General features: G+C 41.4%; 59 protein-coding genes and 1 rRNA gene (1 of these 60 running past the window's edge). 32 read left to right on the forward strand and 28 right to left on the reverse strand.

Annotation, left to right across the window (positions count from 1 at the left end):
* Window positions 1–85 (forward strand): 5S ribosomal RNA (gene rrf, locus FTU92_RS06105); the annotation flags it as partial.
* A 138-nt stretch (window positions 86–223) separates the two neighbouring features.
* Here the strand turns inward: rrf and FTU92_RS06110 are convergent.
* The 5 genes from FTU92_RS06110 to rplM form a co-directional block, all read right to left on the reverse strand.
* Window positions 224–874, reverse strand: coding sequence for a hypothetical protein (locus FTU92_RS06110; RefSeq protein ID WP_178868245.1), 651 nt, complete (start codon window positions 872–874; stop codon window positions 224–226).
* Window positions 875–890: 16 nt separating this feature from the next.
* Complete coding sequence (locus tag FTU92_RS06115) at window positions 891–1,319, reverse strand: ClpXP protease specificity-enhancing factor (protein WP_180043543.1); 429 nt, start codon at window positions 1,317–1,319, stop codon at window positions 891–893.
* 10 nt (window positions 1,320–1,329) lie between these two features.
* Complete coding sequence (locus tag FTU92_RS06120) at window positions 1,330–1,983, reverse strand: glutathione S-transferase N-terminal domain-containing protein (RefSeq protein WP_136144145.1); 654 nt, start codon at window positions 1,981–1,983, stop codon at window positions 1,330–1,332.
* A gap of 250 nt (window positions 1,984–2,233) precedes the next feature.
* Window positions 2,234–2,620, reverse strand: a complete 387-nt coding sequence (gene rpsI / locus FTU92_RS06125) for a 30S ribosomal protein S9 (protein ID WP_004972483.1) — start codon at window positions 2,618–2,620, stop codon at window positions 2,234–2,236.
* 12 nt (window positions 2,621–2,632) lie between these two features.
* Window positions 2,633–3,061 (reverse strand): 50S ribosomal protein L13, encoded by a 429-nt coding sequence (rplM, locus tag FTU92_RS06130; RefSeq protein ID WP_004909012.1) that lies wholly within the window; start codon window positions 3,059–3,061, stop codon window positions 2,633–2,635.
* A gap of 265 nt (window positions 3,062–3,326) precedes the next feature.
* Between rplM and FTU92_RS06135 the strand changes: the two genes are divergently transcribed.
* The 4 genes from FTU92_RS06135 (at window position 3,327) to FTU92_RS06150 (ending at window position 6,448) form a co-directional block, all read left to right on the forward strand.
* A complete protein-coding gene (locus tag FTU92_RS06135) occupies window positions 3,327–3,737 on the forward strand; it encodes a hypothetical protein (protein ID WP_136144144.1) in 411 nt (136 codons plus the stop codon).
* 62 nt (window positions 3,738–3,799) lie between these two features.
* A complete protein-coding gene (pdxA, locus tag FTU92_RS06140) occupies window positions 3,800–4,768 on the forward strand; it encodes a 4-hydroxythreonine-4-phosphate dehydrogenase PdxA (protein WP_180095892.1) in 969 nt (322 codons plus the stop codon).
* Window positions 4,769–4,787: 19 nt separating this feature from the next.
* A complete protein-coding gene (gene rsmA / locus FTU92_RS06145; RefSeq protein WP_004972477.1) occupies window positions 4,788–5,600 on the forward strand; it encodes a 16S rRNA (adenine(1518)-N(6)/adenine(1519)-N(6))-dimethyltransferase RsmA in 813 nt (270 codons plus the stop codon).
* On the forward strand, window positions 5,600–6,448 hold the full coding sequence (locus tag FTU92_RS06150) for a symmetrical bis(5'-nucleosyl)-tetraphosphatase (protein WP_096901578.1): 849 nt from the start codon (window positions 5,600–5,602) through the stop codon (window positions 6,446–6,448). The genes rsmA and FTU92_RS06150 overlap by 1 nt, the downstream gene beginning before the upstream one ends.
* 83 nt (window positions 6,449–6,531) lie before the next feature.
* On the opposite strand, the gene FTU92_RS06155 is transcribed toward FTU92_RS06150, so the two are convergent.
* The 6 genes from FTU92_RS06155 to hflX all read right to left on the reverse strand — a co-directional run bounded on the left by FTU92_RS06155 (window position 6,532) and on the right by hflX (window position 10,701).
* Complete coding sequence (locus tag FTU92_RS06155; protein ID WP_004972473.1) at window positions 6,532–6,984, reverse strand: DUF2147 domain-containing protein; 453 nt, start codon at window positions 6,982–6,984, stop codon at window positions 6,532–6,534.
* Window positions 6,985–7,088: 104 nt separating this feature from the next.
* On the reverse strand, window positions 7,089–7,535 hold the full coding sequence (locus FTU92_RS06160) for a DUF2147 domain-containing protein (RefSeq protein ID WP_004972472.1): 447 nt from the start codon (window positions 7,533–7,535) through the stop codon (window positions 7,089–7,091).
* Between the two features lie 201 nt (window positions 7,536–7,736).
* A complete protein-coding gene (locus tag FTU92_RS06165; RefSeq protein ID WP_180095894.1) occupies window positions 7,737–8,183 on the reverse strand; it encodes a DUF2147 domain-containing protein in 447 nt (148 codons plus the stop codon).
* Between the two features lie 86 nt (window positions 8,184–8,269).
* The gene (locus FTU92_RS06170) at window positions 8,270–8,944 is read right to left on the reverse strand and encodes an LrgB family protein (protein ID WP_004972468.1); all 675 of its coding nucleotides are present in this window, start codon (window positions 8,942–8,944) and stop codon (window positions 8,270–8,272) included.
* A 9-nt stretch (window positions 8,945–8,953) separates the two neighbouring features.
* Window positions 8,954–9,325 carry a hypothetical protein gene (locus FTU92_RS06175; RefSeq protein WP_004972466.1) on the reverse strand — a complete coding sequence of 124 codons (372 nt, stop codon included), beginning with the start codon at window positions 9,323–9,325 and terminating at the stop codon, window positions 8,954–8,956.
* Window positions 9,326–9,360: 35 nt separating this feature from the next.
* On the reverse strand, window positions 9,361–10,701 hold the full coding sequence (gene hflX, locus FTU92_RS06180) for a ribosome rescue GTPase HflX (protein ID WP_180095896.1): 1,341 nt from the start codon (window positions 10,699–10,701) through the stop codon (window positions 9,361–9,363).
* A gap of 292 nt (window positions 10,702–10,993) precedes the next feature.
* Here hflX and FTU92_RS06185 point away from each other — a divergent pair, with 292 nt between their 5' ends.
* Complete coding sequence (locus FTU92_RS06185) at window positions 10,994–11,812, forward strand: 1-acyl-sn-glycerol-3-phosphate acyltransferase (protein ID WP_096901584.1); 819 nt, start codon at window positions 10,994–10,996, stop codon at window positions 11,810–11,812.
* A gap of 97 nt (window positions 11,813–11,909) precedes the next feature.
* Here FTU92_RS06185 and FTU92_RS06190 read toward each other — a convergent pair whose 3' ends face one another.
* Window positions 11,910–13,520 carry a phospholipase D family protein gene (locus tag FTU92_RS06190; protein WP_257218768.1) on the reverse strand — a complete coding sequence of 537 codons (1,611 nt, stop codon included), beginning with the start codon at window positions 13,518–13,520 and terminating at the stop codon, window positions 11,910–11,912.
* Window positions 13,521–13,696: 176 nt separating this feature from the next.
* Between FTU92_RS06190 and FTU92_RS06195 the strand changes: the two genes are divergently transcribed.
* A complete protein-coding gene (locus FTU92_RS06195) occupies window positions 13,697–14,707 on the forward strand; it encodes a metallophosphoesterase (protein ID WP_180095898.1) in 1,011 nt (336 codons plus the stop codon).
* Window positions 14,708–14,773: 66 nt separating this feature from the next.
* Here the strand turns inward: FTU92_RS06195 and FTU92_RS06200 are convergent, their stop codons facing one another.
* Window positions 14,774–16,087 carry an MFS transporter gene (locus FTU92_RS06200; protein ID WP_004972461.1) on the reverse strand — a complete coding sequence of 438 codons (1,314 nt, stop codon included), beginning with the start codon at window positions 16,085–16,087 and terminating at the stop codon, window positions 14,774–14,776.
* A gap of 185 nt (window positions 16,088–16,272) precedes the next feature.
* Complete coding sequence (locus FTU92_RS06205) at window positions 16,273–16,920, reverse strand: hemolysin III family protein (RefSeq protein WP_180095900.1); 648 nt, start codon at window positions 16,918–16,920, stop codon at window positions 16,273–16,275.
* Between the two features lie 107 nt (window positions 16,921–17,027).
* Between FTU92_RS06205 and FTU92_RS06210 the strand changes: the two genes are divergently transcribed.
* Window positions 17,028–18,248 (forward strand): SAM-dependent methyltransferase, encoded by a 1,221-nt coding sequence (locus tag FTU92_RS06210; RefSeq protein ID WP_180095903.1) that lies wholly within the window; start codon window positions 17,028–17,030, stop codon window positions 18,246–18,248.
* Between the two features lie 23 nt (window positions 18,249–18,271).
* On the forward strand, window positions 18,272–18,694 hold the full coding sequence (locus FTU92_RS06215) for a GNAT family N-acetyltransferase (RefSeq protein ID WP_004972455.1): 423 nt from the start codon (window positions 18,272–18,274) through the stop codon (window positions 18,692–18,694).
* Window positions 18,695–18,806: 112 nt separating this feature from the next.
* Here FTU92_RS06215 and FTU92_RS06220 read toward each other — a convergent pair whose 3' ends face one another.
* The 4 genes from FTU92_RS06220 to FTU92_RS06235 all read right to left on the reverse strand — a co-directional run bounded on the left by FTU92_RS06220 (window position 18,807) and on the right by FTU92_RS06235 (window position 23,903).
* Window positions 18,807–19,139, reverse strand: a complete 333-nt coding sequence (locus FTU92_RS06220) for a hypothetical protein (protein WP_004972453.1) — start codon at window positions 19,137–19,139, stop codon at window positions 18,807–18,809.
* 171 nt (window positions 19,140–19,310) lie between these two features.
* Window positions 19,311–21,446 carry a 3-hydroxyacyl-CoA dehydrogenase NAD-binding domain-containing protein gene (locus FTU92_RS06225; RefSeq protein WP_180095905.1) on the reverse strand — a complete coding sequence of 712 codons (2,136 nt, stop codon included), beginning with the start codon at window positions 21,444–21,446 and terminating at the stop codon, window positions 19,311–19,313.
* Between the two features lie 11 nt (window positions 21,447–21,457).
* Window positions 21,458–22,663: an acetyl-CoA C-acetyltransferase gene (locus FTU92_RS06230; RefSeq protein WP_180095907.1), complete on the reverse strand. Its 1,206-nt coding sequence runs from the start codon at window positions 22,661–22,663 to the stop codon at window positions 21,458–21,460.
* A gap of 229 nt (window positions 22,664–22,892) precedes the next feature.
* Window positions 22,893–23,903: an AraC family transcriptional regulator gene (locus FTU92_RS06235; RefSeq protein ID WP_004972448.1), complete on the reverse strand. Its 1,011-nt coding sequence runs from the start codon at window positions 23,901–23,903 to the stop codon at window positions 22,893–22,895.
* 209 nt (window positions 23,904–24,112) lie between these two features.
* On the opposite strand from FTU92_RS06235, the gene FTU92_RS06240 reads away from it, so the two are divergent.
* The 4 genes from FTU92_RS06240 to FTU92_RS06255 all read left to right on the forward strand — a co-directional run bounded on the left by FTU92_RS06240 (window position 24,113) and on the right by FTU92_RS06255 (window position 28,926).
* Window positions 24,113–25,273, forward strand: coding sequence for a CaiB/BaiF CoA-transferase family protein (locus FTU92_RS06240; RefSeq protein WP_004972446.1), 1,161 nt, complete (start codon window positions 24,113–24,115; stop codon window positions 25,271–25,273).
* A 237-nt stretch (window positions 25,274–25,510) separates the two neighbouring features.
* Window positions 25,511–27,154 (forward strand): nitrite/sulfite reductase, encoded by a 1,644-nt coding sequence (locus FTU92_RS06245; RefSeq protein ID WP_004972445.1) that lies wholly within the window; start codon window positions 25,511–25,513, stop codon window positions 27,152–27,154.
* Window positions 27,147–27,632 (forward strand): DUF934 domain-containing protein, encoded by a 486-nt coding sequence (locus tag FTU92_RS06250; protein ID WP_004972443.1) that lies wholly within the window; start codon window positions 27,147–27,149, stop codon window positions 27,630–27,632. Before FTU92_RS06245 ends, FTU92_RS06250 begins: the two co-directional genes overlap by 8 nt.
* 307 nt (window positions 27,633–27,939) lie before the next feature.
* Entirely contained in the window at window positions 27,940–28,926 is a 987-nt protein-coding gene (locus FTU92_RS06255; RefSeq protein ID WP_004972441.1) for a diaminopimelate dehydrogenase, read from the forward strand.
* 131 nt (window positions 28,927–29,057) lie between these two features.
* On the opposite strand, the gene FTU92_RS06260 is transcribed toward FTU92_RS06255, so the two are convergent.
* Together FTU92_RS06260 and FTU92_RS06265 are read right to left on the reverse strand one after the other, a co-directional pair.
* Complete coding sequence (locus FTU92_RS06260) at window positions 29,058–30,233, reverse strand: thiolase family protein (RefSeq protein WP_180095909.1); 1,176 nt, start codon at window positions 30,231–30,233, stop codon at window positions 29,058–29,060.
* A gap of 130 nt (window positions 30,234–30,363) precedes the next feature.
* Window positions 30,364–30,882 carry a GspH/FimT family pseudopilin gene (locus tag FTU92_RS06265; RefSeq protein ID WP_180095911.1) on the reverse strand — a complete coding sequence of 173 codons (519 nt, stop codon included), beginning with the start codon at window positions 30,880–30,882 and terminating at the stop codon, window positions 30,364–30,366.
* Window positions 30,883–31,257: 375 nt separating this feature from the next.
* On the opposite strand from FTU92_RS06265, the gene omp38 reads away from it, so the two are divergent.
* A complete protein-coding gene (omp38, locus tag FTU92_RS06270) occupies window positions 31,258–32,295 on the forward strand; it encodes an outer membrane protein Omp38 (RefSeq protein ID WP_180051963.1) in 1,038 nt (345 codons plus the stop codon).
* Between the two features lie 502 nt (window positions 32,296–32,797).
* On the opposite strand, the gene FTU92_RS06275 is transcribed toward omp38, so the two are convergent.
* From FTU92_RS06275 to FTU92_RS06285, 3 genes are all read right to left on the reverse strand, one after another.
* Entirely contained in the window at window positions 32,798–34,261 is a 1,464-nt protein-coding gene (locus FTU92_RS06275) for an amino acid permease (RefSeq protein WP_096901564.1), read from the reverse strand.
* A complete protein-coding gene (locus tag FTU92_RS06280; protein WP_104853089.1) occupies window positions 34,258–35,295 on the reverse strand; it encodes a methyltransferase in 1,038 nt (345 codons plus the stop codon). The genes FTU92_RS06275 and FTU92_RS06280 overlap by 4 nt, the downstream gene beginning before the upstream one ends.
* Window positions 35,296–35,360: 65 nt before the next feature.
* Window positions 35,361–36,731 carry a uracil-xanthine permease family protein gene (locus tag FTU92_RS06285; RefSeq protein WP_180072165.1) on the reverse strand — a complete coding sequence of 457 codons (1,371 nt, stop codon included), beginning with the start codon at window positions 36,729–36,731 and terminating at the stop codon, window positions 35,361–35,363.
* Window positions 36,732–36,903: 172 nt separating this feature from the next.
* Here FTU92_RS06285 and typA point away from each other — a divergent pair, with 172 nt between their 5' ends.
* Window positions 36,904–38,739 carry a translational GTPase TypA gene (gene typA / locus FTU92_RS06290; RefSeq protein WP_180095913.1) on the forward strand — a complete coding sequence of 612 codons (1,836 nt, stop codon included), beginning with the start codon at window positions 36,904–36,906 and terminating at the stop codon, window positions 38,737–38,739.
* A 196-nt stretch (window positions 38,740–38,935) separates the two neighbouring features.
* Entirely contained in the window at window positions 38,936–39,367 is a 432-nt protein-coding gene (mscL, locus tag FTU92_RS06295; RefSeq protein WP_180095915.1) for a large conductance mechanosensitive channel protein MscL, read from the forward strand.
* A 91-nt stretch (window positions 39,368–39,458) separates the two neighbouring features.
* Here mscL and FTU92_RS06300 read toward each other — a convergent pair whose 3' ends face one another.
* Both FTU92_RS06300 and mutM read right to left on the reverse strand, forming a co-directional pair.
* Window positions 39,459–39,737, reverse strand: a complete 279-nt coding sequence (locus FTU92_RS06300) for a peptidylprolyl isomerase (RefSeq protein ID WP_096901561.1) — start codon at window positions 39,735–39,737, stop codon at window positions 39,459–39,461.
* The gene (mutM, locus tag FTU92_RS06305) at window positions 39,734–40,594 is read right to left on the reverse strand and encodes a bifunctional DNA-formamidopyrimidine glycosylase/DNA-(apurinic or apyrimidinic site) lyase (protein WP_180095917.1); all 861 of its coding nucleotides are present in this window, start codon (window positions 40,592–40,594) and stop codon (window positions 39,734–39,736) included. Before mutM ends, FTU92_RS06300 begins: the two co-directional genes overlap by 4 nt.
* 288 nt (window positions 40,595–40,882) lie before the next feature.
* Here mutM and FTU92_RS06310 point away from each other — a divergent pair, with 288 nt between their 5' ends.
* The gene (locus tag FTU92_RS06310) at window positions 40,883–42,019 is read left to right on the forward strand and encodes an NADH:flavin oxidoreductase/NADH oxidase (RefSeq protein WP_180095919.1); all 1,137 of its coding nucleotides are present in this window, start codon (window positions 40,883–40,885) and stop codon (window positions 42,017–42,019) included.
* 123 nt (window positions 42,020–42,142) lie between these two features.
* Window positions 42,143–43,075 (forward strand): AEC family transporter, encoded by a 933-nt coding sequence (locus tag FTU92_RS06315; RefSeq protein ID WP_096901559.1) that lies wholly within the window; start codon window positions 42,143–42,145, stop codon window positions 43,073–43,075.
* A gap of 102 nt (window positions 43,076–43,177) precedes the next feature.
* Here the strand turns inward: FTU92_RS06315 and FTU92_RS06320 are convergent, their stop codons facing one another.
* Together FTU92_RS06320 and FTU92_RS06325 are read right to left on the reverse strand one after the other, a co-directional pair.
* The gene (locus FTU92_RS06320; protein ID WP_131260788.1) at window positions 43,178–43,984 is read right to left on the reverse strand and encodes a tetratricopeptide repeat protein; all 807 of its coding nucleotides are present in this window, start codon (window positions 43,982–43,984) and stop codon (window positions 43,178–43,180) included.
* A gap of 186 nt (window positions 43,985–44,170) precedes the next feature.
* On the reverse strand, window positions 44,171–44,893 hold the full coding sequence (locus FTU92_RS06325) for a folate-binding protein YgfZ (RefSeq protein WP_004972410.1): 723 nt from the start codon (window positions 44,891–44,893) through the stop codon (window positions 44,171–44,173).
* Between the two features lie 256 nt (window positions 44,894–45,149).
* On the opposite strand from FTU92_RS06325, the gene acnD reads away from it, so the two are divergent.
* The 14 genes from acnD to FTU92_RS06395 all read left to right on the forward strand — a co-directional run bounded on the left by acnD (window position 45,150) and on the right by FTU92_RS06395 (window position 57,263).
* Window positions 45,150–47,756, forward strand: a complete 2,607-nt coding sequence (acnD, locus tag FTU92_RS06330; protein ID WP_180095921.1) for a Fe/S-dependent 2-methylisocitrate dehydratase AcnD — start codon at window positions 45,150–45,152, stop codon at window positions 47,754–47,756.
* An 84-nt stretch (window positions 47,757–47,840) separates the two neighbouring features.
* Window positions 47,841–48,659, forward strand: coding sequence for a hypothetical protein (locus tag FTU92_RS06335; RefSeq protein WP_180095923.1), 819 nt, complete (start codon window positions 47,841–47,843; stop codon window positions 48,657–48,659).
* A complete protein-coding gene (locus tag FTU92_RS06340; protein WP_180095925.1) occupies window positions 48,660–49,397 on the forward strand; it encodes a hypothetical protein in 738 nt (245 codons plus the stop codon).
* 106 nt (window positions 49,398–49,503) lie between these two features.
* On the forward strand, window positions 49,504–49,647 hold the full coding sequence (locus FTU92_RS06345; RefSeq protein ID WP_096901556.1) for a hypothetical protein: 144 nt from the start codon (window positions 49,504–49,506) through the stop codon (window positions 49,645–49,647).
* A gap of 107 nt (window positions 49,648–49,754) precedes the next feature.
* Entirely contained in the window at window positions 49,755–50,327 is a 573-nt protein-coding gene (locus tag FTU92_RS06350) for a DUF4126 domain-containing protein (RefSeq protein WP_180095927.1), read from the forward strand.
* 565 nt (window positions 50,328–50,892) lie between these two features.
* On the forward strand, window positions 50,893–51,144 hold the full coding sequence (locus FTU92_RS06355) for a DUF6868 family protein (protein ID WP_004972400.1): 252 nt from the start codon (window positions 50,893–50,895) through the stop codon (window positions 51,142–51,144).
* Between the two features lie 101 nt (window positions 51,145–51,245).
* Window positions 51,246–51,959 carry an SIMPL domain-containing protein gene (locus tag FTU92_RS06360; RefSeq protein WP_004972399.1) on the forward strand — a complete coding sequence of 238 codons (714 nt, stop codon included), beginning with the start codon at window positions 51,246–51,248 and terminating at the stop codon, window positions 51,957–51,959.
* Window positions 51,960–52,110: 151 nt separating this feature from the next.
* Window positions 52,111–52,776 (forward strand): RluA family pseudouridine synthase, encoded by a 666-nt coding sequence (locus FTU92_RS06365; protein ID WP_004972397.1) that lies wholly within the window; start codon window positions 52,111–52,113, stop codon window positions 52,774–52,776.
* A gap of 279 nt (window positions 52,777–53,055) precedes the next feature.
* Entirely contained in the window at window positions 53,056–53,988 is a 933-nt protein-coding gene (locus FTU92_RS06370) for a DUF5660 family protein (protein WP_180072173.1), read from the forward strand.
* A 185-nt stretch (window positions 53,989–54,173) separates the two neighbouring features.
* Window positions 54,174–54,551: a ribonuclease E inhibitor RraB gene (locus tag FTU92_RS06375; protein WP_004972392.1), complete on the forward strand. Its 378-nt coding sequence runs from the start codon at window positions 54,174–54,176 to the stop codon at window positions 54,549–54,551.
* Window positions 54,552–54,666: 115 nt separating this feature from the next.
* Window positions 54,667–55,032, forward strand: coding sequence for a DUF488 domain-containing protein (locus FTU92_RS06380; RefSeq protein WP_004972391.1), 366 nt, complete (start codon window positions 54,667–54,669; stop codon window positions 55,030–55,032).
* Between the two features lie 93 nt (window positions 55,033–55,125).
* Window positions 55,126–55,467 (forward strand): zinc ribbon domain-containing protein YjdM, encoded by a 342-nt coding sequence (locus tag FTU92_RS06385; RefSeq protein WP_004972388.1) that lies wholly within the window; start codon window positions 55,126–55,128, stop codon window positions 55,465–55,467.
* A gap of 240 nt (window positions 55,468–55,707) precedes the next feature.
* Window positions 55,708–56,049 carry a YegP family protein gene (locus FTU92_RS06390; protein WP_004972386.1) on the forward strand — a complete coding sequence of 114 codons (342 nt, stop codon included), beginning with the start codon at window positions 55,708–55,710 and terminating at the stop codon, window positions 56,047–56,049.
* Between the two features lie 146 nt (window positions 56,050–56,195).
* Window positions 56,196–57,263 (forward strand): DUF1176 domain-containing protein, encoded by a 1,068-nt coding sequence (locus FTU92_RS06395; protein ID WP_180095930.1) that lies wholly within the window; start codon window positions 56,196–56,198, stop codon window positions 57,261–57,263.
* Window positions 57,264–57,384: 121 nt separating this feature from the next.
* Here the strand turns inward: FTU92_RS06395 and FTU92_RS06400 are convergent, their stop codons facing one another.
* Window positions 57,385–57,671 carry the final stretch of a tRNA-dihydrouridine synthase gene (locus FTU92_RS06400; protein ID WP_179989204.1) on the reverse strand. It continues 649 nt past the right edge of the window, so 287 of the gene's 936 nt are visible here — the last part of the coding sequence; the start codon falls outside the window, past its right edge — the gene reads right to left on this strand; its stop codon occupies window positions 57,385–57,387.

Raw genomic sequence — 57,671 nt, forward strand, 5'->3', positions numbered from 1 at the left:
GATCCCTTCCCGAACTCAGAAGTGAAACCTCTTCGCGCTGATGGTAGTGTGGGGTTACCCATGTGAGAGTAAGTCATCGCCAGCTCATTATTCTAAACACCCTCAACTAGCGTTGGGGGTGTTTTTTATGTGGGAAAGAAAATATTAAAAACTATAAAAAGTGAAGGCAAAATAAAACCATCAGATGATGATGGTTTTATTACGGCTTAGATAGAAGATTGATTTAAGCGAATAATTGAGTAACGGAACACCATAGAATTGCTAAAATCGCAATCGCAACGATAGGTTCTAGTACTTTAGACCAAGTGGGTACAATTGCTTCTACAAGCTCAATATTTTGATGATCATCGTGGGTATGTTGTTGTACCATTTGATTAAACTCCTTCATTGATGCCTCTAATGATAGCTCTTCTTGAGGAATTGGTTTAGAACCTTTTAACTCTATTAGATCGTTTGTTGACCAAACCCAATCATCCGCTTGACCAGATAAATGTTCAATTTGACCTAGCAATAATTCACCTAGACCTTTATTGCCAAAATTACCAGTTTGATCCAATTGCTTGAGCTCTGTGAGTTGTAAGGCTAAGACTTCACTAATATTCTGTTCAAGCTCAGTTTTGGAGAGAGGTGACTGATTGTGTGGAGATGTGGTGAGTCGACGTGCAATTTCCTGAATATATAATTCATCTTGATGATCAATTTCTTGATAAAGTTTTTGGTTGTCTTCTCGCCACAGACTGACCAGTTTGCCTAAGCTCAGCGCATTGATTTCTTGAATATATTGGTCGCGATCAACAGCATTATATTGTTTCAAAAGCGAGGGCTTTTGAAGTTTAATCTGCGCTGCAAAATATTGTACTAAATCAAAAGCCATTCACTACTCCATTGTTTTAATCTAATAATCTAAGGCTTGGTTTTTTCTTAGTTTGTTCGGTTTTTTCTTCAGTCTTTGATTCTAAAGCATCTTGATCATTTTGGATATGTGCATACTCACTTGGATCAAAGAATAAGCCTTGTCCATTCTCTCTTGCATAGATACCTAAGACGGCATTCATAGGTACATATAAGTCGCGTGATACGCCCCCAAAACGTGCAGAGAAGGTGATTGCATCATTGCTCATGTGTAAGGCATGCACTGCATGTGGAACGATATTTAGGACAATCTGACCATCCTGAATAAATTGTTCAGGAACAAGCGTATTCGGCTGTGTAGCATCGACCAATAAATGTGGTGTGAGTTGGTTATCACAAATCCATTCATAAATTGCACGGGCTAAATAAGGACGGGTTGGACTTAAATTGATTTCAGATTCAGACATAATATGCTCTTTAAGTATGAATTAAAAATTCTTGATAGCGATTTTTTTCTTGCAAAGTCATTGCTTGAGTGAAGGCAGGGCGTGAAAAAATCCGCTGACAATACAGGAAAATTGGACGACAGTGTTGTTGGGGTAATTCTATGCCCATGGCTTTTAGCCGTATAAATAAGGGTGCCAGCATGCAATCTAAAATACTGAAATTTTCTGACATGAAATAAGGATAATGCTGAAATAATGGTGTCAGTGAAATGAGTGTATCACGTAATTTTTTTTGTGCAGCGCGCTGTGTTGTGTACTCTAAGCTATCAGGATGACGTAGCATCTGATCGGCAAGTTTGAACCAGTCTTGTTCAAAGCGCCAAATATATTGTCTTTGTTCTGCACGTGGCATAGGTGCATCTGCATAGAGTTTATTTTGTCGATAACGATCATCCAGATATTCGGAAATAATCGCAGTATTAAAGAGTTTTAAATCGTTTTCTAGCAGCATTGGAAGTTGATTATACGGATTCAGGCTTGCAAGATCTTCATCTTCATAATCGACCAAAATCAGTTGATATTTGATTTGTTTTTCGGCCAGAACGTAACGAATCCAATGTGAGCGAAAGTCGTCCGCATGACTGTAGAGGGTAATGCCTTGTAAGGGTGCGTTCTCGACTGACATAATCCGAAATAAAACCAAATGAATAGAATAGGATACTAAACTTAGCCACTAAAATCACCCAGCAAAGCTGATAAAAGTGTATGAGATATTTGTTGATTGGTTTTCAATTTTTGGACTGTATTGAATTTTGATTTTTGGTGTATGTGAATCCGAATTGTTTATCTGACTTAAAATGCTCAGCTCGTTGATTTGCATAAAAAAAAGCCTTGGAAAATCCAAGGCTTTTTTTGTGTCCGATTCGGTAAACGAATTAACGTTTAGAGAATTGTGGACGTTTACGAGCTTTACGTAAACCAAGTTTCTTACGTTCAACTTCACGAGCATCACGAGTAACGAAACCAGCTTGACGAAGAGCAGGTTTTAAAGTGTCGTCAGATGCGATCAATGCACGAGTAATACCGTGACGGATTGCACCAGCTTGACCACCAATACCACCACCAGCAACAGTGATGTAAAGGTCATATTTTTCAGTAGCTTCAAGAAGCTCTAATGGTTGACGTACGATCATACGAGCAGTTTCACGACCGAAATATTGCTCAAGAGTACGGTTGTTAATTACGAGTTTACCTGTACCAGCTGATAAGAAAACACGTGCAGTTGCGGTCTTACGGCGACCTGTACCATAGTTAGTAGCCATGTGCTGTATCCCTTAGATGTCCAAAACTTGTGGCTGTTGAGCTGTGTGAGGATGCTCAGCACCAGCGTACACTTTCATTTTCTTGATCATAGCATAACCAAGAGGACCTTTTGGCAACATGCCTTTTACAGCGCGTTGGAAGATTTCTTCTGGTTTGTGAGCAACTAATTTCTCGAAATTAGTTTCACGGATACCACCAGGGAAACCAGTGTGGCGATAGTATTTCTTGTCAAGTGATTTGTTACCAGTCACTTGAACTTGCTCAGCATTGATAACAACGATGTAGTCGCCAGTGTCAACGTGAGGAGTATAAGAAGTTTTGTGCTTACCGCGTAAACGACGAGCGATTTCTGTCGCAAGGCGACCTAGAGTTTTGCCAGAAGCATCAACAACGTACCAGTCGTGTTGAACTTCAGCTGGCTTAGCGCTGAGAGTTTTCATTAAACCACTACCTATTATAGTTGGTTTGGACTATGGAAGCTGTCCAAACAAAAAGGAGTCCGAATTCTACCTGAGAATGGGTAGAACTACAATGGAAAAGTCACATTTTAAGCGCTATATTTTATCAAGTTTGGTTATAAAAGCAAAATCACCTCTAGCGACCATTTCACGACAGTAAAAATCAGGTATTGATCTTCTTTATCTAGTGCTGTTTTAGCTTTTTCTGTATGGTCGCAGCAAATAATAATGATGAGGACGGATCACTATGTCTGATGATTTAGAACGCATCGCTACAACGACAAAAGCATTAACGACAGAAGCATTAAAGCCGCAACCAAATAAACTGCTAAAATTTATAGCAGGTTTTTTCATCACATTGATTGGTCTGTATGAACTGGCATTTTTGTTGGTAGGTGCAGCTTATGGTACTGATGTATTTGATTTTATCTTAATCTATTCTGTATTTATGCACATCACCTTGCTCCCTTTTATGCTATATGGCATCGGTGGCTTCATCATGTTGAGTCTATCTGATCAAAACTATCGAGCAGTCACTCAACAAGCGCCCAAAATACTATTTATAGGTTTGTTGTTATGTATGGTCGTGATTGGCATTTCGGAATGGGCGCATCAGATGGGCATCTTAGATAGCCGATTTAGATTAGATTGGAGATAAAACAATTTTGCTCAGGATGGCGCTATAATTCAGCTACACCTAGCTATAGTGGATGAAGCTGCATGCGCCCTTTATATGTCACCAGTGGTGAACCTGCAGGTATTGGACCTGATATTTGTCTAAGTCTGGCAGCTCGACAAGATGAGCGTCCAATTGTGGTATTGGCAGATCATCAATTATTACAACAACGCACCGAAATTCTAAAGCAACAAGTCGAATTGATTGAATATTCAGGTCAGCAACAGCCTGCAGCGCTTGGGCAGTTATATGTTGAGCATGTGCCTTTGGCTGTAGATGTTGAGTTGGGGCATTTAAATGCACAAAATGCAACTTACGTTTTGGAGCAATTACGTCGCTCAGCTTCTTATGCAATGATAGGTAAGAGTGTGGGCGTGGCGACAGCACCCGTGCAAAAATCTATTATTAATGAAGCTGGTATTTCTTTTAGTGGGCACACTGAATATTATCAGGAGTTTGCAGGTGTTGCGCGTGTGGTGATGATGTTAGCCACCAAAACCTTACGCGTTGCCTTGGCGACCACGCATTTACCTTTACGTGCCGTGGCAGATGCCATTACCAAAACACGTTTAGAACAAGTAATTGATATTTTGCTGCACGATTTAAAAAGCAAGTTTAAAATTGAACATCCTAAAGTATTGGTCTGTGGTTTGAACCCACATGCGGGCGAAGATGGGTATTTAGGCATGGAAGAAATTGAGGTGATTAATCCTGTGCTGCAAAATTACCGTAATCGCGGTGAAAATCTCAGTTTAAGTTTACCTGCAGATACTTTATTTACCCCAGAAAATTTAAAAGATGCCGATGCAGTTTTAGCGATGTATCACGATCAGGGTTTACCTGTGTTAAAATCTCAGGGCTTTGGTGAAGCAATCAATATTACTTTAGGCTTACCGTTTATTCGCACTTCAGTCGATCACGGCACAGCGCTCTCCCTCGCAGGTACGGGACTTGCGAAAAGTTCTAGCTTGCATGTTGCTGTCGATTTAGCGCTGGATTTAGCACGTTCATAATTTCAGCTTGGAAATCTTTATGTATCAAATTAATGCCCTAAACCCAAAAGATGAAGGGCATCAGGCTCGTAAACGCTTTGGTCAAAACTTTTTGCATGATCAACGCGTGATTGCCAAAATTGTCCGCTCAGTGAACCCACGTCCAGGCGATAATATTGTCGAGATTGGACCGGGTTTAGCGGCATTGACCTCACCTTTAATTGGTGAGTGTGATGCTTTGACTGTAGTGGAATTAGACCGTGATTTGGCCGCAGGCTTACCGGGACGTGTGCCACATCCTGAGCGTTTAACTATTGTAGAAAGTGATGCGCTGAAATATGACTTTACCGAGTTATTTCAGGAAGGGCGCCCGCTACGTGTGGTTGGAAACTTGCCGTATAACATTTCGACGCCGCTTTTGTTTCATCTCTTAGAGTTTGGTGACAAAGTTAAAGACATGCACTTTATGCTGCAAAAAGAAGTGGTAGATCGTATCACGGCTGAACCGAATACCAAAGAATATGGGCGTTTATCGGTGATGATGCAGTATTACTGTAAGCCAACGTTCTTGTTTGAAGTACCGCCTGGCGCATTTAATCCACCGCCTAAAGTGACTTCTGCAGTATTCCGTTTAGAGCCTTATGTGACTAAACCGATTATTGCCAAAGATGAAAAAGCATTGGCACGTTTGGTGGCGCATGTATTTACCCAACGTCGTAAAACATTGCGCAATAGCTTAAAAGGCATGTTGGCTGAAGATGCGTTTGAACGTGCAGGGGTAGACCCAATGGCACGTCCTGAAACTTTAAGTTTGAGTGCATTTGTCGCATTGGCAGATCAGATGGTGAATTAATGGCAGCAATTCGATACAACTATGTCATTGGTGATGTGCAGGGCTGCTTTGAAGCCTTAAAACTGTTATTAAAAGAAATACAGTTCGATCCCGATCAAGATTTTATTTGGTTTGCAGGCGATTTAGTCGCGCGGGGTGAAAACTCGGTAGGTGCTTTGCGTTTTATTAAAAAACTGGTAGATCGTGGCGTTGCAGCAACGGTGTTAGGCAATCACGATTTAACCTTGTTGGCAGGCGCACGTGGCTTAAAGAAAATCAAAGCACAAGACAACACTCGTGATGTGATTGATGCAATTGACAGTGATGATTTGATTGATTGGTTGCGTAAACAACCATTGTGTCTTTTTCCTAATGAAAACACCATTTTAACTCATGCAGGTATTCCACATATTTGGAATGCGGAACAAACCGCAGCTTTGGCAAAAGAAGTTGAGGCGGTGATTGGGCATGAGGACTTTGAGGTAGTGGATGCATTCTTAAAGGAAATGTATGGGGCAGAACCTGCAGTTTGGTCGGATGATTTAGAGGGGCATGCGCGTTTACGTTGTATTACCAACTATTTGACCCGTATGCGTTTAGCCAATGCACAGGGTGGTTTGGAATTCAGCTTTAAAGATGCCTTAGATGATCCGATGCCAGAAGGTTTTAAACCGTGGTTTGAATATCCATCTTTAGCTGCGCAAACACATCAAATCGTATTTGGTCATTGGGCAGCATTGCAGGGACAAACGGTAGCCGACAATATTCAAAATGTGGATGGCGGTTGTGTGTGGGGCAATCAGCTTGTGGCTTATCGTTTGGAAGATCAGCAATTGTTTGCAGTGGATAATCCGCTGGCAGAATGGTAATAACATTCATCTTTAAAATTTAAAAATGTGATGATGAAATGAAAATAGCCACCTATTGAGGTGGCTATTTTTTATCTTGAATTTTATTGAATTCGAATCCAAGTTTGACTGCGACCTAGTGTAGATACACCCATATAAGCACGTAAAGTTAAACGTTTACCTGTTGAGTTGAGGCGAATTTTTGCATCGTAAATACGACCTGCCAATGGATCAATTACGCGTCCTTTTTCGTAATTGTTGCTGTTTTTGACTTGTTGTAAGCCTTTTAAAATATCCATCCCTAAAATAGGTTGGTCGGTATAAGGCGCAGGGCATTTATTACAAAGTTCACGTGGGGTATAACCCGGACGCGGGGTTACTTTCACAATTTTACCCGTATAGGTTTGATTGGCTTCTTTACGAATTTCGATGACAGCTTTGGGTGAGCCTGTTTTATCATCAATTTGTTGCCAAGTTCCTGCTAAATCTTGTGCCATCGCCAAAGTGCTTAGACTGCCGAAGATGACGGCTATTCCTAAAGCCAATTTCTGAATCATTTTATTTCCCTTACTCGGTCTTTGCGGCTAGTCTAATCTGTGAATTAACGGACACAAAGTCCCGAGTATCCAGAAAAAATGACCGATGAGACACAATTACTCGCTTATTGTTGGCGAATCCACGTTTGTGTCCGACCAATGGCTGAAATTCCGACGTAACCACGTAAAGTGAGACGTTTATTATTAGATGCTAAACGACCTTTCAGGCTATACATTTTGCCTGTAAGTGGATCTAAAATACGCCCATCGGCATAGTTGTTATTTTCCACATGCTTTAAGCCACTAATAATTTCCAAACCGACCAAAGGTTTGTTGGTATAAGGTGCAGGGCAATTCACACACATAGTTTTTGGGGTATAGCCCGGTCTTGGTGTGACTTTGATAATTTTACCAGTAAAGCTGCCATTTTCAGCTTGGGTAATTTCAATCAGGGCTTTGGGTGAACCTGTTTTGTCATCAATACTTTGCCAGATACCTGTTAGGTCTGCAGCAAATGCTGAACCACTGAAGATTAAGCTTGCAAATACACCCATCAATACATTTTTCTTCATATCAGTTCCTTTGATTGTCGAAAGTTATTACAGAGGTTAATTCAAGATATAAAGCGAGTTGTGGTAAGAGTCAAGAGATTTGAGGAAATTTTTAATCTTAAACTTGCAGGGAAAATGCTGGAAAAGATGTGAAAAATGCCACGAACGTGTGGCATTTTAAGTGAAAAGTGAATTAATTAAGTTGGTGGAATAACTTATAAATTAATCACTTTTAATCCAAGTTTGGCTGCGACCTAAAGCCGATACACCGACATAACCGCGCATGGTCAAACGCTTACCATTATTGCTCAATTTGGCTTTGGTGCTGTAAATATTGCCGCTTAAAGGGTCAATAATTTTCCCGCCTGTGAAATTGGAATTACCTGTATATTTTAAGCCAGTGAGTACATCCATACCTAAAATCGGTTGGTTGGTATAAGGCGCAGGGCAGTTGACACAGGTTTCTCTTGGTGTGTAACCTGGGCGTGGCGTCACTTTAACGATTTTAGCGGTATAGCTACTATTGCTTTCCTGACGAATTTCTAAAATGGCTTTAGATGAACCCGTTTTATCGTCAATGTTTTTCCAAGTTCCTGTAATATCTTGAGCCAGCGCAAAACTACCTAAGGCTGAGCAGATTAAGGCAACGGTGAGTTTTATCTTGACCATGTTCAATGTTCCTTCATTTCGCAAACTGGATATTTCATAATAAAAAGAAAGTGAAATGGTCACAATCTTTAAAAGTGATTGCTCAGTCACATTCTTTGTAAATACAGTATAAATGTTGGCAGCCAAACTGCGGTAAAGACTGCATTGACTGCCATGCCAAAGGCAGCATAACGTCCTGCAACACTGCCACGTTGCCATGCTTGAGCAGTACCAATGGCATGTGCAGCTAAGCCAAGTGCCAAACCTGAAGCACGTTCATCATTGATATGCCTTAAAATAAGTGGTGAAAAAGCAGCACCCACGACACCTGATAAAATTACAATTAATACTGCCAATTGAATCGGTGCTTCTAATAAGGTTGCGATATTAATCGCAATCGGCGTGGTCACTGCACGGGTGGCAAATGCCATAATATCGGCACTGGACATATGTAGCGCATAAGCAAGCCCCATCGGCAGCGCCACAGCACTAAGACTGGCAAAGAACAAAATACCTAAAATCGCTTTGAGGGGTAAATCGTCATAACGCATGGCTGCTAGAGGAATGGCGAGTGCAACTGTCACATAGCCCAATAATTGATTAAACAAAGGGTTGGTTTGTGCGACGTAAGTTTCGTATGGAATCCCGAAAAAATACAACAGTAGCAACACAAAACACATGCCAAAGACAATCACAGGGATTTGCGGGACTTTTTGGTTGCAAGGTTTTGCCAGTAAATATGCAACGAGAGTGATTAAAAAACCATATAGAATTGACAGCATTTTAATCTCCTAAAGCCAGCGTTTTGCCATTTTGGCATACAGCCAAAGCGGGATCAGCGTACTGATAAACAACACAATTAAGAAGATTGGAATTTGTTTGCCCATGTGCGTGAGCATAATTAATGAACCCGCGCTGATGGGTAAAAAAGCAAAGGCACTTTCTTTCATGATTTTGTTGTTGGTATCGACCAGACGAGCAGGAATTTTACTGAGTTTGCGCCATGTAAATAATACCGCCAGCAGGCTGAGCAAACCGACTAAATTGCCTAATTCTGGGTGATTAAATTGGGTCATGATCCATACAGAGGCTTCACGAAACACAATAATCAAAAGGAGTGTGCCGATCCATGCTGGCCAATCGATATGTTTTATCCTGCTCATTTTTGATCTTTCATTAAAATTTTACTTATCACGTTTTAACCGATCTGATCGTCAATTTCAAATGCTTCAAGCGGACGTTTAAATTGTTCTGCCTGTGCACCTAAAATTTCGTCTATCGGTAAATGTGCCTGTTTAATCAGTTGTTCCAGTTTATGTGGTGCCATGCTGACTTGTAGATGTAATTGACCTTCATCATCGTACTGTTCTGCCTGAATGACATTGAGCGCATACAGTTGATTGCGCAGTTTGCCATAAGCAGGTTGTAATTTAAGATCAAACTTTTGAATTTGCCCTATCAAACATTCATGTACGGCTTGTTTTAACAAGTCTAAACCTTGCCCTGAATGTGCCGATACATAGACACGGTCAGGTTGATGCGGTTTTTCATAGATAATTTTGGCTGTTTCGCCTGAGACATCAATTTTATTGTAAACCCGCAAAATAGGTACATCTGCGCCAATTTCTTTTAGCACACCTTCGACTGCTTCAATTTGTTCCAACACATCGGGGCTGCTTGAATCAATCACATGCAGCAATAAACTGGCTTCTAAGGTTTCTTCCAAAGTTGCTTTAAAAGATTCCACCAAAGAGTGAGATAGGTTTCTTACAAAGCCAACGGTGTCTGCCAATACCAGACGTCCGATGCCATCCCATTCTAAACGCCGTAAAGTAGGGTCAAGCGTAGCAAACAGTTGGTCAGCAGCATAGACATCACTTTGCGCCAAAATATTAAATAAGGTCGATTTGCCTGCGTTGGTATAACCGACCAATGAAACGGTAGGAATGGCGGCTTTTTGCCGAGCCACACGACCTTGTGCACGGGTTTGACGGACTTTATCGAGTTTGGTTTTTAGTTGTCCCATGCGAATACGCAATAAGCGTCGGTCAGTTTCAAGCAAGGTTTCCCCAGGACCACGTAAGCCGATACCACCTTTTTGACTGTCTAAGTTGCTGCGACTACGCACCAAACGTGAAGATAAATGTTGTAATTGTGCCAATTCGACCTGTAATTTACCTTCGTAAGTGCGGGCGCGTTGAGCAAAAATATCTAAAATGAGTTCGGTACGGTCAACCACACGGCATTGCATCACTTTTTCTAAATTACGTGCCTGTGCAGGACTGAGTGCATGATCAAAAATGACCAAATTGGCGTCGTGTTCTTTGACCAATGCGGCAATTTCTTCGGCTTTGCCTGAGCCAATAAAGAGTTTGGCATCGGGTTTACTACGTTGAGTGTGGACGTGTTGTAAAACTTCTGCACCCGCAGATTCAGCCAAGAGCTGAAACTCTTCGGCATCTAGGTCTTCTAAAATTTGGACAGCGACACTGACCAGTACAACACGCTCGCCATCTTGATGTGGCACAAAATTTTCCACTCAGCGCAATCTCCATGCTAAAGCTATATTCTAGTAGAAAAAATGTTTGTGCAGGGAAATAGATGATTGGATTTTTCCTGCGCCCTGATTTGATGCTATATCAACGTATGTAAACTCAATTATAAGGATGACCCCAATATAGAATTTATCTATTTAGATTTTGCCAAAAGTCGCATGTTTGCATGCAGGTTTCGGTTTTTATTATCAATGCAAGTTCAGATTGAACAGTATAGAATGAGCAAAATATAGACCTTTATACGTTGTTTTGCGTTTAACAATTAGTGATGACCCTATGAACCCAGCTGTTGAAACTCACACATCTCCAATTCATGGTTTTGCAAAGCTTGCTTTGTATAGCAAAAAAGTTCTGGCAACGGCTGGCGCGATTGGTGAAGGGTTTTATTTGGTCTATCGTCATCAATTGTATAAAGACACCAACAACCCGAACAATACGCGCTATGTGCAATATTTTTGCCGTCAATTGTGCAAAGTTTTTAATATTGAAGTGCAAATTCATGGTGAAATTCCGCATGACCCTGCGCTATGGGTCAGTAATCATATTTCGTGGTTAGATGTAGCGGTATTGGGTTCTAGTGCGCGGGTATTTTTTCTGGCCAAAGCTGAAATTGAAAAATGGCCGTTATTGGGTAAGTTAGCCAAAGGTGGGGGGACGCTATTTATTAAGCGTGGCTCTGGCGATTCAGTCAAAATTCGTGAACAAATCACGCAATTTTTAAAACAAGATATTCCTGTATTATTTTTTCCTGAAGCGACCACGTCAGATGGAAGCAAAATTAAAAAAGTGCATGGTCGTATTTTAGGGGCAGCAATTGAAGCCAAACGACCTGTGCAAATTTGTCTGATTTGTTATGTGAATCAGCAAGGTGAGTTAGATACTGTTGCGCCGTTTATTAATGACATGACCTTTGTTGATCATGTGAAAGATGTTTTGGAAATGCCGAAAGTGACAGCGCATTTAATGGCGTTACCTGCAATTGTGGTAGAAGGGCACGATATTGAATCTTTAACTGCTGTGGTACAGGAACGCATGACAGAAGGTTTGGCTGAGTTGCATCGTCAGGTATTAAAACCACAAGTGCTGACATCATAAAACATGCTTAGGCGCATCTTCATGTTAAAGATAGCCTAAGCACATCACATTTTTTTAAGAATAATGGTCATCATCCAACAGCTTCAATATTATGTTGCTACATAAAGCCTTCAATTGGCAGCCATGAGGTAATTTTCATTGTCGCACGTTGATACCATTTCATCCCTGGTTCTTTTTTCAGAATTTGAGTTTCGCCTTGTGGATTTTTCATGTGCCATTGAATGTTTTGCTGTGCATCTAAAACCAGTTTATAAGCATATTTGGACAAATTGACATCCATGGTGTGGTGAACTGCGCGAGCCAATGGCGGACTGTTTAAAATCACCCCAATTTCAGTATTTAAATATGCCGAGCGTGGGTCAAAATTAAACGAACCAATAAATACCTGTTTTTCATCCAATGCCATGAGTTTGGCATGTAAACTAGAACGGCTTAAACCTTTCATACTGACTTTGGCTTTTTTGGAAATTTCGTGCGTATGTGTGTTTAGGTTTTCCATTTCAGGTCGCGCCAAAAACTCATACAGCTGCACGTTATTTGCCAATAAATCTTCTCGATATTTGGCGTAAAAAGCATGCACCACAGGAACATCGTTGGCTTTAAAGGAGTTGGTCAGTACGCGTACCTGAACGCCATCATCCGCCAAGTCTTTTAGTTTTTCTGCCCCCGATTGTTCGGGGACAAAATACGCAGAAATAATATCGACACTACTGCTTGGCTTCTCTAAATGCGTCAGCAATTGAAAGTTGAGATGTTCTTCTTTTGAGGCGCGGTCTTTAATTTTACTCGGCGCATCTTTGACCACTTCAGCACTGACCCAATCGAACTTAATACTATGCGTCATCCACTGTTCAATCGCTTTAGAACGAGTCACCAAATCTAAATAATTTTGTACGGTGGCTTCTTGATCGTGCTGTTCTAATTGCTGTTTTAAGCTTTCATAACGCAAGGTGTAATGTTGTGGATTGACCAATTGCTTGACTGAATAAGCATAGTCATCATTCCAGTATTCATCAAAAGAGTGAATAATTTCATCCGAAGCCGAGCCGACTAACATCACATCGACATCAGAAAATTGATAATTGTCGCTGACGTTATAGTATTGATTGCTCATATTGCGCCCACCAATCAGAGAAATTTGGTTATCGGCAATAAAGCTTTTGTTGTGCATACGACGGTTAATACGCTTCAAATCCAAAATCATGTCCATGGCACGATAATGTCGAAAGCGATATGGATTATACAGTTTGATGTCGATGTTGACGTGTTGATCGAGCGCGAGATAAATGCCTTCCATTTTTTTTGCATTGTTATCATCGACCAATAAGCGGACTTTCACCCCACGATCTGCCGCACGAATAATGGCGTGTAGTGCAAGCGCGCCAATTTTATCGTTATCCCAAATATAATATTGTAAATCTAAAGATTTTTCTGCTTTATTAATCAGATAGATACGTGCTGCTAGGGCTTCGAGCGGATCATACAGGACATGATAACCCGTAAGCTGCGGATATTTTTCGCGTAGCGGCAGTACAATTTTGGCCAAACTGGTTTGATCGGTTGGGGTTTCAAACGCCATCTGGATCGGATGTTCAATCTGTTTGGGCAGCGTGCTACAGCCTGAGAGTGTCAAAACGAAGGCGCAACTCAGCCACAAGACGTTGTGCCGAATATTTTGAAATGGAGCGGATGAGCTGCGGTTTGCCAAATTAAATTCCTTTTTAGCACGAGGAGCAAATAAGTTAAAAATAGGGTTTGAGTATAATTGTCAGCTATGAAAAGATAAATATGACAATACAGATATATGACGTGTGTGGGTTAAATGCGACATCTGGGTTTAGCGCAGCATTGAATAGCAGAAGTATGAAGTAATAGAGAATAAATATGTGGGATAACGATTCAGTCGTGTTGTATTTCTATATGGGTATGGCAATTTTGGCGCTGTGGGCAGTTTCGCAAGCATGGCGCAGTCAGGCCAATACAGAAACCATTCACCCGTTTAAGGCCTTTGTGCATTTGTTGGCATTTTATTTGTCTTACCTGTTGCCGCCTTTGGTTTTTTTTAGTGTCTATGCGGGTATTCAGGGCTATTACTCCATCCACGAAGCGATTTTTGTATTTTTAGTCAGTGCTGTGTTGAGCTATGCGCGTTTTATTGAACCGCATTTGATTCAAGTCAAAACTACCAAATATCAAATTCATGCAGATCGCCGTTTATTAAAGCCTGTCAAAATTGCTTTAATTGCAGATTTACATATTGGCTTGTTTTCTGGGCATGAGCGTCAATTGAAGCAAATTGTGAAAAAACTCAATTTGCAAAACCCCGATATGGTCGTTGTAGCAGGCGACTGGACTTATGAGCCTGAAAATAAATTGGTCGAAGAATTGGCGGTATTAAAAGAAATTTGTGCGCCTGTATATTCGGTAAATGGTAATCATGATGAGCAGTATCCTGGCCCGCCCATTCAAGAGCTGTTAAAAACGGCTTTAGAACAAAATAACGTGATTGATATTGAAGGTAGAATTGTCGAGTTTGATGAGTTTCGTTTGCTCGGTATTGGCGATTTATGGGCAGGTAAAACCGACATGCGCTATATGCCCGATTTACCTCAGGATAAGCCGTGGGTGTTGTTATCACATAACCCCGATACAGTGGATATGGTGCCAAAACTGCCGACACGTCCGTTGATGTTGGCAGGACATACCCATGGTGGGCAGGTTGAACTGCCGTGGCTGACCGATTATGTGATGAAAAAAGTATCTATTTTAGGGCATAAAAAGGGGTTATATCGTCATGATCATGCCGATGTATTTGTGACTGTGGGGACTGGAATGGTGGGTGTTCCTTTTCGTTTTGGTGTGCCACCCACGATTGATATTATTGAATTATTGTAAGCACCGTCACCATCGCCTACATGAAAAAAACCAGCCGAGGCTGGTTTTTTGATGCAATTTTTGCGCTTAAATTTGATTGTTTACATCATCATGCTTGGTTTCTCGAATCATTAAAAATGCGATTAAAGACAAGATGGATGCTGCACTTAAATAATAACCAACTGCAGCCAAGCCATAAGTGGTGGCAAGTTTGGTGGCAATGAGTGGGGCAAACGATGCGCCAAAAATACCCGCCAAGTTAAAGGTGAGTGCGGAGCCTGTATAGCGTACAGATGTTGGGAAAATTTCAGACAATACTGTACCAATGGGCCCGTAAGTAAGTCCCATAATTGCCAAGCCAATACACAGGAAAATAAATACAATCCACGTGCTGCCTGAAGCAAGCATGTCGGCAAAAAATAAGCCAAAAATTGCAGAGATGATGCACACTGCGATAGAGGTGGTTTTACGTCCAAATTTTTCGGCTAAAACGGCTGAGAGGGGAATAAAAGCAGCAAAACACAATGTGGCTAGTAGTTGAAGTTTTAAGAATTCTTCACGTGAATAACCCAGTTGTTTGGTGCCCCATTGCAAGGCAAATACCGTAGTCAGATAAAACACCACAAAGGTACAAATTGCAGCGATTGTACCGAGCACTAACATTTTAGCGTGTTTTTTAAAGACCTGAATAAATGGCACATTGACTTCTTTTTGTTTATTCAACACTTTTTGGAAGGCAGGCGTTTCATGCAGTTTTAAGCGAATCCATAAACCGACAATCACCAATAAGGCACTCGAAATAAACGGGATGCGCCAGCCCCATGTCATAAAGTCTTGCTCAGACATCAGCGCACCTAAAATAAGGAATGAACCTGTGGCAAGAATAAAACCAATCGGAGCGCCCAATTGTGGGAACATGCCATACCAAGCACGTTTACCTTCAGGGGCATTTTCTGTGGCTAACAGTACTGCTCCCGACCATTCACCGCCCAAGCCTAAACCTTGCCCTAAGCGACACAACGCCAACAGTAATGGCGCGATAATCCCAATTTGTGCATACGTCGGCAGTAAACCAATACAGACTGTAGAAATTCCCATGGTCAATAATGCCGCGACCAAAGTGGCTTTGCGTCCAATCCGATCTCCTAAATGTCCAAATAAAGCTGCACCAATTGGACGGGCGATAAAGGCAATTGCAAAGGTGGCGAGAGATTGAATGGTTGCCGTCATTGGGTCAGTACTGGTCGGAAAGAACAGATACGGGAAAATAATGACTGCCGCAGTGGCGTAGATATAAAAGTCAAAAAACTCGATGGTGGTACCGACCAAGCTTGCAGTCAGTACTCGAAATTTAGAATTTTGAGTCGGCTGTTCAGCGGCAGCAGTAGATGAAGATGCCATACAGGACCTTATGTAAAGTGAATTTTAAATGAAAGTGCAATTTGGCACAGACCGCACTGGCAGAAAAATAGTAGATACTTCTTGTAGTTATACTTTTTTGAACAAGAAGTCGGTTACAAAACTGCATCCATGAACACCATTCAAATCTGATCGTTTTATCTGTAAGACATGAGCGATATTCAGCGTTAAATCACATACAGATAAATTGCCAGAAAGTGTGCGCCTGCACCAATTAGGACAAATACATGCCAAATTGCGTGGGTATATCTTACGCGTTTTAAGGCATAAAACAATACACCCACGGTGTAGGCAATGCCGCCAATTAGCAAAAAGGTCAGGGCTTGGCTGCTTAAATAGGCTTGCATATCGTCCATGACCAGAACGGCTAACCAACCCATCACCAAGTAGGCAATTAAAGAAATTTTATGAAAACGGTTGATAAATACCAGTTTAAATAGGGTGCCAATCAGGGCAATAATCCACAGGGCAATTAACAAATATTGTGCTTTTTGAGTAGGAATCGCGATGGATAAAAATGGGGTATAAGTCCCTGCAATTAAATAATAAATTGCGGTGTGATCTAACTTTTTATAAAAATAACGACGGTCTGCTGCGGTTGCCATGTGATACAGCATTGAAGCAGAAAAAAGCAGTACCATGCTTATTGCATAGGCCCACAAACCTAGCCATTGTCCCGTACTTAAATACGCACCTTTAATGATTAAAAGAATACCTGCAATAAATGCCAAAGCCGCACCAACACCATGGCTCAGATAGTTAATCCGTTCTTCTTGCAGGTCATAATCAGGCACTAAAGGGGCATTTAATTTCATGGCGAATCTGCTTTAATTTCTTTAATTATACAACTGTATCGTAATTCAATTTTGCTTTTAGGGTAATAACAATTAAACTTGAATTGTAATTTTTTCAGGTTTTTATTATGTCGACTTTGGCTTCTCCCTCTGTGCAGGAACAACAATTCTTAGAGGCTTTTCAGCAAGCCATTGATACACAAAAGCTTGATCGTGTGGTGCTGAGTCAATATAAAGGCGAACTGGAACAATTAGAAAAAATCACCTTACGGGTGATTCAGCTAAATCAAGACACCGTTTTAACTTGTTTGTATCGCCATAAAACGCAGGATATCACCAAAAACTATCCTTTGGCAGAAGCACAGATACAATTGAGTCACTTATTGGCAGATTGTAAACAGGCCAATTTATTTACGACAGATCAGGAAATTCAGCTAAAAAAGAACAAAAAGAAAGCCATGCTCAGCATTAGTAAAACAGCACCGACTATAGCGAAACCGAAAGAACCACAAGGACATGACCGAGAAAAGCAGCGTTATGTCGATCAATCCAGCCCATTTTTACAACACTTGGGGATTAGCGATGCCAAAGCGCAAATTATTCCGAGCATGGCGCGTAAATGGAAACAGATTAATAAATTTATTGAAATTTTTTCGGGTGCCTTGGCGCAAATCAAAATTTCGGAAAATACCTTGCGCGTGGTGGATTTTGGTTCAGGCAAAGGCTATTTAACTTTTGCGCTCTATGACTATTTGCAAAAGCAGCAATTTATTCCCTTTGTGACTGGGGTGGAACTAAACCCGAAAATGGTTGAGTTTTGTCAGTCGGTGGCGAGTGCTTCAGACTTTCAGCAGCTAGATTTTTTTCAGGGCGATGTGCGCACCTATCAGCCAGAACATTTAGATGTAATGATTGCTTTGTATGCCTGTGATGTCGCCACCGATTTTGCAATTCATACTGGTATTCGCCTGAATGCACAAATGATTATGTGCGCGCCGTGTTGCCATAAAGAGTTGCGTCCACAATTACAAAGCCCAAGCGTGTTGCAACCGATGCTGCAATTTGGCATTCATGCAGGGCAACAGGCGGAAATGTTAACCGATACCATCCGCGCTTTATTGCTCAAAGCCTATGGTTATGACACCAAAGTTTTTGAGTTTGTCGCTTTAGAACACACCAGTAAAAACAAAATGATTTTGGCAACCAAACGTCAAAATTGGAGTGAACCTGATCAAGCAGTTTTGGCACAAATTCGTGATTTAAAAACCATGTACGGTATTCAAAAACATTCTTTGGAGTTGTTGTTGAACGATCAGTGGGATCAACAGGGCATTGGTTCTAAGTGCTAAGCAAGATGGAACAGGATATAAAGATGCAAGATTATGAAATTCAATCGGGCACTTGGACACAATTTGCTGCAGAGGCCAAATCTATTCGTGAGCAAGTCTTTATTCAGGAACAGCGAATTGCGCCTGAAGATGAGTGGGATGCACAAGATGCAGTTGCCTTGCATTTTGTGGTCTATGCAACTGGACAGGCGATTGCAACAGCACGTTTACTGGAAAATCACAGTATTGGACGGGTCGCAGTGTTGAAATCACAGCGCGGTTTAGGTGTGGGACGTGTTTTAATGCAGCATATTATTCAGGTGGCAAAGCAGCAGCAACGTCCGTGGGTCAAGTTGTCTGCGCAGGAACACGCGATTCCGTTTTATCAAAGTTTGAGTTTTCAGGTTGAGGGTGAGTCGTATTTAGATTGTGGTATTCCGCATGTAGATATGCGATTGATATTTTAAACGAATTGTCGATAGTCCTGATTTTAATCGTGCAAAATAAAAATCGCCATGATGGAATGTGATCATGGCGATTTCTTTTTATAAACTGTATGAACAGAGCCGCTAGCGCATATTAATGTCCATGTGCGGGTGCTGGCTCATGGTTTTCAGGCATATTGGCATGTTCTGTTTCAGTCATACCGTGTGCATCTGCAGTTTCAGCAGCCAAAGCTTCACGTGCTTCACGATCTGCTTGTGCTTTTGCCAATGCTTCTTGTGACATAGCTGGCGCATTTTTAAAGGCGTGTTGCTGAGTATTCTGCTTTTGTTGCTGGCTAGGCATGTAGTCAGGTTCATTCGTGACCGCTAACCAGAAAATAAACATGAAAATTCCACCCAAAATACAGAAAATAAAGAGTGCTTTCCAACCCCAAGGTGATTTTTCAGGAGTAAGGCGTTCGGTCATGTGCATCTACCCAATTTGAATCTAAATCTTAAAATTATGTAACTTTATAACATAAAATGCATGAAAAACGGATTAAATTCTATTTATGCAGGGATATTCATTGTAATTTTGAGCAAATAAAAAGAGGGATGATATATCCCTCCCAGATTGCTTTAAATTTAAAGTTTAGCTTTAAATGCTTTTAGCACCTGCAGCAACACGATCTTGCAAGATTTTAGGTGGGGTAAAACGCTCGCCATATTCAGCAGTAAGTTGCTGTGCTCGTGCCAAAGCCTGTGTTAAACCATATTGATTCAAAAATTGTAAAGCACCACCTGTCCATGCAGGGAAGCCAATGCCAAAAATTGAACCAACATTGGCATCAATGACAGATTCTAAAACACCTTCTTCTAAGCAACGTAAGCTGTCCAGTGCTTGCACAAATAAAAAGCGATCTATCATCTCTTGTTCAGCGATTTCGGTATTTTGATACCAATGGCTTAACCCCGACCAAAGCTGTTTTTTACCCTGTTCAGGATAGTCATAAAAGCCTGCACCTGCAGCTTTGCCTTTACGCGAAAATTGATGAATCATGGTTTGAATGACTTCATCTGCACTCGACAGTGGTCGGTCTTTTCCTTCGGCTTGCAACGCCTTACGTGCTTCCTGTGCCACGTGTTCAGATAAGGTTAAAGATACTTCATCCTGAATGGCAAGTGGGCCAACAGGCATACCTGCTTTTAAAGCTGCCATTTCAATTTTGGCAGGATGTACGCCTTCTGCCAGTAAGCGCAAGCCTTCCTGCACAAAAGTGCCAAACACCCGACTGGTAAAAAAGCCACGTCTGTCATTGACTACAATCGGTGTTTTACCAATGTGTTGCACAAAGTCATATGCTTTTGCCAAAGTATCGGCAGAGGTGTTTTTTCCTTTAATGATTTCTACCAACGGCATTTTATCGACAGGACTAAAGAAATGCAGTCCAATAAAGCGCTGTTGATCTTGCGCAGCTTGGGCAAGCCCGCTTATTGGCAAAGTTGAGGTATTGGATGCCATCACACCTTGTTCTGCCAGAAAAACTTCGGCTTCTTGTGTGACTTGCGCCTTGAGTTGAGGATTTTCAAATACCGCCTCAATAATCAAATCACAGCCTTGTAAATCGGCAGCCTGTGCCGTTGGATGAATATTGGCTAAGACTTGTGCTGCTCGCTCTGCACTTATACGACCTTGCGATACTTGTTTATCCAATAGTTTTTGACTGTAAGCTTTGCCTTTTTCAGCTTGTTCGATGGATACATCTTTAAGAACAACCGCAATGCCTTTGCTTGCTGTGGCATAAGCAATGCCTGCGCCCATCATGCCTGCACCTAAAATGCCGACTTTTTGAGTTTGATGCGGTGCAATGCCTTGCGGACGGCCACTGCCCGATTTAATCGCATTCAGCCCATGCCAAAAGGTGCCAATCATATTTTTAGAAATTTGACCTGTTGCGAGCTGGGTAAAATAGCGAGATTCAATGCGTAAGGCTGTATCGACATCAACCTGCGCACCTTCTACTGCTGCACTCAAAATTGCTTCAGGCGCAGGGTAACAGCCTTTGGTTTTGTCGCGTAGCATGGCAGGAGCAGTGGAAAGCATTTGCGCGACAGCAGGTGTAGATGGTGTTCCCCCAGGGATTTTATAGTCTTTGACATCAAATACTTGTTGTGATTGAGGATGTGCAAGAATCCAGTCTTGGGCTTTGCTGAGTAATTCTGTTTCATTTTCAGCAAGATCATGGATTAAACCTAAACTTTGTGCTTTTTCCACACTCAGCTGTTTGCCTTCCATCAACAGCGGCAGGGCAGTTTGTAAACCCAATAAACGTACCATCCGCACAATACCACCGCCACCAGGCAATAAACCTAAAGTCACTTCGGGTAAACCAAACTTGGTTTTTGCATCACGAATTGCAATACGATGATGACAGCACAGAGCAAGTTCCCATCCGCCGCCGAGTGCCGTGCCATTTAAGGCAGCTACCACAGGAATACCACGGGTTTCAATATAACGCAGCTGTGCTTTTAGGTTTTCAATCATCTGAAAAAATGAGCTGGCATGCTCAGGCTGTACTTGAATCAACTCATCTAAGTCACCGCCTGCAAAAAAGGTTTTTTTCGCAGAGGCGAAAATGATTCCCGCCACTTGTTCGTCTGCTTTTAACTTTTGTACCACTTGCGCTAATGCATCTCTAAAGTCAGCATTCATGGTGTTGGCAGATTGATTTGGTGAGTCAAAGGTTAGAATGACAATGTTATCGGCATTTTTATAATAGTGAATGGCGCTCATTTTTATACTCCTTATACTCGCTCAATAATGGTGGCAATTCCCATCCCACCGCCTACACATAATGTAGCCATGCCGCGTTTTTTATCTTGTCGTTCTAGCTCGTCCAGTAAGGTGCCTAAAATCATGGCACCTGTAGCGCCAAGTGGATGACCCAAGGCAATAGCACCACCATTTACATTGACTTTGGCGGGATCAACCTGAAGTTCTGTAATAAAACGCAGAACCACGGCTGCAAAGGCTTCATTGACTTCAAACAGATCAATATCTTCAATGTTCAGTCCTGCTTTGGCTAAGGCTTTGCGTGCTGCAGGCGCGGGTCCTGTGAGCATAATGGCAGGGTCTGTGCCAACCAGTGCGGTAGCAAGCACTTTGGCGCGTGGTTTTAAGTTGTGTTGTTGTACCGCTTGTTCCGATGCAATCAAGACCAATGCCGCGCCATCAACAATACCTGATGAATTGCCTGCATGATGCACATGATTGACTTGTCCTGCTTCAGGATATTTTTGCAGGGCAATCGCATCAAAACCCATTTGTCCCATATTGGCAAAACTCGGCTTGAGCTGTGCCAAGCTTTCAGCCGTGGTCTGTGGTTTGATAAATTCATCTTGTGCCAAAATCACCACACCTGCCTGATCTTTGACAGGTACAATCGAGCGCTCGAAATGTCCCTGTGCTTGTGCTGCTGCGGCTTTGTGCTGTGATGCTGCTGCAAATTGATCGACTTCTGTACGGCTATAGCCATCGAGTGTGGCAATTAAGTCAGCGCCAATACCTTGTGGAATAAAGTCACAAGCCATATTGGTTTCAGGGTCGAATGCCCAAGCACCACCATCGGAACCCATTGCCACACGTGACATAGATTCCACACCACCTGCAACGATTAAATCTTCCCAACCCGAACGAACTTTTTGCGCTGCGAGGTTCACGGCTTCTAAACCTGAGGCACAAAAGCGGTTGATTTGTACCCCAGCAACATCATTGTCCCAACCTGCGGCAATCGCTGCGGTTTTGGCAATATCTGCACCCTGATCGCCAATTGGTGTGACACAACCCAAAACAATATCGTCTACTTGTGAGGTGTCTAGGTTGTATCGTTGTTGCAATTCATTCAATAAGGTTGTGAGTAGGCGAATGGGTTTAACTTCGTGTAATGCGCCATCTTTTTTTCCTTTGCCGCGCGGAGTGCGAATAGCATCAATGATGTAGGCCTCGCTCATAATCAATCCCTTGTCGATAGTTTTCTTTATGATTGCTTTTGAGTGTAATCTGAAAATTTTGAAGTGCAATGACGAGAACGGTACAGGTCAGTGAGGTTTTTTGCTAATTGGGATGACGCAGTAATTTGGCAGAAAGATTGAAACTATAATAGAGCGATAAAAAAAGCCCTTGCGGTGTGCAAGGGCAATCGATTGGAATTACGAGTTATTGTGAATTGTCGATTCTAAATTAATGATAACCGTGCAACTGACGGTATAAACCAGGTGTGACGCCAGTCCACTTTTTGAAAGCACGGTGGAAAGTACTGGTTTCGCTAAAGCCAACTTGTTGTGCCACATCTTCAAGGGTAAGTTCAGGATTCAGCAATAGGTGAATCGCGGCATCACGGCGTAATGCATCTTTTACCCCTTGATAGCTTTTACCTTCTGCAGCCAAACGACGACGCAAGGTTTGTGGCGATAGGTACAGCATGGATGCAACATCGTTCAAGGTTGGCATTTCTTCGCCAATTTGGCTCTTTAACACGTCACGAATACGCGAAGTTAAAGAATTGGTGTTTTTGAATTTCACCAACAATTGCGCAGGCGCGGTTTTTAAGAATTCGTCTAAGGTTTCTTGGGTTTGACGAATTGGTAAATCCAAGTAGTCGGCAGCAAAGGTAATTTCGGTGCGTGGCATGTCAAATTGCATGACAGGCGCAAAGAACAGCGCATCGTATTCATCTGCATGTGCAGGACGTGGATAGCCAAAATGTACGCGCTCCAAAGGCAGGCGACGTTCAATCAGCCAAGATGCCAAGCCGTGCCAAATCATCAACATACTTTCAGTAATAAAGTGATCAGGATCCATAGCTTGTGGAATAGATGGTACCAAACGTGCTTCGTGTTTATCACGTTCTAAGGTAACCGACCAATCATCACCAAACAGTTTGTAGAATTGCGAAGAGAGTTCTAAGGCATCGCCCAGTGTTTTGGCGTGAATTACCAATTGGCACATGATCGCGAATGTACCCAAACGACGTGGCTGAGAATCAAAACCCACGTGTTCGTCTTGGGTCACCATCCACAACATTTTAATAAAGCGAGTATATTGTTCAGGTGAAATACGTGCTTTCGGTTGGCGCAGAAGTTCTGCCTCAATACCGACATGAGATAATAAGGTTTCGACATCCATGCCGAGTCGCTTAACACCCGTGAGCGCTGCATTTACAAAATGGATACTAATGGTATCTCTGCTCATGTTAAATCCTTCAGTCTCTTTTGTATTCACGTAAGCTTGACCTAAATGACGCTAAAAATTGAAATTGGCAATTTACAATACCAATTTTACTTATTTTACATAATAAATTGCCGAAATGATCAAGGTAAATGGCTGAACATGACATTGTGTTACAGTTTTGCTGTTTATAAGATGAACGGAAAATCAGTAAAAATCGAGTAATCACAACAATGACACATGCACTGAGCGGTTTAAAAGTTTTAGATTTTTCTACCTTATTGCCCGGCCCTTTTGCCAGTTTGTATTTGGCGGATATGGGTGCAGAGGTGATTCATATTGAATCGGCAACCCGTCCTGACTTAATTCGTTTATTTCCGCCCTATGCCAATGGACAAGCGACTTCGCACAGTTATTTGAATCGGAATAAACAGTCAATTACTTTGGATTTAAAATCCCCCGAAAGTATTCAGCTTATTCACGATAAAATTGCCGAATTCGATATTGTATTGGAACAGTTTAGACCAGGCGTGATGCAGCGTTTAGGGCTGGACTATGCCAGCTTGGCAAAAATTAATCCGCGACTGATCTATTGTTCCATCACAGGTTATGGACAAACAGGCGATTATCAACAAAGGGCAGGACATGACATCAACTATTTAGCCTTGTCTGGCATTGCGGGGCATAGTGGACGGCAAGCGGGTGGGCCGCCACCGCTCGGGATTCAAGTGGCCGATGTAGCAGGTGGATCATTGCATGCTTTGGTGGCGATTTTAAGTGCAGTGATAGAACGTCAGCGCAGTGGTTTAGGGCAGTATATTGATATTTCGATGACCGATTGCGCTGCGACTTTAAACAATATGGCCGCTTCAGCAGTTTTGGCGGCACAGGTTCCTCAATATGCTGAGCAATCTTACTTAAATGGTGGCACCTATTATGACTATTATGAAACAGCAGATGGCCGTTATCTTTCAGTCGGTAGTTTAGAGCCGCAGTTTATGCAGGGTTTGGCACAGATTTTAAACTTACCGATACTTTTGGAAAAAGGGGCATCTTTAGATCCGCAAGAGCGCTTGCAAGTCAAACACGCTATTCAAGATAAAATTAAAACACAAAGTTTTGCCACATGGCAGCAGGTATTCGCGCAATATGATGTCTGCGTTGAACCTGTATTCACTTTAGATGAAGCCTTACATTCACCTTTGGCACAGCAACGCGGTTGGACAGTAGAAGTTCCTATTCAGCAGAATGCCGAAAAAACTGAAACTCAGTTGGCGTGTCCAATTAAATTTTCACGTTCTCAAATGCGTTACGATTATATCGGGCAGGCTTTGGGTGCAGGGCAGTGGTCATCTCAGATTAAAAATCAGGATGAAGATGAAGCCAAGTCGTAATTTCAGGTAATCAATAATAGATCGAATAGATGCTATAGCAGAAAAAGTGCTAAAGCATGCACTATTTTGTGATAGCTCTATAAAAAGCCTGTAAATTTTGGCAAAGGCTTACAGGCTGTGATGTTGCAATGGCTTATCAATAAAATCGCTAATAAATATGTAAAAAACACATTTTGTTGATAGATTGAATCTCGCTATGCTGTCAGCCGTGATAATAGAAATGACTAGCTGTACGCCATGTATTTATATACTGATTTCGATCAGCAACTGATTAATGAACGTGTTGCACAGTTCCGCGACCAAACGGAACGTTATTTAGCAGGCAAATTGACTGAGGATGAATATCGTCCATTGCGTCTGCAAAATGGTTTGTATGTACAACGCTATGCGCCAATGTTGCGTATTGCGGTGCCTTACGGTCTGATGAACTCTAAGCAATTGCGTAAAGTTGCGCAGCTTGCCAAAGACTATGACCGTGGCTATGCGCACGTATCAACACGTCAAAATATTCAGTTTAACTGGCCTGCACTGGAAAATGTGCCTGACATGCTGGCAGAGCTTGCAACCGTACAAATGCACGCAATTCAGACTTCGGGTAACTGTATTCGTAATACCACCACAGACCAGTATGCAGGTGTCGTGGCGGGCGAAATTGCTGACCCACGTCCAACCTGTGAATTAATTCGTCAGTGGTCGACTTTCCACCCTGAATTTGCCTTCTTGCCACGTAAATTCAAAATTGCGGTGTCTGCACTGGAAGAAATTGACCGTGCTGCGACTGCATTTCATGACATTGGCGTCTATATTGTTAAAAATGAAGCAGGCGAAATTGGCTATAAAATTAAAGTTGGTGGCGGCTTAGGTCGTACTCCAATTATCGGTAGCTTTATTCGTGAGTTCTTGCCACGTGAAGATTTGATTGCTTACTTAGAAGCTATTTTACGTGTTTATAACTTGCATGGTCGTCGCGACAATAAATATAAAGCACGTATCAAAATTTTGGTAAAAGCCTTAACTCCAGCAGTATTTGCAGAAAAAGTTGAAGCTGAATTTGCACATACGGTGAAAACCTTAAAAATTGATGCAGAAACTTTGCAAAAAATGGATGAAAATTTCACGCCATTTGCTTATCAAAACTATGCCGATGAAGATTTTAGCGAGCTGTTTGCGCAGTATCCAAAATTCAAGCAATGGTTCAACATCAACACCAATGCGCACAAAGTACAAGGCTATCGTATTGTCACCATTTCATTGAAACGTGCAGGTGTTGCACCGGGTGACATGACGACAGAAGAAATGAATCTGATTGCAGATTTAGCCGATCAATATACCTTTGGTGAGTTGCGTACCACGCATGAGCAAAATATTGCTTTGGTAGATGTGCCACAAAAAGACCTGTTTGCATTGTGGCAAGTGCTCGATGCCAATAACTTGGCGCGCGCGCATATTGGCTTTATTACCGATATTATTTGCTGTCCGGGTGGTGATTTCTGTTCACTTGCCAATGCCAAATCTATTCCAATTTCAGAAGCCATTTCACGCCGTTTTGATGATTTGGATACCATTTATAATCTTGGCAAACTGGATTTAAATATTTCAGGTTGTATGAACGCTTGTGGTCATCACCACGTTGGTAATATCGGGATTTTAGGTGTCGATAAAAAAGGCGCGGAATTCTACCAAATCACTTTGGGCGGGCATGCAGACCATGATGCGTCAATCGGTGATATTTTAGGGCCATCTTTTGCTGCTGAAGTGATTCCTGATGTGGTGGAAGAAATTTTAAATACCTACTTAGATTTGCGTAGTGAAGGTGAAGATTTCATCGACACTTATCGCCGTGTCGGCATTCAACCATTTAAGGAGCGCGCTTATGCTTAATACTGCACTACCTGTGCTCGCAAAAGATGGCACGATTGCAGACAATACTTATCAAGTGATTGCTGAAGATGCAGCATTACCGCAAGGTGATGTGGTGCTCAGCGTTGAACAGCTTGATCAGTTGGCACAAATTTCAGGTAAAAAAGCCCTATATTTAACGGTAGATGCTTCGCCTGAAAACCATGAATTTCCATTGGCAGAACTGGATGCAATTTTTATTGAATTTTCAGGTTTTAACGATGGCCGTGGTTATTCTTTTGCGGCATTGTTACGCCGTCAAGGCTTTCAGGGTGAACTTCGCGCAGTCGGTGATGTCTTTAAAGACGTCTTAAATTATATGAAGCGTGCAGGTTTCGATACTTTCGTGATTAAAGAAGGTAAAGATGTGCAAGAAGCTGCAGCAGGTTTGGCGGACTTTACCCATCCTTATCAAGCTTCTACCGCAGTGCCAAAACCAAATTATCAAACAGGTGCGTAATATATTGATGATGGATTTCATCGAAATGTAGATAGATTTTATCGAAATATCGCGGTTCACACATTTACAAACAGCCTGCCATGTGCAGGCTTTTTGTTTGCCTTAAAATGATCAAACGGCTTGTTTTATCGCACTTCTTAATGATTTAATTTACCGCAAAGTGCTGTAGTATAAGCACGCTGATGTAGCATCGCAGTCTTATATAGGCGTTATTTTTACATTATCAAAAATCAATCAAGACGATAATTTGATGTGATTATCCTCTGATTTATTTTTCAATTTTTTCATGATGAAGTGATTTGTCTTTATGCAAAATTCTATCCGTATTGGTATTGCTGGTTATGGCAACTTAGGTCGTGGTGTTGAAACGGCGATTCATAAAAACCCAGATTTACAATTGGTGGGTATTTTTACCCGTCGTGCGCCTGAAAGCGTTTCACCATGTTTTGCTGAAACAGCAGTGTTTCACATGGATTCATTGTCAGATTTTCAAGACAAAATTGATGTGCTGATTTTATGTGGTGGTTCAAAAGACGACTTGCCACAACAAGGTCCAGTACTGGCGAGCCAATTTAATATTGTCGATAGTTTCGATACGCATGCACGTATTCCTGAATATTATGCATCTGTAGATGCACCTGCGACAGCGAACAAGAAAACTGCACTCATCTCAATTGGTTGGGATCCAGGCATGTTCTCGATTAATCGTTTATTTGGTGAAGCGTTGTTACCAGATGGTGAAACCTATACTTTTTGGGGTAAAGGTTTAAGTCAGGGTCACTCAGATGCCATTCGTCGTGTTGATGGTGTAAAAGCAGGTGTGCAATATACCATTCCATCGAATGATGCCATTGAACAAGTGCGTAGCGGTGCGCGTCCTGTATTAAGCACCAAAGATAAACATACTCGTGAATGTTATGTCGTACTTGCAGAAGGTGCCGATGCTGCTGCGGTAGAGCAAGCGATTGTGACCATGCCAGATTATTTCGCTGACTACAACACAACCGTAAATTTCATTGATGAAGCGACTTTAGCCAAAGATCACCAACGCATGCCACATGGTGGTTTTGTCATTCGCAGTGGTAATACCAGCGATGAACAAAAACAAGTGCTTGAATTCTCATTGAAGTTAGACAGCAATCCTGAGTTTACCGCGAGTATTTTGGTGGCTTATGCACGTGCTTGCTATCGTTTAAACCAAATGCAGCAATATGGTGCAAAAACTGCTTATGATGTTGCGCCAGGTTTATTGTCAATGAAATCGCCTGAACAGTTGCGTGCAGAATTGCTCTAAACTTTTTAAAGCTATAAGCAAAAAGACGAATCAATGATTCGTCTTTTTACTTTTTGAATAAAGAAGGGTTAGGGAATGACTTTATTCAATCTACCTCAATCCCTCTTTACGAAATAGGGGTTGCAAGGCACTTAAAGTAATTCAATCGCGACCGCAGTTGCTTCACCACCACCAATACAGAGAGCAGCCACACCACGCTTGCCACCTGTACGTTTAAGCGCATGAATTAAAGTTAGGATAATACGTGAACCTGTAGAGCCCACAGGATGCCCAAGCGCACATGCACCACCGTTGATATTCACTTTTTCAGGATCTAGTTTGAATTCATCCATTGGGCACATGGTGACCATAGCAAAAGCTTCATTAATTTCCCATAAATCTACATCTGCAACTTGCCAAGCTGCTTTATCCAATACTTTTTGAATTGCAGCAACAGGGGCGATGGTGAACTCAGATGGGTGTTGTGAATTGGTGGCATAAGCCACAATTTTTGCTAATGGTTGTAAACCTTTATTTGCTGCATTTTCTGCAGACGTTAGGACTAAGGCTGAAGCACCATCTGAAATTGAGCTGGCATTGGCTGCGGTAATCGTGCCATCTTTGGCAAAAGCTGGACGAAGAGTTGGAATTTTTTCAATATTGGCATTAAATGGTTGTTCGTCTTTATCGACAACCACATCACCTTTACGTGTTGAAACATGTACAGGCACAATTTCATCGACAAAATAGCCTTCATTTACGGCAGTTTGCGCGCGTTTGAGAGAGCGAATCGCAAAATCATCCATTTGTTCACGGGTATAGCCTTTGCTATTGGCCATATCTTGTGCGAATGAGCCCATTAAACGCCCTGTTTCTGCATCTTCTAAGCCATCTAAGAACATGTGATCTTTCACATCACCGTGTCCCATGCGGTAACCTGCACGTGCTTTAGTCAGAATATAAGGTGCATTACTCATCGACTCCATACCACCAGCGACAATGATTGAGGCAGAACCTGCTTTGATTGCATCGGCTGCTTGCATGACAGCTTTCATACCAGAACCACAGAGTTTGTTGATGGTGACCGCACCTGTAGAATCTGGTAAGCCTGCTTGACGCATCGCCTGACGAGCAGGGCCTTGCTTTAAGCCTGCAGGCAGGACGCAGCCCATAATGACTTCATCGATTTCTGTTGCTTGTACCCCCGCACGTTGAATGGCCGCTTGGATACTTGCCGCACCTAATTCTGGTGCAGTCACATTGGCTAAACTGCCTTGAAAGCCACCCATTGCAGTGCGTGCACCATTTACAATAACGATATCCGTCATTTTATTCTCCCAGTTTTTTATATGTGCTTTTGTCTAGATTTAATTCCAAGCAGGAATAGATCACCTCAGCAGTATAGGCAAAAAAAGATGAGAATAAAGTGACAATATAAAGATCATTTAGACTGCTCAGTTAACATCCATTGATGTCTTCAGCTCGAGTTTGCCCCATTTTACTAAGCACCAGTCGTTTGCTCGCGACGTGAGTAGAGCAGTAAAAGAAACTACCATTCGAGCCGATCGGCAAACCTTGTTGTGCATTAAAAGTTACACTGGGTATGTTTAAAGTGCCACGCCAATCCAGAGTTCCGTATTTAAGTGCAGTTTTTTCTGTATAAAGAATGTATTCATTGTTGTCTATCTGACGATTTTTATTTCGATCAATAAAAATCATAAAACCCGTATTCCAGTTTTGCTTACTGCATTGGCTAAAGTCATGTGTTGGACAGATCACAACATTACTATGATGGGTGAAGGCATGGGAGCGTGCTATTTTCAGGCTAGACAGCAATGAGTACTGAATTCGTTTGAGTTCTTGTTGTGCCATCAGCTGATGAAAATAGGGCAGGGCAACCATGATTAAAATCGCACTAATCGCTAACGTGACGATCAATTCAAACAGCGTGAAGCCATTTTTGCTTATATTCGACATAAGTCTATACCTGTTATTGTTATGTTTTTTTATGATTAATTTGAGTAATTCGTTGTTTTATAGCGCTTTATCTGCTGTATAATAAATATTAAACAACTTTCGAGAAAGCTGTTAAAATAAAGCGCAGGAAAGATAAGCTATTCACAATAAAAAATTGAGTAGAAAGTTACCGAATTACAACGGAAATTGTAAGTAATTTTGTCAATAATTTACTTGATTAAAATTATCAAGCACTTGGAAAAGTAATAAAGTGTTTGTATGATTCAAAGTGACTAGCTTAAAAATAATACTGGGGTATAAGAAAGCCTATCTCAGGGTAGTCGAAAATTTAGGCTTGAGCTTGAACAACAATTGTTATCTCTGGAGGATAAATCCATGAAAATGAGTCGTATTGCATTAGCAATGCTCGTAGCTGCTCCTTTAGCTGCTGCAAACGCGGGCGTAACTGTTACCCCATTAATGCTTGGTTATACTATGTTTGATACACAGCATAACAATGGCGGTAGTGATGGGGAATTAACAAATGGTCCAGAACTACAGGATGATTTATTCGTAGGTGCTGCGCTTGGTGTTGAGCTTACTCCTTGGTTAGGTTTTGAAGCAGAATATAGCCAAGTGAAAGGTGATGTTGATACAAACCGTGGTGAATATAAAGCGAAGAACATCGCAGGTAACTTCTATGCGACTTCTGACTTGATCACAAAAAACTATGACAGCAAAATCAAGCCATACGTATTGTTAGGTGCTGGTCACTATAAGTATGATTTTGATCACCCTGCTTTGGCATACCGTGACGGTGAAGAAGGTACTTTAGGTAATGCTGGTGTAGGTGCGTTCTTCCGTTTGAACGATGCTTTATCTCTTCGTACAGAAGCACGTGGTACTTACCACTTTGACGAAAAATTCTGGAACTACACAGCTTTAGCTGGTCTTAACGTAGTTCTTGGCGGTCACTTGAAGCCAGCTGCTCCTGTAGTAGAAGTTGCTCCAGTTGAAACAGTTGCTCCAGTTCAACCAGCTCCACAAGAGTTGACTGAAGACTTGAACATGGAACTTCGTGTGTTCTTTGATACGAACAAATCAAACATCAAAGATCAGTACAAGCCAGAAATCGCTAAAGTTGCTGAGAAGTTAGTTGAATATCCAAACGCTACTGCTCGCATCGAAGGTCACACTGACAACACTGGTCCACGTGCATTGAACGAACGTTTATCTTTAGCTCGTGCGAACTCTGTTAAATCTTCACTTGTAAATGAATACAATGTAGATCCAGCTCGTTTGTCTACTCAAGGTTTCGCTTGGGATCAACCGATTGCTGACAACAACACTAAAGAAGGTCGTGCTATGAACCGTCGTGTATTTGCGACGATCACTGGCAGCCGTACAGTGACTGTTGAACAACAAGCTCAATAATTTGAGTTAAGTTGAAAAAACGACTCTTCGGAGTCGTTTTTTTATACTTCTTTTTTTATGAGGTGTTTGGATTAAAGAGTGCCTGAAATAATTTACATTCAATACGTTTAAAAAATATTGTAAAAGTATGATTATTAGAATAATGAGTAAATAAAGTAGAGGCTGATGGTGCTTAATATTTCGGTTTGTTGACTCGTAAACTTAGTCGAATTTTTATAGCGAGTTTATCGTCAATTCATTTAAAAACTCCAAAGCGTCGTTGCAGATCAAAATTTTAAAATAAGATATATGTACTCGATGTCTATCAGTCGATCAAGTCGTTGTTTAGCGATTATAAAATCAACATTGAGCAGTTTGTGGTGTGATCTCTCGCCGTAATAATGATAACAAAATATGTTGTAAATCGAATTTGGTTTAAATTTACCCTAAAAAAACAGCCAAATGTTGGCTGTTTTTTTGAACCTTAGCTTCTTAAATGAAGTGAAATAGAAGAAGAACTTTTTTAGTCATGATCAGGGTGTAGTGGTTTCACATCCATATCCTGGTATGCAATCAGTTTGGTTTTGTGTTTCCATTTATAGCCTAACCAAATGACCAAGAACAAAAGAATACCAATATAAGTCGATAAAACTGCGAGCCATTCACCTTCAAGTACTGCTTGGTAGTTTTGCCCTAATACAACAATTGCACACAAAATAAAGGCAAACCATGGCGCAAAAGGAAAAAATTTAGCGCGGTAATCTAAATCTTCAAGTTTGTAGCCTTGTGCCAAATAGCCTTTACGGAAGCGATAATGCGATACAGCAATTCCGAGCCAAACGATAAAACCACACATGCCTGACATATTCAGAAGCCAGTTAAATACTTGTTTTTCGCCAATAAATGTTGTTAAAAAACATAGTGCAGCGATTGCTGTTGTGGCATACAGTGCATTCATTGGGACGCCACGAGCATCCAAGCGGGCAAAAGCTTTTGGTGCACTGCCTTTACGTGCCATATCAAATAGCATACGGGTCGATGAATACATACCCGAGTTACCAGCAGAAAGAATCGCAGTTAAAATTACTGCATTCATGACACTTGCGGCAAAGGCAAAGCCTGCCTGTTCATATAGTAAAGTAAACGGAGAGAGTGCAATGTTATCGGTGGCGGCTGCTTGAAGTAAACGTGGGTCATCATAGGCGATTAAGGTACCAATAATAAAAATACACACGATATAAAACAACAAAATACGCCAGAAGATTTGTTTAATTGCAATTGGAATGGTTTTCTTAGGATTTTTAGATTCACCCGCTGCAACGCCAACCATTTCAGTACCTTGAAATGAGAATCCTGCAATCATCGCCACACCAATTAAGGCAGATAGTCCACCTACAAATGGCGCTTCGCCTTTGCTCCAATTGGCAAATGTAGCAACATCAGGGTTGAGCATGATTTTGACAATCATAAAAATACCGATAATGATGAATGCCACAATCGCAAGTACTTTGACCAAAGAAAAGAAGAACTCAGACTCACCAAAACCTTTGACGGTTAATGCGTTAATTGCGAAAACCACCGCTAAAAATAATGCACTCCAGTAAAAGCCAGGAATATCAGGAAACCAAAATTTCATGATGAATTGCACCGCAACCAATTCAAATGCCACGGTAATGGCCCAGTTGTACCAATAGTTCCAACCTAGTGCAAAACCGAAACCACCTTCGACATATTTACTGCCATAGGTAAAGAACGCGCCTGAAGTTGGATTATGCGTTGCAAGTTCGCCTAGACTGGTCATCAAAAAATAAATCATGACGCCAATTAGGGCATACGCAAGCAAGGCGCCACCAGGACCTGCATTGGCAATGGTCGCACCTGAAGCAAGGAATAAACCTGTACCAATTGAGCCACCAATGGCGATCATGTTTAAATGACGCGCACCGAGCTTACGCTGCAGTTTTCTACTGTTGTGTGAGTCGCTCATCCTACTTCCTTTGTATTTTTCTGCGTGCTGGCAAACAGCACTTTAAAGCCTTGTTGATCTGCCTTGATTGTGCATTGACCGAAACTTTGTTCAATTAAGAGTGGATAATTCAAAAAGCGATTGGCCACAATCCAAAGTTCACCACCCGATTTCAGATGACGACGTGAGGTTTTACACAGATTTTCACTGGCATCGTAATGTGTTTGAATGCCTTGGTGGAACGGGGGATTACTCACGATGGCATGCAAAAATAGCGGTGCATCTTCAATGCCTGTCACGGCTTTAATTTCAAGTTGTTGTGGATTGAGCTGATTTTTTTCAAACGTCATTTGCGTTGACGCTAAAGCAAAGGCATCGACATCTAAAGCAAAAATACGATTTTCAGGGTTAAGTTTGGCTAAGTAAGCACTGATCACACCCGCGCCACAGCCAAAATCTGCAATTTTTCCAGCAGTAACCTGATTCAAATAAGGCAATAATACAGCCGTGCCAACATCCAAGTGTTTTTGGCTAAATACACCCGGCAAGGCACTAATTTGTAAATCACCTTTAGGTGTAGCAACTGTATAGTTTTTCGCCCAATCTGCTAAGGTTTTAGTTTGAACCTTGCAGTCTAAAATCAGCTGCCATAGTTGGCAGTGGCGGGCGCTATCTAGTTTGAGTGTTTTGCCATAAGGTTGTAATTGCTTTGCAGCCCGTTCAATTCCTGCTTTCTTTTCACCGACTAAAAATACGCTGCTGCCTTGTGGGAGTTGTGCGGCAATGGTGTGAATCAGGTAATTGAGCAGTTCCTTGGATTTCGGCACAAAAATAACAGCCTGATCAAATTCACCGACAGGCAATTCTGCACCAAAATGCACTTGCGCCTGTTGATTTTGAAAGTATTGATAGTCGTTAAAATTCCATGTCCAAACAGAAGCTTGGATTGAGTCACCCAATTCTGCGAGGAGTTGATCGGTCGGGGCATTGATCAGTAGAACGCGACCAGACAAATAGTCGTATTGTCTGAGTAAAACTTCGCTTTGGGGGTTCATGGTTCTCTCTCCAATAGAAAAACACTGTCTAAGTTCAGCTCAGACAGTGTTTTTTGGACATGCAATTACTTTTTAGTTTCAGGAAGCACAATATTTAAAATGAGTGCTGCAATACCGCCTGTTGCAACGCCTGAACTGAAAATATTACGGAATAATTCAGGTAAGTGTTCCAGAATTTGTGGCACTTGTGCAACACCTAAACCTAAGCCCAATGAAATTGCAATAATCAGCAAGGCACGACGATCTAAAGCGACACCTGAAAGAATATTGATTCCCGAAGCGGCAACGGCACCAAACATCACCATCACAGCACCACCTAGTACGGCTTGAGGCACAGCCTGAATCACACCTGCAACTGCAGGAAGTAAACCTAAAATGATGAGTAGGGCAGCAATCCAAATGCCGACATAACGGCTAGCAACACCTGTAAGTTGAATCACGCCATTATTTTGGGCAAATACCGAACTTGGAAAGGTGTTGAAAATCCCTGCCAAGAATGAGTTAGCGCCATTTACCAATACACCGCCTTTAATGCGTTGTATCCATTGTGGGCCATCGACAGGTTGATTGGAGAGTTTAGAGGTCGCGGTAATATCACCAATGGCTTCTAATGACGTCACCAAATAAATAAATGCCAATGGAATGAATAAGCTCCAAGAGAAATCCAGTCCAAAATGCATCGGAGTCGGCACTTGTACCAGAGGGGCATCTTTCAGACCTGAAAAGTCGAGATGACCCATCATGCCTGCCATTGCATAACCAATCACCAAGGCAATTAAAATGGCAGAGCTTTTAATCCACGTAATATTGATGCGGTTCAAAATAATAATAATTGCCAAGACGGTACACGACATAATCAGGTTGTCGGTATTGGCAAAGGTATTATTGCTCATGGCTTGGTAGCCACCGCCCATACTGATTAAACCTTCTTTAATTAAGGTCAAACCAATGAGAAGTACCACAATACCAGTGACCAATGGGGTAATCAGCTTTTTGACCCACGGTAAAATTTGCGATACGCCCATTTCAATAAACGAACCTGCAATGACCACGCCAAAAATTGCCGCCATGACGGATTCAACAGGTGTGCCTGCGGCGACCATAGCAGAGCCAATACCAATGATTGGGCCAATAAAGTTAAAACTGGTGCCTTGCACAATGAGCAAACCTGCACCAAAAGGGCCGACTTTTTTACATTGTAAAAAGGTTGCAATGCCTGAAATGACCAAAGACATTGACAAGATCATGTTGGTATCTTGTTTGGAAACACCTAAAGCCAAGCAAATTAAGAGACCTGGTGTGACAATTGGAACAATAATTGCCAGTAAATGCTGAAAAGCTGCTAAAAAAGCGATGAATGGTTTTGGACGGTCATTCAGACCATAGACCAAATCGAGCTGGTCTTTTGGGTGGGGAGAGTGGTTTAAATCAGACATGAGTCATAAAAAATTGCAAAAGTGGCGCTATTCTAATCGAGTTACACAGCTTTACAAAACCCAAAGCACGCCACTCATCAAAAAAAATTGTGTGTGTCAATAAAGTGTCACTATAAAACTTTAGTATTTTTCTGTATAATTTGCCCTCAAATTTATAGCGTATTGAATTTAAATGTCTGATATTAAAACTCTCCGCAACATCGCAATTATTGCGCACGTTGACCACGGAAAAACAACTCTTGTGGATAAACTTTTACAACAATCGGGCGCACTCGGTGAACGAGCGGGCGAGATTGAGCGTGTCATGGATTCAGGCGCTATTGAAAGTGAACGTGGTATTACCATTCTTGCAAAAAACACTGCAATCAAATGGTTAGACAAACGTACTGATACTGAATACCGCATTAACATTGTGGACACCCCGGGACACGCCGACTTCGGTGGCGAAGTTGAACGTGTAATGTCGATGGTGGATTGCGTGCTTCTTTTGGTTGACTCACAAGAAGGCCCAATGCCACAAACACGTTTCGTAACGCAAAAAGCGTTCTCACGCGGTTTGAAGCCAATCGTGATCATCAACAAAGTAGACAAGCCAAACGCGCGTCCTGACTGGGTAATTGACCAAGTATTCGATTTGTTCGATAACCTTGGCGGTACTGACGAACAGTTAGACTTCCCAGTGGTTTATGCTTCAGGTCTTCGTGGTGTTGCAGGTCCTTCTCCAGAAGAGCTTGCTGAAGATATGACTCCATTGTTTGAAACAATTGTAGACATCGTTGAACCACCAGCAGTTGATGTTGATGGTCCATTCCAAATGCAAGTGTCTTCACTTGACTATAACAGCTTCGTTGGTGTTATCGGTGTTGGTCGTATTCAACGTGGTTCAGTAAAATTGAACACACCTGTGACTGTGATCGACAAAGATGGTAAAACACGTAACGGTCGTATCTTAAAAATCATGGGTTACCACGGTTTAGAGCGTATCGACGTTGAATCAGCTTCTGCAGGTGATATTGTATGTGTAACAGGTATGGACGAACTTCATATCTCTGACACAATTTGTGATCCTAAAGCAGTTGAGGCATTGCCACCACTTTCTGTAGACGAACCTACAGTGTCTATGACATTCCAAGTTAACAACTCACCGTTTGCTGGTAAAGAAGGTAAATTCGTGACTTCACGTAATATTCGTGAACGTCTTGACCGCGAATTGATCCACAACGTAGCACTACGTGTTGAAGATACTGACAGTCCTGACCGTTTCAAAGTGTCTGGTCGTGGTGAGCTTCACCTTTCAGTATTGATCGAAAACATGCGTCGTGAAGGCTTCGAGATGGGTGTTTCTCGTCCGCAAGTAATCTTGAAAGAGATTGACGGCGAAATGCAAGAACCATACGAAAACGTAACATTTGACGTTGAAGAACAGCACCAAGGCGCTGTAATGGAACAAATGGGTAACCGTAAAGGCGAAATGACCAATATGGAAGTAGACGGTAAAGGTCGTATCCGTATTGAAGCAACTGTTCCTTCACGTGGTTTGATTGGTTTCCGTTCTGAATTCATGACCATGACTTCTGGTACGGGTATCATGACGTCAAGCTTCTCACACTATGGCCCAATGAAAGCAGGTCAAGTTGCCAAACGTCAAAACGGTGTGTTGATCTCTATGGTTCAAGGTACGTGCTTGGGTTATGCATTGTTCAGCTTGCAAGACCGTGGTCGTTTATTCGCCAAGCCTCAGTTAGAAGTTTACGAAGGTATGATCATTGGTATTAACTCTCGTTCAGATGATATGGTGGTTAACCCAACCAAAGCGAAACAGTTAACAAACGTACGTGCTTCTGGTACAGATGATGCGTTGACACTGGTACCTGCAATTGAATTCACGCTTGAGCAAGCGCTTGAATTTATTGAAGATGATGAGCTGGTTGAAGTAACACCGAAGTCAATCCGTATCCGTAAACGTTGGTTGACTGAAAACGAACGTAAACGTAACCGCGATAAATAATATCGGGTTGTGATTCAAAAAACCGCTAAATACGTTTAGCGGTTTTTTTATGCCAACTAGGCGAGTATTTTGAACACAAAATCAATCTTGACCAAAGTGTAAAATTACATAATGCTATAAATACAAACTCAATTTGTAACATAATATAATGTATGCTGCGTCACAAAATTAACTCATAAAAATACTGGAGAGCCGTATGAGTATTATTCAAGAATTTAAAGAGTTTGCCATTAAAGGCAATATGATGGATTTGGCGGTTGGTGTAATCATTGGTGGCGCGTTTGGTAAAATCATTGATTCATTGGTTAAAGATGTGATCATGCCACTGATTTCATGGGTACTGGGTGGAGATGTGGATTTCACCAATAAGTTCCTGATTTTAGGTGATAACCCAAATAATATTCAGACGCTTACTGCAGCACAGGAAGCAGGTTTGAATATTTTCCATTACGGTAATTTCATGACCATTTTGATTAACTTCATCCTATTGGCATGGGTGGTGTTTTGGTTAGTGAAATTGATGAACAAAATGCGTCGTAAGAAAGAAGAAGAGCCAACTCCAGAAGCGACTCCAGAAGATATCGCGTTGCTACGTGAAATTCGTGATGAATTGAAAAAACGTCAATAATTTTTAATACGCAATCAAAACAAACGGCGCTTTATGCGCCGTTTGTTTGCACCCTATTCTCTAGGATGGGGAGGCGCTGAAGGCATAAAAATTACATCCGAAACTTTACTTCTACCAAATGAAAACCAAACTGACTTTTTACAGGTCCGTGTAGTACGCGTTCTGCTGCGGTAAACACTAATTTATCAATGACGGGTACCAATTGTCCTTTTTTGACCTCACCCAATTCCCCACCTTTTTTTCCTGAAGAGCAGGTCGAAAATTGTTTGGCAATTTTGGCAAAATCAGCACCTGATTGAATCCGCTTTTTCAGTTGTTCACAGGTTTCTTTATCTTTCACTAAAATATGACGCACAATAGCGGTTCTCATACTTTTTTACCTCGTTTGCTTGTTGCAGCTTTGGTCGCGGTGGGTACTTTTTTCAAAGGCTGACATTCAGGACAAAATACCGAGGCACGTTGGCCCAGTTTTAAATTTTCTAGTGTGGTTTCACAGTTCACACACATTTCACCTGCACGTCCATACGCCAACAAGGTTTGTTGGAAATAGCCATTTTCGCCCATCGCATTGCTGTAATCACGTAAGGTCGAACCGCCTAAATCAATCGCTTGTTTTAAAATGCGTTTGATTTCGAGCACTAGTTTTTCAATTTGCTTCAAACTGAGAGATGACGCAGGCTGTGCAGGATGAATACCTAAATTAAACAGACTTTCCGTGGCATAAATATTGCCAACGCCCACCACGACATGGTTATCCATAATTGCAACTTTGATGCCAACATTTTTGTTTTTGAGCTTCTGTGCAAGATAGTCTGGGTTAAAAGCGTCACTCAACGGCTCAGGGCCAAGTGGATCAATCAGTTTCTGTTGCGAGCTTTCATCTAGCCATAAAATACAGCCAAAGCGACGTGGGTCGTGGTAGCGCAATTGTATATCTTCAAACTGAATAATCAAATGGTCGTGTTTGCGTAAATCTTCCTGCGCATCGCAAAGACGAAAACTGCCCGACATGCCTAAATGCCACAACATGCTGTCCCGTTCAAATTGCGCCAGAATGTATTTGGATCTGCGGGTCAATTGCAGTAATTTTTGTCCTGTGAGTTTATGTAGGTTTTCTGGAATGGGCCAGCGTAAATTGGCTTGACGTACTTCTACATTCAGGACTTTTTGATCAAGTAGCGGCAATAGACTAGTTTTGGTAGTTTCAACTTCTGGTAATTCTGGCATGGTACAAATTCAATCCGCTTTTAGAAATTAAGCAGGCAAGGACATACAGTAATGCGCTTAATATTGGGCATTATCCATAGAATACAAGCCATAGTGTGCTGTCGCAAAATTATTCTGTGTAAAACAAAAGCAGGCTTTGCAAAAACCATACAACACGTTATAAATAAATCATTTTTAAACATCTATTATAGAAAAACCATCTAAAACAGATGGCAGATTCTGAGTGATTACTTCTTTTTTATTTAATGATTCGCTTTTGGTGAATCGCACTGTATGAGGGCTTGCAGCGTGACATTACTTTTTCAGCCGATTCAATTTGGATCACTGCAACTTGCCAACAAAATTGTTATCGCCCCGATGTGTCAATATTCTGCCAATGAACAAGGTGAATTGAGCTATTGGCATGAGCAGCAATGGGCCAATTATGCCTTGTCCGGCGCAGGGATGTGTATAGTAGAAGCCACGGCAGTGCAGGCAGAAGGACGTATTAGTTATGCAGATTTAGGCTTATGGAATGACATGCAGCGTGCGCAGATGAAAGCACTATTGCATAAAGTTAAAAGTTTATCGCCTATGCCATTTGCTGTGCAGTTGGCACATGCGGGTCGTAAAGCTTCAACCGATAAACCGTGGCAGGGCAAAGGACAGTTTGCACCGAATGAAGAACATGGCTGGCAGACGGTATCGGCCAGTGAGTTGCCATTTCAATCGCACGAACATCCACCGCATGCTTTAACGCAAGATGAAATTCAACAGGTCATTGCAGACTTTGCCAGCGCCGCAGTGCGAGCGGTGGATGCAGGTTTTGACTTAATCGAAATTCATGCCGCACATGGCTATTTATTGCATCAATTTATGTCGCCATTGTCTAATCACCGCCAAGATGAATATGGCGGCAGTTTGGAAAATCGGATTCGCCTTACATTGGAAGTATTTCAAGCCATTCAAAATGCTGTACCAAAAGGCTATCCAATTGGCGTGCGAATTTCTGCAACAGACTGGATGGATGATGCAGATGGCTGGAATGTGGAATCTTCTGTGGGTTTGGCAAAGGCACTAGAGCATTTAGGTGCGGCTTATATTCACGTGTCTAGCGGAGGTTTGCATGTCGATCAAAAAATTGATGTGCATGCGGGTTATCAAACGCCGTTTGCTCATGCAATTAAGCAAGCTGTAAAAATTCCTGTAATTGCGGTGGGTTTGATTACCGAAGCGATGCAGGCAGAAGGTATTTTGCAATATGAACAGGCCGATGCGATTGCGATCGCACGTGCGATTTTATATGACCCTCGTTGGCCATGGCATGCTGCGGCAGAATTGGGTGAAAAAATTGAGATTGCCCCGCAATATTTGCGCTGTCAGCCGCATGGGTTTCGTACTTTATTTGCGCCGTTTAAATCCACAGATACGGAAGTGGAATCCTAATATTTTATCTGCTTAAAATAAGTGAAACTTAAACTATTTTGCCGTGCTTTATCGGGAGCTTCGGTGTAAGCTAAATCAGTAAAACCATGTCGATCATGGGCAACACTGAAAAAGGATGTCAGGGTGTTACTGAGTATTTTATTTCCCATTTGTACCGTAGTACTGTTGGGATATTTTGCCGTCAGAAGCCAATTTATTGAGACCAGTGCGATTCAGTTTCTAGGTCAATTTGTCATGAAAGTGGCGTTGCCTGCATTTCTATTGCAGGCATTGGCCAGTAAAAGTTTGTCAGAAATCTGGCATCCCGCTTATTTTTTAGGTTACGGTGGCGGTTCTATTCTGCTGTTTATCTTTGCCTTTTTACTGTATCGGCATTATTTTAATTCAAACTTAACCCATGCCAGTGTCTTGGCAATGGGTGCATCAATGTCAAATACAGGGTTTATTGGCACTGCTATTTTGACTTTGTTGATTGGCAGTCAATCGGCAATTTATTTGTCTTTAACTTTAATTGTCGAAAATTTAATTATTGTGGCATTGATGCTGATTTTGGCAGAACGAGGGCTACAATCTTCAGCGAAATCAGGTTGGCAGGTGTATGCCGAAACTGTGCAGCGCTTACTGAAAAATCCAGTAATTTTATCTATTTTATTGGGTATGCTGTGCGTATTGTTGAATTTCAAACTGCCGCAAGCTATTGCACAAGTGCTGGAAATGTTGGGCAAAACTGCTTCACCTTTGGCTTTATTTGTGATAGGTGGAAGTTTGGTCGGCATGCAAATCAAGTCGGTGAATTTGCAAAGTATTGTTTTGGTTGCATTCAAAGTATTGCTGATGCCACTCACGATTTTTGGAATTTTATGGGCATTAGATGTGAACCGAGAAATGCTATTTGTCGGGACTTTGCTTGCGGCTTTACCAATGCCAATTGCCTTTGGTATTTTCGGGCAGCACTATGGTTTACATGAAAAAGCCTTAGCCCCCTTGGTGTTGAGTACAGTTTTTGGTTTTGTGATGGTGGCGATTTTATTGACACAATCGGGTAAGTATTTATAGCATCGGTATCGAAGTGCTCAAATCATAAAAAAAGTCTGTACCATGCTGATACAGACTTTTTTAAAAATTTCTCTGATTAATAGCTTTTATAAAGAAACTATCTTAACTTTTCTTAGCGGTTGCCTTGTTGGAAGCTTTGGCTTGATCTGCCATCATTTTTTCAACCACAGCCAATGATTCTTTGGCTTGCGCTACATTTTCCTGTGCCAGTGAGGCAAAAATCTTTTTCGCTTCAGGCAAGTTTTGCGGCACGATATTGCCATTCACAAACATATTGCCCACTGCCATGAGTGCAGGAATATAACCCTTTTGCGCCAAGTTTTGAATGCTTTGCAGCCCTTGCTTAATTGGTGCTTCATCTTTGTTTTTAAAGCCTGTGCTAATTTCGTACAAGGCTTTTGCATGTATGGCTTGATAATGATCTTTGGCAATTAAAGGTTGTAATAGTTTTAAACCTTTTTGGTCAGATGCTGCCGTATTTTCCGAGAAATATAAAACGGCTAAATCGACTGTGGCATCATTAAAACCCTGATTGGATGCCGTCTGTAAATATTGTTTGGCTTTAGCAGCATCCTGTTTTAAACCCAGTGCGCCAGTAAGATAGTTTTTGCCTAAAACATAACTCGCAACTGGGTAGCCTTTTTGGGCAGATTGCTCATACAACTGAATGGCTTTCTTTTCATTTTTTGCTGTGCCTTGTCCAGTTTGTGTCAAATAGCCTAAGTTATACATGGCTTGCGCATTGCCTGTTTTGGCAAGCTTTTCTAATTCCTGATAGGCATCTTTAACCTTGTTGGCTTGAATTAATTGTTCAATTTTGGCAAAAGCAGGATCGGTTGGAATGTTGCTATTTGCCATACTGATGCTGCTAGATAGGGCGATTGCACCCGCAATGAGTAGTTTTTTCATCATTTGAGTTGTACCTTGTTCTCTTTTACACATCATTCCGTTGATGTGCGTTTTGTTTTTACAGTGGTGCATTCATCATAAGTTGAAAAGTGTGAATGTAAATATAAAAAATGTGTACGAATGCTTTTTCATTGTCATTTGAAGGGAATCTTGCGACTCCCTTAACCTGAGCGGGTGGAATCTATTTTATTGCGGACGTGCAACATCGCCATTCAAATGTTCAGGCAAAGCCAATACTTGTACAGCTAACTCTTCCAAAGCACTTGGTTTGGCAACCACCAACGCTTTAAAACCTTCTGCAGTCGCTATGCTATTCACCACTTCCACATCATTATTCAGTTTGGCGGCAGGTGCAGGGGCTTCGCCTGAACCCTGAATTAAATGCAACCAGTGTTTTGGTTTGGCTTTAAACCATAAACGTGCCACGACTTCCTGACCCAAATAACAGCCTTTGTCATAATGCACGCCATCTCGTTGATGCAAACGCAATTCCTGCGGTTGAAACACTTCTGCTGTTGAGGCTTGAATCCATGCCTGACCTGTTTCAATCGCTTGTAGTTGCCATGCGTTTAAATCAGTCACTTCAGCTGAAAATTCAGTTTGATTGCCCTGAATGGTTGGGTAAACCGTACCGATGGTTTCAAGCTGCATTTTTGAAAATGCACCAAACTTTTTAATGTGTTTGGCTAAATCTTCGGCTTGGTCGGCTGTGCTGATGATTTCAAAACATTCGGACGAGATTTTTTTAAGCCAGAAGCCAAACTGAACGCGTCCTTTTAAACTGCAAATTGCGGTATAACAGGTTGTATTTTCAGCTAATGTTTCGACATTGACTGTTACCTGACCTTGCAGGAATTTTTGTGCATCGACACCGTTTAAACTTAAAGCACTGAAAGCTAAATCGCGCATGAATAACCTTTCACATTGAAATCTAAGACTAAAGAATGAGGTCAATTTTGCGCTATTTTTCAAAAAAAAGCATTTTTAGGGCAAGAATTTTACTCAAAATGTAATTAAATGTTTCAAAAACCCCTGTTTTTATATTTAAGTGTATGAAATATATAGGATTTGGGAAATGGGTTTTTGGCAGCGTACAATGCTTTCGACGGGTGGAAACAATCATCCCATAAGATGTTGAGAACAATAGAGTAAGGGCGAATACCAGATGAATAACAACTACCGCAAACCACTGCAAGGCACTCAGCTCGATTTTTATGACGTGCGACAAGCCGTTGAAGATATCCAGCCAGGCGCTTATGCCAAACTTCCTTATACCTCAAAAGTACTTGCAGAACAGTTAGTGCGCCGTTGTGATCCTGCAATTTTAGAACAATCTTTAAAACAATTGATTGAGCGTAAACAAGAGCATGATTTTCCGTGGTATCCAGCGCGTGTGGTATGTCACGACATCTTGGGGCAAACTGCGCTCGTTGACTTAGCAGGTTTACGTGATGCAATTGCCGATCAAGGTGGCGATCCTTCTAAAGTGAATCCTGTCGTACCTACCCAGTTAATTGTCGATCACTCTTTAGCTGTGGAATATGGCGGTTTTGACCCAGATGCTTTCCGTAAAAACCGTGAAGTGGAAGATCGTCGTAATGAAGACCGTTTCCACTTTATTGAATGGACGAAAACTGCATTTGAAAATGTTGATGTGATTCCTGCAGGCAACGGCATCATGCACCAGATTAATCTGGAAAAAATGTCACAAGTCATTCAAAACCGTGAAGGCATTGCATTCCCAGATACTTGTGTGGGTACAGACTCACACACACCACATACCGATGCTTTGGGTGTCATTTCTGTAGGTGTAGGCGGTCTTGAAGCTGAAAACGTGATGTTGGGTCGTGCTTCTTGGATGCGTCTGCCAGACATTATTGGTGTGGAGTTGGTCGGTCAGCGTCAGGCTGGTATTACGGCAACGGACATTGTATTGGCTTTAACCGAGTTTTTGCGTAAAGAACGTGTGGTCGGTGCATATTTAGAATTCTTTGGTGAAGGTGCAGATAGCATGTCGGTGGGGGATCGTGCCACGATTTCCAACATGACACCTGAATATGGTGCAACTGCCGCTATGTTCTACATCGATCAAAACACCATCGACTATTTAACCTTAACAGGTCGTGAAGCAGATCAGGTCAAACTGGTTGAAACTTATGCTAAAGAAATTGGTCTTTGGGCATCTGAAATGACACAGGCAGAGTATCCACGTGTATTACGTTTTGACCTTTCAACAGTAACTCGTAACATTGCAGGCCCATCGAATCCGCATGCGCGTGTTTCAACTGCAGACTTAAAAGAAAAAGGCATTGCAGGTGTGGTTGAAAACCGTACTGATGGTTTAATGCCAGATGGTGCCATCATCATTGCTGCGATTACCTCTTGTACTAATACCTCAAACCCGCGTAATACTGTAGCAGCAGGTTTGTTGGCACGTAAAGCCAATGAGTTAGGTTTAGTGCGTAAGCCTTGGGTGAAATCATCATTTGCACCAGGTTCTAAAGCGGCTGCATTGTATTTGGAAGAAGCAGGCGTACTGAAAGACTTAGAAAAACTTGGTTTTGGTATTGTCGCTTATGCATGTACTACTTGTAACGGTATGTCTGGTGCATTAGACCCAGCGATTCAACAAGAAATTATTGACCGTGACTTGTATGCGACTGCTGTGCTGTCGGGTAACCGTAACTTTGATGGTCGTATCCATCCGTATGCGAAACAAGCATTTTTGGCATCGCCACCGTTGGTTGTGGCTTATGCGATTGCAGGAACGATTCGTTTTGACATCGAAAAAGATGCTTTGGGCACAGATCAAAATGGTAACCCGATTTATCTGAAAGATATTTGGCCATCTGATGCTGAAATTGATGCTTTGGTGAAAGAATCGGTTAAACCTGAACAATTCCGCCAAGTGTACATTCCAATGTTCGATTTGGGAGAGTCGGAAAAATCTGAAAGTCCACTCTACGACTGGCGTCCACAAAGTACTTATATCCGCCGTCCACCATATTGGGAAGGTGCATTGGCTGCGCCACGTACTTTAGCCAATATGCGTCCGTTGGCAATTTTGGGCGATAACATCACCACAGACCATTTATCTCCATCGAATGCGATTATTTTAGACTCGGCAGCAGGGGAATATTTGGCAAAAATGGGCTTGCCAGAAGAAGATTTCAACTCTTATGCAACGCATCGCGGTGATCATTTGACTGCACAGCGTGCAACTTTGGCGAATCCGAAATTGTTTAATGAAATGGTGGTACGTTCAGACGGCACAATTAAGCAAGGTTCTAAAGCGCGTGTTGAGCCAGAAGGCGAAGTAATGCGTATGTGGGAAGCGATTGAAACTTATATGAACCGTAAGCAGCCGTTAATTATTATTGCGGGTGCAGATTATGGTCAGGGTTCAAGCCGTGACTGGGCTGCAAAAGGCGTGCGTCTTGCGGGTGTGGAAGCGATTGTGGCTGAAGGTTTTGAGCGTATTCACCGTACCAACTTGGTGGGTATGGGCGTATTGCCACTTGAGTTTAAAGCGGGTGTTAACCGTAAAACTTTAGGTTTGGATGGTACGGAACTTTATAGCGTGATTGGTAATATTGCGCCACGTTCGACTTTGACTTTGGTGATTGAGCGTTCAACGGATGATGGTAAAAACCAAACAATTGAAGTGCCAGTAACTTGTCGTTTAGATACCGAAGAAGAAGTATCTGTGTATGAGGCGGGCGGTGTATTGCAACGCTTTGCGCAGGACTTTTTAGAGGGGAATTTGGTTTAATAATTTTATTAATAAAGCCTTTATGTTTTAAATAAAGGCTTTATTATATTTAAGTTTTTGAAAAGCAAAATATTTGAGATTAGTATGAATGTTAAGTTTGATTTTTTAATCGATTCTGAAGACTTTTCAATTGACATGAAAACTGGTCTTGAAAGTTTGGAAGGTGTTTCTGATACATTTAGATTAATCGGTGAGGCTTTATTAACTGATGACCTTGCTGATCGAAAAACTCATAGAAATGATGTAAGGACTAACTTAGAGAAGAACTTTAAAGGTTCTTATGGTCAAGTTTTTAGTTTGGAGCCTCATGATCGAGATGCGATTTTAGCTTTAAGAAAGATGGGGAAAGATACGTTTGTTGAGCTCGTTGAGCATTTTATATCTGAAGCATTGTATGAGGATCCAAAAGAGTTAAGCCAAGAAGCACTAGCCGTCCTAGAGCAGTTATCTAATAGAACAATCAAGCAATTGATGAAAAAATTAAGAAATCCATTAAGAACATTACATAAAATTCATAGAGCATTTGGTTATTCCTTAAAAATTAGATATAGAAAATATGCTCATGAACCTGTATTAATTCAAAATTTTAATGCTACTACTTATGAAGCACTTAATGCTGTGGAACAAAATGAGATTATAGATATCAAAGCGGCAGTGACAAAGTTAAATGTACATACTGGTAATGGGAGAATTCAAATGCAAAATGCAGATAGTACTGTTGCATTTGGATTCGGAAAAGTATTTGAAAGTTTACCAGTTGAGACAAAGAGAATTTTTTCTGGAAATCTTAATCATATTATGGGTGCGGATAAAGAAAACTGGTCATACCTAGATTTAAAAGTTTCACCTGTAAAATTGGGTGATGGACGTATTGTAAAATATATTTTTAAAGAGTTTGCCTAAATGAAAAATTATATTTGGGCCGCTGGAATTGCTTTATTTTTAGCATTTTCTAGCTATATCTACCAATTTTATATGGTTTTAGGCTTTCCTTTATCCAAAGACCAAGCAGTATGGGGGCAGTTAGGTGATTTCATTGGTGGACTTCTAAATCCATTATTTGGATTTATTTCTATAATTTTATTAATTAAATCCCTAAGTTTACAAAATCAATCTAACAGAAAGTTGATTGAGCAAATTGAGAATACAAAGCGAACAGAGAGCTTGAAAAGTTTTGAAAACCTTTTCTTTAACCTGATTGATGTCAAGAATGGCTATTTCTCTCATTTTCTAGTGGAATTAAACTTATCTGCAAGCGAGACGAGGACTTTTGCAAAGGATATAGCTGTAGATAAATTAGAAATAATTATTCAAAAATTTAGAGAGAACTCGTATACAGATGAACAGATTAAAATTTATTTAGACGAGATCAATAATAAAAATAATATATTTAGCCAAATTAGGTGCTTCTACGTGATTGTTAAGCTGATAGACGAACATCTATCAGATATTAATGGATTTACACAGGAGGAAAGAGAAAAATATTATAGACTTTTAGTAAATTTTACTGAGTTTGCTCATATTCGTCTCATTATAATGTCAATGCAATTTTTAGATTTTGAATCTACTAGGTATCTAAATAACCATACTGATTTTCAATCTATTTTGAATGATCTCAATTTGCTATTAAATCCCTACTAGTGGGCTTCGCCCAATTGCCATCATCACCTGTCAAAATGGACAATAGACAATCATCACAGAATAGATATACTGGATTGACCATTTCTAAACCACACGGAGAACAAAGATGGTAACTGCAGGTGATAAACCAGGAACAGGCTTCTATTTTTGTGTCCAATGCGGGCATCGCGTTTACTTAGAAATTGGTACAGACCGTCTACCACCGTGTACCAAATGCCATGGCACCGAATATAACAACAAGGTTGCCTAAGCTACACGACTTAAAACAGCTGATCCTGTTTTTAATCTAAAGCCCTATCACCCGATGGGGCTTTTTGCTATTTTACCTAAAGAAAACCCAAGGCAATGAGGTACAACATGGAAACAATACTCGGTTTATGTGTCGGCATTGGACTAAGTGCTGCCAGTGGTTTTCGGGTTTTCGTGCCTTTGCTGGTCATGAGTGTCGCAGCACTCATGGGTTGGTTTGAACCCTTGAAAGGTTTTGAATGGTTGGCGATGCCTGCTGTTTGTCTAGCTTTGACCGTGGCAACAATCAGTGAAATTGCTGCGTATTATGTGCCGTGGGTCGATAATTTGCTCGACACTGTTGCAACGCCTGCCGCCATGATTGCAGGTACACTCACTACAATGGCTGTAAGCAGTGGCGAAATGTCGCAATTTGCCAGTTGGGCTTCGGCCATTATTGTCGGTGGCGGTACAGCGGGTGTGGTGCAAATGAGTACAGTTGCGGCACGTGGCGTATCAACCGCAACCACAGGCGGTGTTGCTAATCCTGTAATTTCAACAGGAGAGTGGATTGGGGCTGCCGTACTTTCAGTGTTGTCTTTCATTGTGCCTGTATTGGTGGTTTTTGTGGTGCTGCTGACCTTAATTTGGGCGATTCGCTGGATTCGAGGCAACAAGAAAGTTGTTGAATCCTCCACATAGATTTTTTGGTCAGTTTAAAAATATTTAAAAATAATCATGGTAATAAATTCAATATTTAAGCTTTATTTGATGATTTAAGTGCATAAAAAATGTCTATTTGGAAAATTTTTTAAAATATAACTTAAAAAGTGATAAAAATTTTAAAAATTAATCAAAATAAAATCATTTCGGGGAAACAATCCCATCCTCAAATCACTACTATATATCTCAAGGGTGTGATGGGGATCGAAAAGAGTAGATTGCTACCAGTTGCGTACAACGTGCGTGTAGTACTTACCCAAAAGGTCTCGATTCGGCTTAGGACGCTATAAACCAGAAGTTTATAGGCTATAAGATCATGGCTTATCCAGCATGATAGTTGAAGTAAACCACAGTTGTTTTCCCTAACACCCTAAAGAATATTGTTAAAAATATAAAAAACAAAACAAGATCAAGACAATAAAATCCAGACAAAATAAAAACTTAAATGAATTTTAAACCATCTTTCAGCTACAAAACTCCCATCAAATTTTTCATTCAAATCTGTTAATTTGCAATAATCATCTACATCATAATTAGGTGTGATATGAGTGTTGATTACGATTTTTGGTGTCGCTTATTACTGACCTGCGCACTGATTAACTATGCCATTTTAATGCTGTGGTTTGTGGTGGTGATTTTTGCGCATGACTGGCTGCGACAGTTACATGGTAGATGGTTCAAATTGTCAGACGCAAGTTTTGATGCCATTCATTATGGCGGCATGGCGGTCTATAAAATTGGGGTATTGCTATTGAATATCGCGCCACTCATCGCGCTGTATATGATGCGACCTTAATTTAAAACTCTATAAACAAGCAACCGCTTTAAACAGTACATTAAAAACACACGGTCATCGAAATAGAGGCGAAAAGCCCGCAATTTGAGGAGTTGGCAAACATGAATCAATTTAAACCTGCACTGATTTTAGGCGGTCTAATTTGTTTGGGGATGGTGCTCGCGGGTTGGATTTTGGGCAATAGCGCACTCAAAATTAAACAATATGAGCGTGTGGTTTCAGTCAAAGGTTTGTCTGAACGAGAAGTAAAAGCCAATGTGGCGGTGTGGCCAATTCGTTTTAGTACTGCCAGTCAAGACTTGGCCGCGCTGTACGACACCATGCAAAGCCAAACCTCCCAAATTCAAAACTTTTTAAAAAATGAAGGTTTTAGTCCTGAAGAAATCACCATTGCTGCTCCTGTAATTACCGATAAATACGCCCAGCAATATGGTGGCGATGGCAATGTTGCTTTGCGTTATACCGCACATCAAACCATTACGGTCTATACCAAAAATATTGATAAAGTGCGCAGCGCACAAAGCCGTTTGGTCGATTTAGGCAAAAATGGAATTGCCTTTGGTGGTGAAGATTACGGGCAACGTACCGAATATTTATATACACAACTAAATGACATTAAACCTGCCATGATTGAGCAAGCCACACAAAATGCCCGCAGTGTTGCAGAAAAATTTGCTGCAGATTCTGACAGTCGTTTAGGCAAAATTAAATCGGCCAATCAGGGCGTATTTAGTATTGAAGACCGTGACAGCAACACGCCATATTTGAAAAAAGTACGTGTGGTGTCTACGGTGGAATACTATTTAGCAGACTAAGTTTCGCAGACTAAGTTTGACAGATTAAGCTTGGCAGACTCAGCCAATTTAAAATCTAAATCTTTACACTAAAAAGTACATCGCCCGACTGAATTGACAGTTTGGGCTGTGCTTGATATTTTGCCCGCACCGCTTTGCATGCTGTATGTTCATGGCTTTAAACGACAACTTTATTTATGCACCTCCACAAGAACCCTTAGTGATTGTCTATGAAGATGACGATTTATTGGTGATTGATAAGCCCGCAGGTTTATTGTCGGTGCCTGGGCGTTTGCCCGAACATCAGGACAGCGCATATTTAAGAGTACTCGCAGATTATCCTCAGGCAAAAATTGCCCATCGTTTAGATATGGCGACCTCAGGTATTCTCATGTTTGCCAAGCATCGTGATGCAGAAGTCGCATTGAGTAAAATGTTTCAGGCGCGAACAGTAGAAAAAAACTACATTGCTTTAATTCAAGGCAAACTTGAAGGTGAGGGCAGTGTCGATGTGCCTTTAATTACCGATTGGGAAAACCGTCCACGCCAAATTGTGCATTTCGATTTAGGCAAGCCTGCGCAAACGCTGTATCAGGCTTTGGAATATTGTGCGGTTGAAGATATTACCCGTGTATTGCTCACCCCGCTTACAGGGCGCTCACATCAGTTACGAGTACACATGCAATATATTGGACATCCCATTACAGGCGATAAGTTATATCATCCTGAACCGAAAAAAAGCACTTTAGGTCGGATGGCGCTGCATGCCAGTTATTTGGCTTTCACGCAACCTTTAAGCCAAGTTCCTGTTGCAATTCGAGCACAGCTTCCTTTTTAGAGATTTTGGGATTCAATTTTTCTAACAGGCGCACATTTTTCAATTTTTTTGTGAAAATACTCAAAAATTGGGATAGTCTTCGTGCCGCTAACTCGCTAACGTATCCTTAGAGCTGTCGTTATTCATTTGCCTTGGCATAAATGAAGGAAATGAATAACTCGCTGTTTTAAAATTTTGTGTTTTTGAGTGTGGTGGGCTGTCAAAGCGGGTTAGAAAGCGTCTTTAAAACTGAAGATGACTTTTTAAAATATGGCAGACCAATGCGGTGGGAGAAGTTATATGCTGTATATATTGGGTGCAATCATTATTGTTTTGGTGGTGATTATTTTTTGGCAATCTCAGCGCCGCCGTGAGTTGTCTGCCAGCATTCAATCTTTACAAAGCAATTTAGACCGCACTCGCTCCAATTTAGCGTCTGATGAGTTGGAAAGTAATGAATTAGAGCATCAGCTGACTGTGCTACGCATCGAAATAGGCAGTTTAAAAGGTCGTTTAGAAACCTTGCAGCACTATCAACATATTTTAGACGTTGAGCAATATGTATTAGAACGTCGCCAACAAGTAGAAATGTTTGTAGAAATGATTAAATCCGAAGCGGAAAATACGCGGGAGCAGTGCAAGCAACAAGTTGAAAAAGTTCGAGATTTTTTAGCCGAGCATGAGCAAAAAACCAAAGCCAAAACGCTTAAAACAGCACAAGATCAATTGGGTGCTTTTTATAACTTGGTTGAAGAACGTCAGCAACTCGAACAGATTATGACCGCGCTGTATCATAAAATTGAACATCATACGCCTGCTTTTCAGTTGCCTGCACAGCAGCTATTGGATGATCTGATTGAAGGTTATGGCTATAGTGATGCAGCACAACACCTGCAGCAAGTACGACACAAGATTCAAGATGCGGTCAAAAATCAAGAAGTTGCGCATTGTGCTTTTGTCGATGAGCAACGCCGTCTAGCGGCAGTGACTTTGCTGGCTCAAGCATTTAATAGTAAAGCAGATTTATATTTGGCGCAGCTGACTGAACATAATCTGGCTGAATCGCTTCAAGCTTTGCAGGATGATTTTACTTTGCTGAATCATTATGCGGCTGCATTTGGACACGCAAAAATTCTAGACTCTTACTTAACACTTCGACAAGAAGAATTAAAGTTTGCTGCTTTACTGTTGGCATTTAAACAGGAAAGCATCTTGTCAGATGCCACAAATTAAACTGGCTGCAAATGCTTAAAGCAATTGTAGTGTCATGTAAAAGCAAGCTTCTGGGTAATTCAGACTAAAGTCAGTGTAAAACGAGATAAAAATTGAGTCCTTCGGGCAAATTTGTGCTATGTTGAATTCACTATTTTGTCACTTGCCAGATATATATTGGCTAAAAAGATAACAAGGATATTCGCATGACACGTGACTATGAACAATTCCCTGATGATGATAATGGCAATGTACTTTGGCAAATGCATGAAGATGGGGATGACCTGACAGAGCCACATGAGATTGAGTACTCCATCGCTTTTACCACACAAGAACAAGCTGAAAAATGTGCTTTGTATTTGTTGGCCGAAGAACAAAAAATTTCATTATTCCAAGATGAAGAATCTGACGCAGTTGAATGGATCATTACCATTTATGTTTACATGGAACCAGAGTATTCAGACATTGTCGATTTAGAGCAATGGTTCAGCAAAATTGCTGAAGAACATGGCGGTGAATACGATGGCTGGGGCTGTATGGCTTACGTCTACGATGATGAAGACGAAGACGATTACGAAGATTAAATCGGGTATCTGAAAAGCATGTGTTGATCACATGCTTTTTTATTTGTGATACATAATCTGCTGCCTAAAACTTTGGCGCTGATGACGTCATCATAAAAGATGCAGAGGTGCAAATATGGATATTGCAATGAAACGCGCTTATCTTGAAGCGACTCAGGCAGATGGAACACGGGTGCTGGTTGATCGCTTATGGCCGCGTGGTGTGAGTAAAGAACGCGCTCGTATTGACTTATGGCCCAAAGAAATTACGCCTTCGACTGGGCTGCGTAAATGGTATCATCAAAACCCTGAACAACATTGGGATGAGTTTCAGCAGCGTTATATAGCTGAATTAGCAGAGCAAGAAGAGGCTTTACAGGCGTTGTGTGAACTGGCACAGCAGCAAAAAATCACTCTGGTCACAGCAGCTAAAGATGAGCAGCACAATCATGTAGTGGTATTAAAACGCGTGATGCTGCAACGCTTAGCACAGTCCAATTAAAGAGTTTTATTTGATTATCCTTGTGCTTTATAAGGATTTTAAGTTTATGAAAATTCAGTAAAAAATGCTATAATATAGTTTTTGAGGTTTTTTATGTCTTTGCCAAATTGCCCAAAATGCCAATCAGAATACACTTACCAAGATGGCGACCTACTGATTTGTCCTGAATGCTCACATGAGTGGAAAGAAGGGGAACAGCTAGAAGAAACTGCTGCTGTGATTAAAGATGCAAACGGCAACGTGTTGGCAGATGGCGACACGGTGACTGTGATTAAAGACCTGAAGATTAAAGGTTCTTCGGCTGCTGTAAAAGTGGGAACGAAAGTGAAAAATATTCGCTTAATTCCAGATGCAGCAGATGGTCATGACATTGATTGTAAGATTGATGGCATGGGGGCTATGAAATTAAAATCTGAATATGTGAAAAAAGCTTAAGTTTAAGCAGATTTCAACAGCGCAGGCGACTTGAGTTGCCTGCGCTTTTTTATGGAGTTTATAAAAGTATTTTAGTATTCAAATTGAGCAACAATAACTTTAAGAGTGTACAAAATTAATACTGTTTTCTTGTGCCTAAGTCCTTTATATTTTAAGTGAAAAGAATAATTTTTAGGCAGTTTAAAGCCTAGCATCATTCAACAACACACTTCACCACTCATAAGAAAACTGGGGGCAAGTATGTCAGGATGGTTTGAGATTTCACAAGCAAGCAATGGTCAGTACCGCTTTGTACTTAAAGCTGGGAATGGCGAAATTATCTTAACCAGTGAACAGTATAAGGCGAAAGCATCGGCAAAAAATGGCATCGCTTCGGTACAAAAGAACAGTCAGGATGATGGGCGTTATGATCGACTGACATCTAAGAATGATAAGCCGTATTTTAATTTAAAAGCTGCCAACCATCAGATTATTGGTACGAGTCAGCTCTATACTTCTGAACAATCACGTGACAAAGGAATTGAGTCAGTGAAAACCAATGGCGCAAGCACCACGGTCAAGGATTTAACACAGGAATCGTAATTTTTTACATTAAATCTTGATGTTCAATTGCATTAGAAAAGCATGCTCTGGCGTGCTTTTTTATTGAGCTGAGTAGGCAAGGTGCTAAATTTAGCTTTGATTGAGCCGTTGAATTATAGATGACCATTTCAGGAGTTGCGAAGATTATGAATTTCAGATGCAATCTAAAAATATTGCTGGCGATCAGTGGTTTATTCGGTAGAGTTGGTATTTTTGCAGCACCGATCACTGCTGAAAAAACGATTGCTTCAAGCCAGTCGACTGCTTTGCAAGGACTGTATTTTCAGCATCAAGATTGGGAGTTGGCCTGTGATAATACAGGAACCTGCCGTGCCGCAGGCTACCAAAGCGATGATGATTTTGAACAACCGATCAGTATGTTATTGACCCGTCAAGCAGGTGCAAAGAGTGCTGTACAAGGGCAATTGCAAATTCAAGAAGATATTGCTCAAGCGACTTTATTTTTAAATGGACGCACTTTGCAACAATTAAACTTTCATGAAAGTATCGCCAATTTATCTGCTGCCAGTGTGCAAAAGCTGTTGGCGCAGGCGCGTCAGCATGTCGTGATCGAGTTAAAACATGGTCAACAACGCTGGAAATTGTCTGATGCAGGCATGAGTGCAGTGTTGCTAAAAATGGATGAATTTCAAAAACGTGTGGGTACAGACTCCGCAATATTGGCAAAAGGCAATCAAGCATCCACGCAGGTCTTAAAAGCGCAAGCGATGCCTAAAATTAACATTCTCATGCAGCCTCAACACCGAACCGCCAAAGCACAGGTGCTTACCGCGGCCAGTGCAGAAAAGTTATATCCAATTTTACAAAAAACTGTAGATCGTGAAGATTGTTATATGCTGTTTGAACCTGAACAAGCAGAACAGCAGATTCATACTTATCCCTTAAATCAAGATAGCGTGTTGGTTGAGGCAAGCTGTTGGCGAGGGGCTTATAATTGGGGTGTGGCTTATTGGGTTATGGATAAAAAACTGCAAAAGATACAGCAATTTGTAACTGATTCTGCTTCAGAATTTAGCAATGGACAGATTTTTGCCTATCAAAAAGGGCGTGGAATTGGCGATTGTTTCAGTCAAATTGAGTGGGCGTGGAATGGTCAGCAGTTTGTCAAAAGCTATCAATTCGATGCAGGACAATGCAAAGGTTTTGCAGGCAGTGCATGGGAAATGCCAAGCTTTGTCAGCAAGGTTGAATAAATGACATTCACTAGGGTCTGTTGACATTTCATAAATGGCTTGTGCTGTAGGCTAAAACTGAGCAGACCCTAATAAAAGCTGAAATTTTTTAGATAAATCTGGAGCTCGCTGGATGCACTGTTTAAGTCGCGTGTGCGACTAATTTTTCAATGATTTCATCCAACTTTTTCAGACGCTTGATTTCATCCCATAAAGCTTTGGCTTCGGGGTAATGTTTCGACATCATACCGAGCCATTGTTTATAACGTCCTAGCATGCCAATTTCAGTTTTGGCAGGGCCGTGAATAAAGCGAATTTGCAGTTGCAGCAAATCTTGCCAACTCAGCAAAGGCAGGTCTGAATTTTGACGAATACATTGGGTCAAATCTGGAGTGGTGACTGCACCGCGGCCAATCATCAAATCTTCAC

This window comes from Acinetobacter sp. YH12205 (assembly GCF_013418125.1).
GTDB lineage: Bacteria > Pseudomonadota > Gammaproteobacteria > Pseudomonadales > Moraxellaceae > Acinetobacter > Acinetobacter towneri.

Coding starts and splice junctions, on each gene's coding strand:
- FTU92_RS06110 (WP_178868245.1), bottom strand. CDS start 874: ATGGCTTTTGATTTAGTACAATATTTTGCAGCGCAGATTAAACTTCAA.
- FTU92_RS06115 (WP_180043543.1), bottom strand. CDS start 1,319: ATGTCTGAATCTGAAATCAATTTAAGTCCAACCCGTCCTTATTTAGCC.
- FTU92_RS06120 (WP_136144145.1), bottom strand. CDS start 1,983: ATGTCAGTCGAGAACGCACCCTTACAAGGCATTACCCTCTACAGTCAT.
- rpsI (WP_004972483.1), bottom strand. CDS start 2,620: ATGGCTACTAACTATGGTACAGGTCGCCGTAAGACCGCAACTGCACGT.
- rplM (WP_004909012.1), bottom strand. CDS start 3,061: ATGAAAACTCTCAGCGCTAAGCCAGCTGAAGTTCAACACGACTGGTAC.
- FTU92_RS06135 (WP_136144144.1), top strand. CDS start 3,327: ATGTCTGATGATTTAGAACGCATCGCTACAACGACAAAAGCATTAACG.
- pdxA (WP_180095892.1), top strand. CDS start 3,800: ATGCGCCCTTTATATGTCACCAGTGGTGAACCTGCAGGTATTGGACCT.
- rsmA (WP_004972477.1), top strand. CDS start 4,788: ATGTATCAAATTAATGCCCTAAACCCAAAAGATGAAGGGCATCAGGCT.
- FTU92_RS06150 (WP_096901578.1), top strand. CDS start 5,600: ATGGCAGCAATTCGATACAACTATGTCATTGGTGATGTGCAGGGCTGC.
- FTU92_RS06155 (WP_004972473.1), bottom strand. CDS start 6,984: ATGATTCAGAAATTGGCTTTAGGAATAGCCGTCATCTTCGGCAGTCTA.
- FTU92_RS06160 (WP_004972472.1), bottom strand. CDS start 7,535: ATGAAGAAAAATGTATTGATGGGTGTATTTGCAAGCTTAATCTTCAGT.
- FTU92_RS06165 (WP_180095894.1), bottom strand. CDS start 8,183: ATGGTCAAGATAAAACTCACCGTTGCCTTAATCTGCTCAGCCTTAGGT.
- FTU92_RS06170 (WP_004972468.1), bottom strand. CDS start 8,944: ATGCTGTCAATTCTATATGGTTTTTTAATCACTCTCGTTGCATATTTA.
- FTU92_RS06175 (WP_004972466.1), bottom strand. CDS start 9,325: ATGAGCAGGATAAAACATATCGATTGGCCAGCATGGATCGGCACACTC.
- FTU92_RS06185 (WP_096901584.1), top strand. CDS start 10,994: ATGAACCCAGCTGTTGAAACTCACACATCTCCAATTCATGGTTTTGCA.
- FTU92_RS06195 (WP_180095898.1), top strand. CDS start 13,697: ATGTGGGATAACGATTCAGTCGTGTTGTATTTCTATATGGGTATGGCA.
- FTU92_RS06200 (WP_004972461.1), bottom strand. CDS start 16,087: ATGGCATCTTCATCTACTGCTGCCGCTGAACAGCCGACTCAAAATTCT.
- FTU92_RS06205 (WP_180095900.1), bottom strand. CDS start 16,920: ATGAAATTAAATGCCCCTTTAGTGCCTGATTATGACCTGCAAGAAGAA.
- FTU92_RS06210 (WP_180095903.1), top strand. CDS start 17,028: ATGTCGACTTTGGCTTCTCCCTCTGTGCAGGAACAACAATTCTTAGAG.
- FTU92_RS06215 (WP_004972455.1), top strand. CDS start 18,272: ATGCAAGATTATGAAATTCAATCGGGCACTTGGACACAATTTGCTGCA.
- FTU92_RS06220 (WP_004972453.1), bottom strand. CDS start 19,139: ATGACCGAACGCCTTACTCCTGAAAAATCACCTTGGGGTTGGAAAGCA.
- FTU92_RS06225 (WP_180095905.1), bottom strand. CDS start 21,446: ATGAGCGCCATTCACTATTATAAAAATGCCGATAACATTGTCATTCTA.
- FTU92_RS06230 (WP_180095907.1), bottom strand. CDS start 22,663: ATGAGCGAGGCCTACATCATTGATGCTATTCGCACTCCGCGCGGCAAA.
- FTU92_RS06235 (WP_004972448.1), bottom strand. CDS start 23,903: ATGAGCAGAGATACCATTAGTATCCATTTTGTAAATGCAGCGCTCACG.
- FTU92_RS06240 (WP_004972446.1), top strand. CDS start 24,113: ATGACACATGCACTGAGCGGTTTAAAAGTTTTAGATTTTTCTACCTTA.
- FTU92_RS06245 (WP_004972445.1), top strand. CDS start 25,511: ATGTATTTATATACTGATTTCGATCAGCAACTGATTAATGAACGTGTT.
- FTU92_RS06250 (WP_004972443.1), top strand. CDS start 27,147: ATGCTTAATACTGCACTACCTGTGCTCGCAAAAGATGGCACGATTGCA.
- FTU92_RS06255 (WP_004972441.1), top strand. CDS start 27,940: ATGCAAAATTCTATCCGTATTGGTATTGCTGGTTATGGCAACTTAGGT.
- FTU92_RS06260 (WP_180095909.1), bottom strand. CDS start 30,233: ATGACGGATATCGTTATTGTAAATGGTGCACGCACTGCAATGGGTGGC.
- FTU92_RS06265 (WP_180095911.1), bottom strand. CDS start 30,882: ATGTCGAATATAAGCAAAAATGGCTTCACGCTGTTTGAATTGATCGTC.
- omp38 (WP_180051963.1), top strand. CDS start 31,258: ATGAAAATGAGTCGTATTGCATTAGCAATGCTCGTAGCTGCTCCTTTA.
- FTU92_RS06275 (WP_096901564.1), bottom strand. CDS start 34,261: ATGAGCGACTCACACAACAGTAGAAAACTGCAGCGTAAGCTCGGTGCG.
- FTU92_RS06280 (WP_104853089.1), bottom strand. CDS start 35,295: ATGAACCCCCAAAGCGAAGTTTTACTCAGACAATACGACTATTTGTCT.
- FTU92_RS06285 (WP_180072165.1), bottom strand. CDS start 36,731: ATGTCTGATTTAAACCACTCTCCCCACCCAAAAGACCAGCTCGATTTG.
- typA (WP_180095913.1), top strand. CDS start 36,904: ATGTCTGATATTAAAACTCTCCGCAACATCGCAATTATTGCGCACGTT.
- mscL (WP_180095915.1), top strand. CDS start 38,936: ATGAGTATTATTCAAGAATTTAAAGAGTTTGCCATTAAAGGCAATATG.
- FTU92_RS06300 (WP_096901561.1), bottom strand. CDS start 39,737: ATGAGAACCGCTATTGTGCGTCATATTTTAGTGAAAGATAAAGAAACC.
- mutM (WP_180095917.1), bottom strand. CDS start 40,594: ATGCCAGAATTACCAGAAGTTGAAACTACCAAAACTAGTCTATTGCCG.
- FTU92_RS06320 (WP_131260788.1), bottom strand. CDS start 43,984: ATGAAAAAACTACTCATTGCGGGTGCAATCGCCCTATCTAGCAGCATC.
- FTU92_RS06325 (WP_004972410.1), bottom strand. CDS start 44,893: ATGCGCGATTTAGCTTTCAGTGCTTTAAGTTTAAACGGTGTCGATGCA.
- acnD (WP_180095921.1), top strand. CDS start 45,150: ATGAATAACAACTACCGCAAACCACTGCAAGGCACTCAGCTCGATTTT.
- FTU92_RS06335 (WP_180095923.1), top strand. CDS start 47,841: ATGAATGTTAAGTTTGATTTTTTAATCGATTCTGAAGACTTTTCAATT.
- FTU92_RS06340 (WP_180095925.1), top strand. CDS start 48,660: ATGAAAAATTATATTTGGGCCGCTGGAATTGCTTTATTTTTAGCATTT.
- FTU92_RS06345 (WP_096901556.1), top strand. CDS start 49,504: ATGGTAACTGCAGGTGATAAACCAGGAACAGGCTTCTATTTTTGTGTC.
- FTU92_RS06350 (WP_180095927.1), top strand. CDS start 49,755: ATGGAAACAATACTCGGTTTATGTGTCGGCATTGGACTAAGTGCTGCC.
- FTU92_RS06355 (WP_004972400.1), top strand. CDS start 50,893: ATGAGTGTTGATTACGATTTTTGGTGTCGCTTATTACTGACCTGCGCA.
- FTU92_RS06360 (WP_004972399.1), top strand. CDS start 51,246: ATGAATCAATTTAAACCTGCACTGATTTTAGGCGGTCTAATTTGTTTG.
- FTU92_RS06365 (WP_004972397.1), top strand. CDS start 52,111: ATGGCTTTAAACGACAACTTTATTTATGCACCTCCACAAGAACCCTTA.
- FTU92_RS06370 (WP_180072173.1), top strand. CDS start 53,056: ATGCTGTATATATTGGGTGCAATCATTATTGTTTTGGTGGTGATTATT.
- FTU92_RS06375 (WP_004972392.1), top strand. CDS start 54,174: ATGACACGTGACTATGAACAATTCCCTGATGATGATAATGGCAATGTA.
- FTU92_RS06380 (WP_004972391.1), top strand. CDS start 54,667: ATGGATATTGCAATGAAACGCGCTTATCTTGAAGCGACTCAGGCAGAT.
- FTU92_RS06385 (WP_004972388.1), top strand. CDS start 55,126: ATGTCTTTGCCAAATTGCCCAAAATGCCAATCAGAATACACTTACCAA.
- FTU92_RS06390 (WP_004972386.1), top strand. CDS start 55,708: ATGTCAGGATGGTTTGAGATTTCACAAGCAAGCAATGGTCAGTACCGC.
- FTU92_RS06395 (WP_180095930.1), top strand. CDS start 56,196: ATGAATTTCAGATGCAATCTAAAAATATTGCTGGCGATCAGTGGTTTA.